Origin of the sequence: Sutterella seckii, assembly GCF_009183815.1 — a bacterium.
In the GTDB taxonomy this organism is placed as follows: domain Bacteria; phylum Pseudomonadota; class Gammaproteobacteria; order Burkholderiales; family Burkholderiaceae_F; genus Sutterella; species Sutterella seckii.
Map to the genome: position 1 here is coordinate 56,710 of NZ_WEHX01000002.1, position 57,173 is coordinate 113,882.

Consider the following 57,173-nt stretch of genomic DNA (forward strand, 5'->3'; position numbering starts at 1 on the left):
GCGACCAGCTCCTCACGGATCCGGATCAGGCGGCGGAATTCGCCCGCATCACCCAGATCGACGCGCTCGCCATTGCGATCGGCACCTCGCACGGCGCCTACAAGTTCACGCGCCGCCCCACCGGTGAAATCCTCTCGATCGACCGCGTGAAGGAAATCCATGCCCGTCTGCCGAACACGCACCTCGTAATGCACGGCTCCTCCTCGGTCCCGCAGGAATACCTCGCGGAGATCCGCGAATTCGGCGGCGAAATGCGCGAAACCTACGGCGTTCCGGTCGAGGAAATCCAGAAGGCGATCCAGCACGGCGTCCGCAAGGTCAACATCGACACCGACATTCGTCTCGCGATGACGGCCGCCATCCGCCGCTACCTCGTCGAGAATCCCTCGGGCTTCGACCCGCGCGGCTACCTGAAGGCCGCCCGCGCCGCCGCGAAGGCCCTCTGCCGCTCGCGCTACCTCGCGTTCGGCTGCGAAGGCCAGGGCGCGAAGATCAAGCCCGTCGCGCTCGACAAGATCGCTGCCAAGTACGCTGACGGCACGCTTCGTCAGAATGTGCTCTAACGCCTGAGCGAAGCCTCTGATCATGACGGCGCACAGTTCTCCTCTCTGAGACTGTGCGCCTTTTTTCAATCCGAATTCATCCCATGACTGAACCCAAAGCAGAGTCCGCCGAAAGCCTCAAGGGAAAGCGCGGCTTCAGAAGGCTCATCAACGCCACGCGCTACTCCTGGCAGGGCATCCGCGCAGGCTTCAAGAATGAAGCCGCCTTTCGCGAGGAGTGCCTTCTCGCCGTCATTCTGATTCCGGTAGCGCTTCTTCTCCCGGTGACGCTCCTCGAGAAGGTGATCCTCATTAATTCCGTGCTCTTCCTTCTCCTCACGGAAATCCTCAATTCAGCAATTGAAGCGGTGGTCGACCGGATCGGCATGGAAGTGCATCCGCTTGCCGGCCGGGCCAAGGACATGGGGAGCGCGGCAGTGCTTTTCGCGCTCATCATGGGACTCGTCGCCTGGGGCTTCATCGCGCTCCCGGCGGTCCTCAGGCTCTTTTGAGTTTTCTGAGTCCGCGCAAATTCTTCTAAGCAGTTTTCACGGTGGTTTCGGGCCTGAAGGCGCCCCAGCGCCATTAAAATTCCCGCCATCAGGATTTTTCTTTTCTTCCTTAGGGAGGCAACTCTAATGCCCGGTCTTTCCAAGACGAACATCCCGTCCCTCAAGCAGATATACAGCGGCAAGGTCCGCGACTGCTACGCCGTGGGCGACGACAAGCTGCTGCTTGTCGCCACGGACCGCATTTCCGCCTTTGACGTGATCCTCGGCGATCCGATTCCCGGCAAGGGCAAGGTCCTTACGGCGCTCACGAACTTCTGGTTCGAAAAGCTGAAGGACGTGATCCCCAACCACCTCACGGGCATCGCCCCTGAAACGGTCGTGAAGCCCGAGGGAATCCCGCAGGTTGCCGGCCGTGCCGTGGTTTCGAAGCGCCTGAAGCCGATTCTCATCGAATGCGTCGCGCGCGGCTACATCATCGGCGGCGGCTGGAAGGACTACCAGGCGACGGGCGAAGTCTGCGGCATCAAGCTCCCCGCCGGTCTGCGCCAGGCCGAAAAGCTCCCGGAACCCATCTTCACTCCGGCAGCCAAGGCTGAACTCGGCACGCACGACGAAAACATCTCCTACGAACGCGTCGTTGAGATGTACGGCGAAAAGATCGCCTCGACCATCCGCAACGCCACGCTCGAGCTCTACAAGCGTGCGAGCGAATATGCGCTCACCCGCGGCATCATCATCGCCGACACGAAGTTTGAATTCGGTCTCGACGAGAACGGCAACGTTCTCCTCATGGACGAAGTCCTCACGCCGGACTCGAGCCGCTTCTGGCCTGCCGACGACTATCAGATCGGCACCTCGCCCAAGAGCTTCGACAAGCAGTTCATCCGCGACTGGCTTGAATCCCAGCCCTGGGACAAGCGTCCGCCCGCTCCGAAGGTTCCCGAAGACATCATCGAGAAGACGGCCGACAAGTACCGTGAGGCGCTGCGTCGCCTTACCGGCACGGATATCGAGCCGTAAATCTCCCGGGCGGAACATTTTTTCCGCCTGCATTCATGGGGAGCGCCTTCCAAAAGCCGCTCCCCAGCAGCCGGCAGAAGCGTCGGCCCGCATCAAGTTTTCGCCGGGAAAAGGCAGGGAACTTCAGCGGGCGGGCCTTCGGTCGGCTTTTCGATTTTTTATTCTTCTCTAGAGATTCTGAATAATCATGGCAGAGTGCACCAAGACACCGCTCGTCGGCATCCTGATGGGCAGCAATTCCGACTGGGACGTGATGAAGAACGCCGCCCAGATGCTCAAGGACTTCGGCGTCCCCTTTGAAGCCCGCGTCGTGAGCGCACACCGCATGCCTGACGAAATGTTCGAGTACGCTGAAAAAGCCGCCGAACGCGGCATCCGCGTGATCATCGCGGGTGCGGGCGGCGCAGCGCACCTCCCCGGCATGCTTGCGGCCAAATGCACGCTCCCCGTCTGCGGCGTGCCGGTGCCTTCAAAGTACCTCCGCGGCGTCGACAGCCTCCATTCGATCGTGCAGATGCCTAAGGGCGTGCCCGTCGCCACCTTCGCCATCGGCGAGGCCGGCGCCGCCAATGCCGCGCTCTATGCCTGCCAGATCCTTGCGCTCAGCGATCCGGAGCTCTCGCGCCGCCTCGCGGACTTCCGCATCGCGCAGAACGCCAAGGCCCGCGCGATGACGCTTCCCCTTGAAACGCTCGACTGAGGACCCTGTCGATGACTGAGATCCGCACACTTCTTCCGGGCGCTCAGCTCGGCCTCCTCGGCGGCGGCCAGCTCGGCCGGATGTTCTCGGAAGCGGCTGCCCGCATGGGCTACCACGTCGTGGTGCTCGAACCCCATGCGCCTTCGCCTGCGGGCGAAGTCTCCTCGGCTCAGATTGCCGAGGGCTACAGCTCCGAAAAAGGCCTCGACGAGCTTGCGAGCCGCGTTCTCGCCGTCACGACGGAATTCGAGAATGTTCCGGCAGAAAGCCTGAAGCGCCTCGCCGACGCCGGCGTCATCACGGCGCCGCACGCCGACGCGGTTGCCGCCACGCAGGACCGAAACGTCGAAAAGGCCTTCATCGAAAGCGCGGGCGTTCCGACCGCACCCCACAAGGCCGTCCGCACTCTGGACGACGTGAATGCCCTTGAGGATTCTCTCTTCCCCGGCATTCTGAAGACCGCGCGCCTCGGCTACGACGGCAAGGGGCAGGCCCGCGTCGGCTCCCGCGAGGAAGCGCTCGCCGCCTGGGAAAAATTCGGCCGCACCGAATGCGTCTTTGAAAAGCGCCTTAATCTCAAGACGGAAGTCTCGGTCATCATCTGCCGCAATCCGCAGGGCGAAACCGTCGTCTTCCCCGTCTGCGAAAACCATCACAGAAACGGCATCCTCGCCTACACCGTGATGCCTGCCAGAATCGACGAAGCGCTCGCCCGGAAGGCGCAGCAGTTTGCGCGCCAGATTGCCGACGAACTGAAGTACGTGGGCGTACTCTGCGTCGAGCTTTTCGTGCTCGAGGACGGCACCGTCCTTGCCAACGAACTTGCTCCGCGCCCGCACAATTCCGGCCACGCGACGATTGAAGCCTGCGCCACCTCGCAGTACGAGGAGCAGGTGCGCGCCATGGCGGGGCTGCCCTTGGGCGACACCACGCAGATTGCCCCCGCGGTGATGCTCAATCTCCTCGGCGACCTCTGGTTCGACGAAAAGGACAACTTGACGACGCCGCCCTGGGAAAAGCTTCTGGCGCTTCCCGGCGTCAAGCTGCACCTCTACGGCAAGGAAGAAGCCCGTCACGCCCGCAAGATGGGCCACGTCACGGTGCTCGGCCGCACGCTCGACGAAGCGCTCGCCCGCGCGCATGAGGCGGCATGCATCCTCGGTCTTCCTTTCTCTCAAGAGCTCGCGCAATGACCGTTCCCGCAATTGATCAGAAGGCAATTGCAGAAGCCGTCCGCATCCTTGATGCGGGCGGCCTCGTTGCGATGCCGACAGAAACCGTCTACGGGCTCGCGGCCGACGCGGACAACGAAGAGGCGGTTCTCAATACCTACCGCGCAAAGGGCCGTCCCACCAACCACCCGCTCATCGTCCACGTCGCCTCAGCCGAAGACATCCCGTGGTGGGCCGAATCCACACCGGAAGCGGAGGCGCTCGCGCGCCGCTACTGGCCGGGGCCCCTCACGCTCGTTCTCAAGAAGAAGCCCCGCTGCGGCCTCTGGGTAACGGGAGGTCAGGACACGGTGGCGCTCCGCTGCCCCTCGCATCCCTGGGCGCATGCGCTCCTCAAGGCCTTCGGCGGCCCGAAGCACCGCGGGCTCACGGCTCCCTCGGCCAATTCCTTCGGCCGCATCAGTCCGTCCTGCGCGCGCCACGTCGCCAACGATCTCGGCGTCAAGCCCGCGGGCAAGCTCGACATGATTCTCGACGGCGGCACCTGCGAATACGGCATTGAGTCGACAATGCTCAATCTGTCCTCCGGACGCCCCGAGATTCTGCGCCACGGCGTCATCACGCGCGAAATGCTCGAGGAAGCGCTCGGCTGCGAAGTGCCCGATGCCGGAAAAGATGCGCCCAGGGCTTCCGGGCGCCTCAAGAGCCACTATGCGCCGAAAACCAAGGCAGAGCTCCTCCCTGAGGAAGCGCTCATTCTCCGGGCAAAGGCGCTCTCTGACGAGGGACTCCGTCTCGCCGTCATGGCGCCCGAACGCCTGAAGGCAAAGCTTCCCGAAGTCGCTACCTTCATCTCCGCACCCGACAGCGCCCTTTCCTACGGCGCATTTCTGTACGAAGCGCTCCACGAGCTCGATGCCGCGCACGCAGACCGGATCCTCATTGCGGCGCCTCCGTCGACTCCCGAATGGGCTGCAGTGGATGATCGACTCGGTCGGGCAACGGCTTGAATCGATTGAGTAAACTGAAATAAATTCATTTTTCGAGACATCCATGATTCAGATCTATGGCATTCCAACCTGCGGTTCGGTAAAGAAGGCGATCGCCTGGGCCCGTGAAGCGGGCGTGGAATTCACCTTCCACAACTTCCGTACGGAAGCGCCGACGGACGAACTCCTCTCGGGGTGGCTGAAGGACATTCCGGCAGCAAAGCTCGCCAATACAGCCGGCCCGACGTGGCGCAAGATTGATCCGGAAATCCGCGAAGCAGCCAAGGCCAATCCCGACATGCTCAAAACCCTCATGCTTTCGACGCCGCTTCTCATCAAGCGGCCCGTGATCGTCTGGGCGGACGGCTCGGCCACCTCGGGCGTTGATGAAGCGCTCTGGAAGACGAAGGCCGTCTGACGGCCCGCCGGCATTCAAAGGGAAGCGCCCTCCGTGCTGAAGGAACTCAAGTCATCGCTCGCGAATCCGGGACCAGTGCTCCCGTTTCTCGCCCTGGTGGCCGCAACCGGCTTCTGGGGGAGCTCGTTTCTCACGGTCGCCGAGGCGCTTTCCGAAACGGATCCCTTCACGCTCGTCTTCATGCGCTTCTTCCTCGGAACGCTCGTCCTCGCGGCGATCCTTCGGAAAACGCTTCGCGCGATTCCCTCCCGCACCTGGAAAATGGGAGCCGTAAGCGGCCTCGTCATCTACGGCTCCTACCTGTTCAACTGCGCCGGGCTCATGACGACGATGAGCTCGATGGCGGGATTTCTTACGGCGCTTTACGTGCTGATCACGCCGTTTCTTTTCTGGCTGATTGTCGGCAAGCGCCCGGACATCTGCGCCTTTCTGGGTTCTGGCACCGCCTTCCTCGGCCTCGTTCTCCTTGCCGACCCGTTTTCGCTTTCGCCCGAAACCGGTCTCGGCGAATGGATGATCATTCTTTCGGCTTTTCTTTCCGCGCTTGAAATCATCCTGATGGGGCGCTTTGCGCCCTACTGCAAAGCAGCGGAAATCTGCTTCACGCAGCTTTTCTTTGTTGCCCTCTATTCCGGCATCGGGTCGCTTGCCGCGCACTGGGCCATGCCGTCCCTTACGCCGACGGTGTTTTCTGCCGGACTCATGCTTGCCGTCCTCTGGCTCGCGACGATCCTTTCCTGCGCGCAGTTTCTCCTCGCCTGGGGGCAGAAATTCGTTCCGCCCGCTCAGGCGGCCGTCATCTTTTCGCTCGAAAGCGTCTTTGCCGCCATCATCGGATGGCTTGCAGGCGAGCGCCTCGGGTTCTGGGGCTTCGCGGGGGGCGGCCTGATCGTGGCCGGCATCCTGCTCACGGAATGGAAGCGCCTTCTTTCATCGAAATAACAAATGACGAGCGAACTTCCCATCGGCATCCTCGACTCAGGATTCGGCGGCCTTTCCGTCGCGCGTGCGGTGAGAGCCCGTTTTCCGGGAGAGCGCATCCTTTTTGCCGCCGACTGCGCCTATGCGCCTTACGGCGACCGGGATGAGAGCTACATCATGGAGCGCCTCGAACGGATCATCGGCTACCTGACGGATAGAAACGTCAAGGCAATCGTGTTTGCCTGCAATACGGCAACCGCAGTCGGCGTGAAGACCTTTCGCGAACGGCTCTCCATTCCCATCATCGGGATCGAACCTGCCGTTTTCCCGGCCGTCCGCCATACACGGCAGGGCGTCGTCGGCGTTCTCGCAACCACGACGACCATCCGGAGCCGCAAATACGCCGAAGTGCGCGAACGCGCGCTCGAATGGGCGGCCGTCAGCCGCCCGATGAAGGTGGAGGTGCTCGACATGCCCTGCCCCGGGCTCATGGAGTGCGTCGAACGCGGGGATTTTGGTTCTGAAAAGCTCGAAGCGCTTCTCGAGAAGTATGTCGATCCGCTCGCGCGTGCAGGCGCCGATGAAATCGTCCTCGGCTGCACGCACTATCCCTTCCTCGCGAACGCGATCAGCAGGCACGCTAAGGGCGCGCACCTCATTGATCCCGCCCCGGCCGTTGCCGAACAGCTCGGAAGGCGCCTGGCAGACCTCGATCTTCTCGCGCCGGCCTCACCCGATCGCCCGGCGGACGCGGGTGCAGCCCTCGATGAATTCCGGGCAACCGGAGCCGATCCCGGGCGCGAATCCGTTCTGAGGAGCCTCTGGGGAAAGGATGCGAGGCTCCTCCCGCTTTCCGCCTGAATCAGGACCGGAAGGCGAGGCGCTCGTCCTCCTCTCCGCACACGTAGGGCATCATGCGCTCGCGGATCTCGTCGGGGATGGGAGAGGAAACGAAGTTCCCTTCCGTATCGAGACGAACGCAGACCATCGTTTCCACGCAGCGCAGCCGCAGTTCCTCGCCCTTCGTAATCGTGAAGGCGAATTTGACCGAGCTTGTGCCGAGCTTCTCGATCCAGAGACGCGCCGTCACGTCCTCTCCGGGGCGAGAAGGCGACACAAAGTCGGTGTGCACGCCCACAACGGGGAAGCCCACGCCGAAGCGGCGGATTTCAATGAAGCCCACCTTCAGGACTTCATGAAGGTAATCCTCGTGAAACTTGTTGAGGAGCACGTAGTAGGTCGGGTGATAGACGATCCCGGCAGGGTCGCAGTCGCCGAAATGAATGCGGATGGTCTTTTCAAAAACCTGATGAGCCATGATTGAGTCGGAGCGTTTGTAAAGGGAATAAAAAGGAAATCAGATGCGAGAGGAGAGCGAACGGAGAATGGCGCGGACGGGACTCGCCTCAACGCCCTTCAGGGGGAGCGGGAGCGCAATCAGCTCGTATTCGCCTCCCGGGACATCGGAAAGGTCAAGATTCTCGAGAATCGTCATCCGGTTCGCGAGCGCAATTCTGTGCGAAACGAGAAGTTCGCTTTCAGCCGGATCAACGCTCGGCGCGTCGGTGCCGACCAACGCCACGCCTTCCTCTGCGAGGCGCCGGATGAGCGCAGGAGAAAGCGCTCTGAAGTCGGGCGTCCAGGCAGCCGGGCGCTTGGCGCGCGTCTTGAAAAGAATGCGTGCGGGAAACGTGTTCGCCGTGAGCGCTTCCGGGCCGATTGCGTCGGACGAAGCCTCATGCGAGAGGTCAATTACGAGCGCGCGGCCGATGAATGTCTCGAGCCTCAGGGAGGCGACGTCGTCCGCGCTGCTGTCGAGGTGGAGCGGCGCATCCGCATGAGCGCCGTCATGGGGCGTCAGGGTGATTTCCGAGACATTGGCGCCCGCGCCCTCTTCAAGCCTTGAGATCCAGCGCACGGCAAAGGGCGTATCGCCCGGGAATACCGGCGTTCCGGCATCAAGCGGCGGCGTGATGTCCCAGATTCTTCGCTTCTGCATGGTGCTTTGCGACCTCTCACAAAAGAAACGGAAAACAAAAAACGCTTACAAGAAGCGTGCCGACGATTTTAGGTCAGAGGGCTGAAAGGCTTCCTATACTGCCATGCACGTTTTTTGGGGGATCCCGGACGCATGCATTGCGCTTAATAGAGCTTCCCCCGACTTTAGAGGACTTGACTCATGAAGAACTCTGATTTTCTAAATATCCTGCAGTCCCGGCGCTCTCAGGGCCCGAAGATGCAGAAGGCTCCGGCTCCTTCCGAGGAGGTTCTTGAGGCCGCAGCGCTTGCCGCGCGCGCCGCGCCTTCGCACAATCCTGCATTTCCTGTGCGCTTTGTCGTCGCCGATTCCCGCGAAAAGCTCGCCGACATTTTCGAAGCGGCCCTCGGGCCTGACGCCGATCAGGCCATGCGGGAGCGCGCCAGAAGCAAGGCGCTCAAGGGCGAATGCGCGATTCTCGTGATCGGCCCGAAGCCCTCGCACGACACGCCCGCCTGGATGGACCGCGAAAATCTGATGACGGCAGGCGGCGCGCTCACGAATTTCCTCAACGTCCTCTGGGCGGAAGGGTTTGCAGCCAAGACCGTGACCTCGCGCGAAATCACGGATCCTCAGGGACTCTTCGACCCTGAAACCGAAAGGCTTCTCTGCTTCATTCTCTGCGGCACGCAGGCCGCTCCCGCGGAGCCGCGCCCCGCTTCGCCCTCTATCCTATCGCGCTGGTAGAGATCGGCCGATCCTCCTCAAGGATGTGGTCCGCGATCTCGGCGATTTTCCTCACCGTCACGGGCGCACAGCCTTCGGCCTTGTTGTTGACGGCAAGGTAGCTCTCTTTTCCGCTCCTTGCCGCCCGCACGATAAGGGAGGCAATGAGCGCCCGGGTCGCCGGGTCGGCCGCATGAATGGCGTCAAAGGGCGTCCATGCGGCCTTCGCCGTATCGTAAAAGCGGTGCGCCGCAAGCGACCAGCGGACGATAAGCGGCCCCTTCATCCTCCAGTCTCCCGCATCCTCGCCCCCGGCATCCATGAAGCGGAGCGCCTCGGTCTGGCGCCGGATGCCCGGCATCGCCGGATGGAGCCCGATCACAGGGCGCACGCCCGCCTCTCTCAGACGCTTCATCATGCGGGGCGTCAGAAGTTCATAGTTGCGGAATTCCGCCGCAAGAAGAAGCCCCGCGCCCGGCGCCTGAAGCGCATTGAGAAATGCCCCGATTTTTTCAATGAGCGCAACTCTTGACTCGGTGGTTCTCAATTCCGAATGCGGAAGCGGCGAAAACTGAAAAACGAGCGGTCCGCATTTTTTGCCGAGCCCCATGCGCACGGGCCCAAGGAAGCGCTCCGCCGCAGCATGCACATCGAGAAAGAGCGGATTGGGGCCCGTGGGGATTCCCCGGTCATTGCGCAGATAAGGGTCCGTCACATCCCTCGGCGCCTTCACGAGAAAGCGGAAGTCCTCGGGCACCTGTCTCGCGAAGGCGGCAAAAGCTGAGGCCGAGAGCGGCCGGTAGAAATTTCTGTCGAGCCCCACCGTTCTGAATAAAGGCGAGGCGCTGTAGGCCGCGAGCCCATCCGCGGCAAGATGATCGAGGCCGCTGCCGCGGCTCCAGACGATGCCGCGCCAGCCGGGAAAATTCCAGCTTGAAGTACCGAGACGAATGGATGAAGGGAGCCTCTGCATCATCTCCTTCAACGCGGCGTCCGCCGGCTGCGGGAATACCGGAGCGCTCTCTGGCGGCGCATCATCAAAGAGCCCGGACGAATTCTCGGTCATCATGCTCGAAGCCCTCAGAAAAAAGTTGTGCGGCAGCGCCTGAGCCCGGAAAAAGCCGGGTTTTCGATCAGAAAAGCGCTCATTCAACTATATCCGCATGGCACCTGAAATGGCCTAAAATCAATAGATTATTCCTTCAATTTGTTTTTCTTTGGTTTTGAATGACTTCTATTGCTGAATCGCTTCTTTCACTCGGCCCCGCAATGAGCGGCGCCGCCGACGAGCGCCTCGTCTGGGTGGTGGACGATGACGACGTGAGAGAGTCGCTCTCATTTGCGCTTCAGCTGCGCTATAAGACTGCCGCCTTTCCATCGGCGCTTGCCTTTCTTTCGCGCGCGGATCTTGACCGCCCGGGATGCCTCGTCATTGCCGACGACATGGCCCAGACGGCCTCCGGAAGCATTCAGGACGAACTCGCGAGACTGAGAAGCCCCGTCTCCGTCATTTTTCTCACGAAGGAAACAGACCTGCGCACCGCGGTGAAGTACCTTCAGATGGGGGCCGTGAGCGTGCTCGAAAAGCCCGTCGACCCCGAGGAGCTCGACCATGCGGTCGACCTCGGCCTCGAGCGCTCCATTCTCCGCGACCGGCGCTACCGCCTCGAACGGCTCTTCGAGACGCTCTCGCGGCGCGAGCGTCAGATCTTCGTTCTCGTCTGCCAGGGGCTCAGAAACGGCGACATTGCCGAACTCCTCAACCTCTCGCAGCGCACGGTCGAGGTTCACCGCGCGCACATCAGCAGAAAGCTCGGCAACGCCTCGCCCATCCGGCTTCTCTACGAACTCACCCAGACGCTCGGCGGAAACATCATCAGCGCTGAATTCGACGGCCTCGATCCGCAGAAGCTCGCTAACGCCATTTCTGCGGGCGAAGCGAGCTGAGCTCAAGCCGAACGCGCATAAAAGAAGGCCGCCCGGAAGACTAAATCCAGAGCGGCCAATCCCACTATATCGGGCGCCCATTCTTTGACCCGGGCGCCCGTTGGAGTCAACTCAAATCGGTTAGTAGCCCATCATGCCGCGATGATGCATGCGCGGACCATTCATGGGGCAGTCGGGGTTCCCCGGAACGCCGTCCATGCCGGGGCAGCCGGGACCAAAGCCCTGAAAGCCCTGCGGACCGCGGAAGCCGCGATGCATGCCGTGGCCGGCGTGCTGCTGCTCAAAGCTCTCGAGCACGTACTTCTGTTCGGGAGAGAGCACCTTGAAGAGTTCCGTACGGGCGGCCACAGCCTTCTCAAGCAGATCCGCGCGGACCTTGGCCACCTGGGCGCGGCGCTCGAGGCGGCTCTGTTCATCGACGGCGGGCTTGTCGAACTGCACGCCCGGCATCATATCAAGCGCCGTGCGGGCGTCGACATAGGCCTTCCAGGCGCCCTGCTGCTCAGGCGTAATCGTTACGAGGCGAGCCACGGCTTCCCAGCCGGCCGCCTGATAGTCCTGCGAAGCATAGCCCGCGCAGGGCATGCCGTCGCGGAACTGACCATCATGGTGCCAGGGGCCTGCAATGGCGGCGGTGCCGACGCAAAGCGCTCCGACAGCGGCAAGCGACGCGATGATCTTGTGACTCTTTTTCATGGTTTTCTACTCCTCATGGTGCCTGAACCGGACAATTCCGGATAAGCGCGTTCTCAAGCGCGCCGTATCAGGGAAGCGCCTCTTGATGAGATGATTGTGCCCGAGCTCCTAGGAGAATCCTCTTATCAACCTTGACGGTCTGTAAGGAGCTATTTCCCGCTCAAATACCCCGGAGCCGCAGTTTTCTCTGATCTGCGGGATCCGAATTCGCCGCGAATCCCGCATCGGACAGAGCTTCAGGAAGGGAATCCCGTCGCTTCGTGCTCCGGGATTCCGGCTTCTCTCAACCCTCAATAGTTTTTTACTCTTTGAAGGCTTTTCCAAGATCAATGGCAAGCGCGCGGTAGCCCATCGACCCGCGGATCTGCATTTCGAACACAGGATCCTTTCCGCCGCGGCGGAATTCCGTGAGAACAGGGTTCACGCCCGTCTTGTCCTGAACGCCGATCGATGCCCAGTAGACGAGAAGCGAATCCTTGTCGGCCTCATACTCGACCGAGGAAGTAATGGCGCTGTAAAGCTCGTGTCCGCGGTTTTTGCCGTACTCCCAGATCTGCTCGACCGTTCCCTTCTTTTCATCGATGCGGTACATCACCGCGCGGCTGTACTTTTCCTTCGGGTTTTCCGGCTGCTTGAAGGCGCGGCCGTCGCCGTTGTCGAAGACCGTCACAACGGAAACGCCCGGTTCGGAAAGTTCATCCACCTTCCAGCCCGTGTGCTGCGTCCAGGTCCAATCAAAGTCGCCCTCGCACTTGCCGATGCGGCAGGGGATGGGCTTGCCGTCCTTGTCGACGGGCGTCAGGACCTTCTCGCGGAGCTTCCCGTTCCAGCCGTTGGGCGCGCCCAGAATCCACTTCACTTCCTTGTCGCGTCCGATCTTGATCACCGCGGACTGGTGGCGCGAGGAAATGATGATGGAGTCGTCGGCCTTGTCGTAGTCGACGGAATTCACGTGCGCCCAGTTGCGTCCGGCTCCCGTGCCGGCAATATCGCCGAAGGCGTGCTTGGCTTCAAGCCTTGCGAGCTGCTCGGCCGACAGAGTCTTCCCTGACTGCTCAAGGTCGACATTGAGGCAGACCGCGCCCTGGTCGATCGACTTGATGACGATGCTGCGGTTGGGGTCAAGGATTTCAAAGAGCCGCCAGTCGTCGACGACGCGGCCCGCGGCATCCACTTCCGCGATCACGTCGCGCACCGTGTGCACGTGCGTGCCGTCGGCGCGCTTCAGATCCGCCGACGAAACGCGAAGGAAGTAGTGCCCGTCAGGCGCCGGAGCCATGGCATGGCTGAAGTCCGCATAGCCGTCAGGAAGCACGCGGTTGAAGATTTCACGCCCCATCAGGTCGTACTTCACGTAGCGCTGGCCGTACCCCCAGGTGAGCGCGCCGTCCTCATTCTGATGGAAGCCCATCATGATGCCGGCCTTGTTGAGGCTTCTCGGGTCGTAGATGGCCGAGGGCTGCATGTACCAGCGCACCTCGCCCTTCGTGTCGACGATGGCGTTCTGCGGGTAGTTGTTCCACTGAAGCGCGCCGCCCGTCGGGTTGTTCCAGACCGCGCGGCTGCCCTTGGGCGACTCGGGAAGGAGATTATTGATGAGGTAGAGGCGGTCGCCGAAGCCCTTCGCCGCCGGAGTCACGATCTTCGAATCAAAGGTCTTGACGGGGCGGCCGTGCGTCCAGGAAGGATCGAGATAAACGGGCGGCGTCCAGATGCGGTAGGTCTCCGTTTTTTCAACCGGGCCCTCGATCGTCTTCTTCGTCCACTTCACCTCGATTTCATTCAGATATTCCGGATAAAGGCCGAAGACGGGAATGCCGCCGTAGGTGCGAAGCGCGGTCGGGCCCACATCGTAGGCGATTTCCGCTCCGCCCTTTTTGGGAACGATGCGCACGTGAGCCTTGAGGAGCACTTCGCCGCCGTTACGGATGACTGCCGTAAGAGGCGCAATGTCATAGGGATTCACGACGACTTCGCCGAGCTCGCCCTGCCGCTGAAAATTGACCTGGGTTCCGCTCGGGCCGCCAACGGCGAGTACGGCCGAAGGCGCTGCGATCAGGAATGCGGCGCTCACGGCGCAGGCAATGCGGCAAAGTTCATTTCGAGTCATGACTAGGCTCCTCTTTCTGAGAACGAATTCCGGCGCGCGGCGAATGCATGAATGCAATGCGCATTCAACCGGATGTTTCCATTATCGGGGGAGAGCCTTCCCGGAATCTGAAGAACCCGAGGGAGCGAAGACTTCTTCTCTCAAGACTTTCACCACCCGGGTTTCCCCGCCTGAGGATGCACCCGGGAAGCACCTTCAAAAAACGCCTCCCCGGGAAACCTCTCAGAGGACCGAACGCACTAAAATTGCGGGATTTTCTCGAACCCTGACTTCTGCCGGATGAGCTTCCTCAACCCCGGCTCACGTCATCGAACCCAAGATTTTTCTTTCTTCATCGAGACTTATCCGCCATGGCGCTTAATCCTCTTACCGCTCTTTCCCCGCTCGACGGCCGCTATTCCCGCCAGTGCGACTCCCTGCGCGGCATCTTCTCCGAATATGCCTTCATGAACGCGCGCGTTCGCGTTGAAGTCGAATGGCTGATCGCGCTTTCCGAAGCCGGCTTTGCGGAACTCCCGCACCTTTCGGACCACGGGAAGGCGTTCCTGCGCGGCCTCGCCGACAACTTCTCTCTCGAAGACTGCGAAGCCGTCAAGACGATTGAAAAGACCACCAATCACGACGTGAAGGCGGTCGAATACTGGATCAAGGGCCAGGTCGAACATGACGACGAGCTGAGAAGCGCCGCTGAGTTCGTGCACTTTGCCTGCACCTCGGAAGACATCAACAACACGAGCCATGCGCTGATGCTCATCAAGGGCCGCGCCGAACTCGTTCAGTTCCTCAAGCGCATCCACGGCATCATCGCGAACTACGCGCATGCCTGGGCCGACATTTCGATGCTTTCGCGCACCCACGGCCAGACCGCTTCCCCGACGACCGTCGGCAAGGAATTCGCAAACGTTGCCGTCCGTCTCGCCCGCGTGATTGAAGCGATCGAAAACGTGAAGATCTACGCCAAGATGAACGGCGCCGTCGGCAACTACAACGCGCACCTCATCGCCTACCCGGACTTCGACTGGGAATCTTTCTCGAGGAAGGTTGTCGAGGAACGCCTCGGCGCCACCTTCAATACGCACACGATCCAGATCGAGCCCCATGACTACATGGCCGAGCTCTTCATGCAGATCGAACGCGCCAACACGATCCTCATCGACTTCGACCGCGACGTCTGGGGCTACATCTCCATGCACTTCTTCCGCCAGAAGCTGAAGGAAGGCGAAGTCGGCTCCTCGACCATGCCCCACAAGGTGAACCCGATCGACTTCGAGAATTCCGAAGGCAACCTCGGCCTCGCCAACGCCGTTCTCGGCCACCTCGCCGGGAAGCTTCCGATCTCCCGCTGGCAGCGCGACCTGACGGACTCGACGGTGCTTCGCAATCTCGGCGTGGCCTTCGGCTATTCCTTCGTGGGCTACAGCGCTCTCGAGCGCGGCCTCGGGAAGCTCCAGGTGAATGAAGCCATGATCGCCCGCGATCTCGACGCCGCCTGGGAAGTCCTCGCCGAAGCCGTTCAGACCGTGATGCGCCGCTACGGCGTTCCTCATCCCTACGAACAGCTGAAGGCCCTCACGCGCGGCAAGGACGGCATCAACGAAGCCACCATCCGCACCTTCATCGAAGGCCTCGAGATTCCGGCCGACGCCAAGGCGCGCCTCATGGCGCTCACGCCCGCCACCTATATCGGCAAGGCCCGCGAGCTCGCCCGCCGCTGCTGATCGCTGAGCCGGCTTCCTTTCCGGAGCGTCCTTTGATGGGCGCTCCGGAGAGAACCGTCTGAGCAAAAAGGCAGGTCATCCTTCCCGGGTGCCTGCCTTTTCTCTTTCCGTTTTTCTCAGACTCAGGCAATAACGGCAGTTGCCTTCACAAGCGCCCAGACCGGAAGCCCCGGCCGCAGCCCGAGAGCTGCCGTCGACTCTCTCAGAATCCGCGCGAGGAGCACGTCCCTTCCGCTGCGGCTTCTGAGCTTCACGATCTGATAGGCGTTCTCGGGCCCGCAGGGCTCGCCGATTTCCTCCACCGTTGCGGGAAGCGCATTGCGGATGGAAAGGTTCTCGGGCTTCTCGAGCGCAATGCTCACGTCCCTCGCGAGCACCCGGAGGCGAAGCTTTGCGTCTTTTTGGAAGACATTCCCCGCGACCGCGTCCAGAACCCAGCCGTCGGTACGGATCATGGCGGAGCGCCACTCGGGCGAAATGCTTTCGACCGTGCCTTTGAGCACCACTGCCGCGCCTTCCTCCATATCCACGGGAAGCCTGACGTTGCCGAGCACCTCGGCGAGCGGCCCTGACGCCCGCACATGGCCCTCTGCCATCAGGACGAGATTGTCGGCAAGCCTAGCCATCTCGTCGGCCGAGTGCGTCACGTAGAGAATCGGGACCTGGAGTTCATTCCTGAGCTTTTCGAGCCAGGGGAGAATTTCGCGCTTTCTCGTAAAGTCGAGCGCTGCGAGGGGCTCGTCCATGAGAAGAATGTCGGGCCTCAGGCAGAGCGCCCTTGCAATGGCGCAGCGCTGACGTTCGCCCCCGGAGAGTTCTGAAACGCGGCGCTTGAGGAGGTGCCCGATGCCGAGAAGAGCAACAGCTTCATCAAGGCGCTTCCTGCCGTCAGGGACCTTCGTGCGCTCGAGCCCGAAGGTGAGGTTCTTTTCAACATTCAGGTGCGCGAAGAGGCTCGCCTCCTGAAACACATAGCCGAGACTGCGTTCATAGGTCGGGCGGAAGATGCGCTTTTCGTCGTCCTGCCAGACTTCATTTCCGATCCGCACGAGTCCCTCGGCTCGCTCAAGCCCCGCGACGCACCGCAGAACGGTTGTCTTCCCGCAGCCCGAGGGTCCGAAAAGCACCGTAATCCCTTCGCCCGGAACCTTGATGTCCGCTTCAAGCGTGAAGCCCGTGCTGCGGGCAAGATGAAGTCGCACTTCGCCGAAATGTTCCTGTGTCATGCTGCGCATCCCTCCCGTCAGGCCTCTGCCGTTCTCTTGTTGAGAAGATTAAGCGTCATGAGGACGATGAAGCTGAAGATGAGCATGCCGCCCGCAAGCACATGCGCCTTCGAGTATTCCATCGCCTCAACATAGGTGTAGATCTCAGTCGAGACCACCTGGGTCTTCCCCGGAATGTTGCCGCCGATCATCAGCACGACGCCGAATTCGCCGATGGTATGGGCAAACGTCATGAGAACGCCCGTGATGATTCCGGGACGCGCAAGAGGCATTACTACATGAAGAAAAGCGTCGAGCGGCCGGCAGCGTAGCGTCGCCGCCACTTCCATGGGGCGGTCGCCGATGCCTTCAAAGGCAGTGACGAGAGGCTGAACCATGAAGGGAAGCGAATAAGCGACCGAACCGATGACGAGGCCGGGAAAGCTGAAGTTGAGGACGCCGAGGCCGAGGGACTCCGTGAGGGCTCCGAGAGGTCCGTGGGGTCCGAGCGCTACGAGAATGTAGAAGCCCAGAACGGAGGGAGGCAACACGAGCGGAAGCGTCACGACGGCATTCACCGCCGAACACCAGCGGCTCCTTGCACGCGCGAGCCACCAGGCAAGCGGGAGGCCCAGCACGAGCAGTATGCAGGTCGTAACAAAGGCGAGCTCGAGCGAAAGCGCGACCGGCTCGAGGGAAATGCCGTCAACGAGGTCCAGAAACCATTCCACGATTTGAGCCCCTCAGTGATCCGGGCAGAAAACAAGCCGAAAGCGGCTTCCCGGAATAATGAAAAGCCGGAGAGAGCCTGGGAAAGCCCCCTCCGGGTAAAGTAGGCGTCCGTCTCAAGAACGCTGAAAACTGTACCTCCGGCAAATCAAACTGCCGGAGAAATCAAAAGGTTACTTCGCCGTGCCGTAGCCGTAGGCGGTACGAACGTCGGTCGCTTCCTTGCTTTCCTTCAGGAACTTGAGGAAGCGCTTGGCGCCTTCGTTCTTTTCACCGGCCTTGAGGAGCACGGCATCCTGCTTGATTTCGCCGTAGAGCTCCTGCGGGATCACATAGCCCGAACCGGAGGTGAACTTGCCGCCCTTGAAGCACTGCGAGAGAGCGATGAAGCCCGCTTCAGCATTGCCCGTCTTCACGAACTGGAAGGTCTTGCCGATGTTGTCGCCGAGAACGGTCTTCGGCTCAGCAGCCTTTTCGAGGCCGAGAGACTTGAGCGTCTGATAGGCGGCTTCGCCATAGGGAGCGAGCTTCGGATTGGCGATAGCCACATGCTTCACGGCAGCGGAATTGATCACGGAAGCAACGTCGTTCTTCACGAGGTTCGCGTCGGACGACCAGAGAACGAGCTTGCCCACCGCATAAGTGTAGGAAGTGCCGGCGACGCCGTAGCCTTCCTTGATGGCCTTGGCCGGCGTCTTCGCGTCGGCGGCAAGAAGAACATCAAAGGGAGCGCCGTTCTTGATCTGCGCGTAGAAAGCACCCGTAGCGCCGAAGGAGAGGACGAGCTTGTCGCCCGTCGCCTTTTCGTAGATCGGCTGAAGATCCTTCGCCGGAGCGGTGAAGTTGGCGGCAACCGCCACATGAACTTCCTCAGCGCTCACGGCAAAGGCAGCGGAGGCAACGATGGCGGCAGCGGCCGCAAGAACAAACTTCTTCATTGGATTCTCTTCTTAAGAAATCGGGGCTCTCCCGGACAAAGCCGGTCAGGAAATACAGGACCGCGGATGCATGGGAGCACCGGGCGCCGGGAAACTGAAAGCGACGAAGCGTTATTCAATTTTGAAACAGCGTTCGTTATTCCTTTGCAGAATAGCGATGTTGTGACAGATAATCAAGTTCCACTGCAACCTTGTTTCCTGGATCCCGATATGTCTGAAGAGCCCGCTGACCCGTCCGTTCTCGCCGGCATTCTTTCCGAGCAGACCGACAAGCGCATCGACATCCTTCGCCGCATTGCGGATGTGGGATCCATTTCGGAGGCCGCGAGAAGTGCAGGCGTGAGCTACAAAGCAGCCTGGCAGGCGATCGATACGCTCACGAACCTCGCGGGGACGCCTCTCGTGGAGAAGGCAGTGGGAGGCGCTCACGGCGGCGGCACAAAGCTCACGAAAACCGGCCGCATGGTGCTCGATCTTGCCGACGAGCTCTCCCGGGCGCGCCGCAGCGTGCTCGACCGCTTTGCGAACATTCAGGATTCGCCCGAGAAGAATGACGGGAGCCGCCTCGCACGCGTCACTGCCGCGAGCCTTCAGACCTCCATGCGCAATCAGTTCCCCGCAACGATTGAAACGCTCAAGATCGGCTCCGCACTCGTGAAGCTCATTCTGCGCATCGACGACACGCACCTCATCCGCGCTTCCGTCACGAAGGAATCCGCTCAGCTCCTCGGCCTGCGCCCCGGCATGGAAGTGCTGGCCCTCGCCAAGGCCACCTCGATCGAAATTTCCGCCGATTTCCCGGATGAAAAAAACGACGACCGCTCGCATGCCAACCTTATCGTTGGCGAAGTCATCCGCAGCGAGCGCGCCAATAAGGGCGGCGAATGCTCGATCCGTCTGCCTTCCGGGCTCGTAATCGTTGGGTTTGCGCGCTCCGGACACGGCCTCAAGCTTCATCAGAAGGCGGTGGCGTCTCTGCCGCCCTCTGTCATCGTGATCGGCCTCGCCTCATAACCGCGGTAAACGCGACAAGCAGCCAAAAGAGTTCAGAAAAATCGAACAAATCGACCGGATTATTTGGCCGATTGATGATTATCAAATTCTTAAGCCCCGCTCTTACACTTGGTTGCATATCATTGCAGGCTAGTAAAAATGAAGGCTTTATTGCTTCATTTTTTCTGCAGCTTCCTTCAAAGGCGCACGCCAGACCCGAATCGTTTCAGGAAGCTGACCGATCCCCTAATAAAGACAGGTTTACAAAATGAAAAAAGATAGCCCCTGGTACCTTGCTCTCTGGTGCGTTGTCGGCGTTGCTATCGGCATCGTGTTCGTCGGCGTGCTCACGTCTGTTGTTCACTGGGCCGGCACTGAAAAGTTCTGCGGCGAATTCTGCCACTCGATGGACGCCACCTACGTTGCCTATCAGAAGGGCGACCACTTCCGTACGGCTTCCGGCGCCACTGCCGGCTGCTCGGACTGCCACCTCAAGAATGAATCGAACCACTTCGCCGGTCCGATCGACTACACGGCTCTGCTGATCGACAAGGCCATCGCCGGCTCGAAGTCGCTCTTCGGCGAAATCGCCGGTCACCTCAGCACCCCGGAAAAGCAGATTGAAATGCGCCAGGAAATGGCTGAAGCCGTCCACGCTCAGATGATGGACCGCAACTGGGCCGCCTGCCGCGGCTGCCATGACGTGGCCCGCATGTACGATCCGAAGCGTCCGATGCTCGGCGAAATCCATCGCCACATGGGTCCCGAGGCTAAGAATGTCGACTGCCTCGCCTGCCATCCGACCGCCGGCCACAACTACGGCTACATCCTCAAGTTCGACACCGCCAAGAAGTAATCGCTTCAAGGCTCGTGCCTGAAACCGAAAAGCCCGGATCCTCACTGAGAGGCGCCGGGCTTTTTGTTTGCCCGGCAATCTTGGCCCGCGCGGCCCGGCGCGCCTTAAAATCTGCTCCATCATTCCTTCGCGGGGATTGTCCCCCGCTTTTTTTGCATAAAGCACATGGCCAAGACCATTTATCGCGGCGACTATCGCGCGCCGACGCATCTCATCGACACCATCCGGCTCGAATTCGACCTCAACGCCGAGGAAACGCTTGTCAAAAGCACGCTTGAGGTTCGGCCCAATCCCGAATGCACGGAAAAGGATCCGCCGCTCTTTCTGAACGGCGAAGATATCTCGCTCAGATCCGTTTCGCTCGACGGCCGTGAACTGAAGGACGGCGAATACAAAGTCGAAGGCAGCGGCCTCACCATTCCCGGCATCAAGAGCGCCCAGAAGCTCGAAATCGTGAATACCTTCAGCCCCAGGGCCAATACCGCGCTTTCGGGCATCTACGCTTCGGGCGTCAATCTGATGAGCCAGTGCGAAGCCCAGGGCTTCCGCCGCATCACATTCTTCGAGGACCGTCCGGACGTTCTCGCCCGCTACACAATCGTCATCCGCGGCTCCACGGAGGACTTCCCCGTCATGCTCTCGAACGGCAATCTGACCGAAGACCGCATGCTTGAGGACGGCCGCCGCGAAGTCACCTACGTCGACCCGTTCCCGAAGCCCTGCTACCTCTTTGCGCTCGTCGCCGGCAAGCTCGTCTCGCGCGCCTCTAAGTTCAGCCTCAAGGACGGCCGCACGGTGGATCTTTCCGTCTGGGTTGATCCGCAGGATCTCGACAAGACCGAACACACGCTTGAAAGCCTCAAGCGCGCCATCCGCTGGGATGAGGAGCGCTGGGGGCTTGAGCTCGACCTCAACGACTTCAAGATCGTCGCGACGAACGACTTCAACTTCGGCGCGATGGAAAATAAGGGCCTCAACATCTTCAATTCGCGCTGCGCGCTCGCGAACCCCAAGGTCGCGACCGACAGCGACTACCTGCGCATTGAGGGCGTCGTCGGCCACGAATACTTCCACAACTGGACGGGCGACCGCGTAACGCTTCGCGACTGGTTCCAGCTCACGCTGAAGGAGGGCCTCACGGTCTTCCGCGATCAGGAATTCTCGGCCGACATGCTGGGCGAACCCTCTGCCCGGGCCGTGCAGCGCATCCGCGACGTTTCCGTTCTGCGCGCGGCGCAGTTCATGGAGGACGCGGGCCCGATGGCGCACCCGATCCGCCCCGAAAGCTACCAGAACATCAACAACTTCTACACGAGCACCGTCTACGAAAAGGGCGCGGAAGTGATCCGCATGCTCCAGACGCTCCTCGGCCGCGAAACCTTCAGAAAGGGTTTTGACCTTTACATCGCCAAGAACGATGGTCATGCCGTCACGTGCGAAGCCTTCATCAACGCGATGGCCGAAGCTTCCGGACGCGACCTCACGGAATTCGCCAACTGGTATTCGCAGGCGGGCACGCCGCGCGTTACCGTCCGCAGGCACTGGGATGAGGTGAACCACAGGCTCACGCTTAACGTTCGTCAGTCGACGCCTCCGACGCCCGGTCAGTCCGTGAAGAAGCCCTTCCTCATTCCCTTCCCCGTGGCCTTCCTCAACAGCCGCGGAGAGGAAATGCCCGTGCAGCTTGCGGACGAGGACGAAGCGCCCGCAGCCGGCACCCGCATGTTCGAGCTCACGGACGAAACGACCGAATTTGTCTTCGGCGGCCTTGAGGAGCAGCCCGTCGTTTCGCTCAACCGAGGCTTCGCCGCTCCGATCATTCTCGATGCCGGCCTCTCGCAGGAGGAGCTCGCCTTCCTCGCCGCCAATGATCCGGATCCCTTCAACCGCTGGGATGCGATGAACCGGCTTCTCATCGACGCCGTTCACGCCCAGACCCGCGCGCGCCTTCTGAAGACGCCGGAAGACGTTTCTCCTCTCGTCATCAGCGCCGCTTCGAAGATCCTGCGCGACGAGAATCTCTCGCCCGCCTTCAAGGCCGTGGCGCTCACGATGCCTGGCGAAAAGCTCGTTGCCGAAGAGGATCCGCTCATTGACCCGCATGCCGTTCATGCCGGCTGGATTGCCGTGCGTCAGGCGATCGGCGAAAAGAACATTTCAGCGTTCCTTGAAACGGCTCAGGCGAACATCGTTGAAGGTCCCTACGAGCCGACCCCCGAAAAGGCCGGCAAGCGGGCGCTGCGCAACCTCGCCCTCGGCTATGCCCATGCGGCCGGTTCTCCGCGCGCCGCCATCATGATCAAGGATCAGTTCATGACGGCCAACAACCTCACGGACAAGCTCGCGGCGCTTCACATGATGGCGAATTCCCAGACGCCCGCCAAGCAGGATATGGAAGTCGACGCCCTCAAGGCCTGGTACCACGAACCGCTTCTCATCAACAAGTGGCTCACGATTCAGGCGACCGCGCCCTCGTTCCCGGGCGAAGCCCGCGTGCTCGAGCGCGTGCGCGAACTGACGCGCTGCCCGTTCTTCTCGCTCAAGAACCCGAACAACGTCTATGCGCTCCTTCTCGGGTACTTCCAGCAGAATCCGTCCGAATTCCATCTCGCCGACGGATCGGGCTACGCTTTCTGGGCCGAAATGGTGCTCGAACTCAACCGCATCAATCCGCAGGTTGCCGCCCGCGTGGCGCGCTCGCTCGACAACTGGCGCCGCTACACCCCCGCACTTGCCGAAAAGATGCATGCCGCCCTCGAGTCGGTTGAAGCCAAGCGCAGCGAACTCTCGCCCAATGTGGCTGAAATCATCGAAAAGGCGCTCGGCAATCCGCTCTGACCTTCCCTTTTTCCATTCTTCCTAAAGGAAACATTGTTGTGACTCCCCTTTCACTTCAGGAATTCCTCTCGCGCGAGGAAGCGCTCGCCGGCTCCGACCCGGTTCTCACCCGTCTTCTCATCGGCATCTCCGAGGCCTGCAAAGAAATTTCCGCCAAGGTCCGCGAAGGCGCCCTCGCGGGCGTGCTCGGTCTTGCCGGCAGCGAAAACGTGCAGGGTGAAGAGCAGAAGAAGCTCGACATCATTTCGAACGACATCTTCGTTGAAGCCGTCGCCCGCACCGGCGCCGTCTGCGGCATGGTGAGCGAGGAGGTTCCCGAACCCATCGCCGTTCCGGAGGAGCTTCCCCTCGGACCGTATCTCGCCTGCTTCGACCCGCTTGACGGCTCGAGCAACATCGACATCAACGTCTCGATCGGCTCGATCTTCGCGATCCTTCCGGCCGAACGTCCGAAGCGCGTCCCGGCGCCTCAGGACTTCCTGCAGCCCGGCAGGAACCTCACGGCGGCCGGCTACTGCATGTACGGTCCGCAGACGATTCTTGCCCTTACGCTCGGCCGCGGCGTCTTCCTCTTCACGCTCGACGACGTGACGGGCACCTTCCGCCTCACGAAGGGAAACGTGCGCGTTCCGCGCGAAGCCAAGGAATTCGCGATCAACATGTCGAACCAGCGCTTCTGGGAAGCGCCGGTCGTTCGCTACATCTCCGAACTCCTTCAGGGCAAGGATGGTCCGCGCGGCAAGAACTACAACATGCGCTGGGTCGCGGCCATGGTCGCCGAAGTGCACCGCATTCTGATGCGCGGCGGCATCTTCATGTATCCGCGCGACTCGAGAAATCCCGAGCGCGCCGGCAAGCTCCGCCTCCTCTATGAAGCCAATCCCATGTCGATGCTCATGGAGAATGCGGGCGGCGCCTCCACGAACGGCCACGAACGCATCCGCGACATCGTCCCGACGAACATCCACGAACGCGTGGCGGTGTTCCTCGGCGCTGCTGAGGAAGTCGAAACCGTGACGGGCTACCACAAGGCTTAATCCTGTCGGGCGCCGGCGCCGAATTGAAAATGCCCCGCTGAACTTCATTCAGACGGGGCATTTTTTTGCTTCAGCCTTCACGCATGCGTTTTGCGGCAGGCAGTCAGAAGAGTTCGCCGAAAAGCTCCTTCTTCTTCTTTTCATCCTTCACTTCGCCTTCAGTGGCGGGAAGCACGTTCGAAACCTTCTTGTCGATGTCGAGAAGCTTTTCAGAAACGGCATTCCGCTGCGCGGTCTGCTCTTCCTTCAGCTGGTCGCGCAGAAGCGCAAGCTCGCGGTCCTGCTGGTCGCCGCGCTCCTTCATGAATTTATTGAGCTCCTCGGTCTTTGCCACCATCAGGGCTTCGAGCTGATCCATGCGCGCACGCATGTCCTTGCCGAGCTCCGTAATGCGGCTCTTGTCGGCATCCTCCGCCGCCTGACGGGCGATGCGGGCTTCCTTATGCGCCTGGCGAATTTCCATCACGACGCTCGCCTGCTGCCAGATCGTATAGATCATGAGGAGCGCAATGATGGCGGCAAAAGCCACCACGACAATGATGCCGAGCGGTGCGGTGATTTCGGTATAGACGAGATTGACCGTCGTTTCCTGCGAAAGCGCCGACCAGTTGATGATCAGAAACACGGCGAGAAGCACGAGGATGAGCATCATGCCGAGAGTGCGAAGCTTCACGTTGAACTCCATTGAATTTGGGCAAAAAACGGGCGTCATACGGCAGAGCCCGGCGCCTTCCTATAATAACTCGCAAGGCATTCTGCCCGATTCCCGCCAATTCTGAAATTTGTGTGAGCCCTAAGCCATGAAGACCGATCCTCGTTTCCCGCGCCTGCATATCGTTGACCATCCGCTCGTCCAGCATAAGCTCTCTCTCATGCGTGACAAGCGTACGAGCACGCGCGACTTCCGCGAGCTCCTCTCCGAGCTCGCGCTCCTCATGGGTTACGAGCTCACGCGCGATTTCCCCGTTGCGCTCGAAGAGGTTGAAACGCCCGTTGCCCACTGCTGGTCCCCGATGCTTACCGGCAAGAAGTGCGTGATCGTTCCGGTTCTTCGCGCCGGCCTCGGCATGTCGGACGCGCTGCTCACGCTGATGCCCTCTGCGCGCGTGGGGCACATCGGCCTCTACCGCGACGAGAATCATCGTCCGGTTGAATACCTCGTCAAGCTCCCCGCGCAGCTCGACGGCCGAACCTTCATTGTTGTCGACCCGATGGTCGCTACCGGCTACTCCGCCGCTCATGCCGTGGACGTTCTTAAAAAGCGCGGCGTGCCGGGCGAAAGCATCCGCTTCATGGCGCTTGTCGCCGCACCTGAAGGCGTCGAGGTCTTCTCGAAGCTTCATCCGGATGTGGATCTCTATGTGGCATCCCTCGACGAACGCCTCAACGAAAACGCCTACATCGTTCCGGGTCTGGGCGACGCCGGCGACCGCATTTTCGGCACGAAATAAGCCAGTGGCCTGAAATTTGCCCGAACGCCTCCCTTCACGGGGAGGCGTTTTTTTATGGTCCTTCACCGTCCGGCATGCTTCATTTTTTTAAACGTCAAAAGTCAGTATTAACCCTGATTACTGCTTTTACATAAGGTTTAAATAAGCCTTTTCATACGTATATACGCGTATTTTTAGAGCGCGAAGCAAGATACATGCCGTTTCGTTCTGCAATATTTATTGACGAAAATCAAATAGAGCAGGTCGCCGACAGCTCATCATTCGGTCAAAGAGATCCGAATCCCATGTCCGGACGATGCTCCAGGACATTTCCCCTTTTTCCAACTTCTAGGACCATTCGAAAATGGCGACTGATAAAGAAAAATATTCCCATACGCCGACCGCTACGGACAATGTCTGGGGCGTGGGCCTCAAGGATGCCAAGCGCCAGAGCAAGTGCACTGCCCGCCTTGACGTGGCGCAGTCCGTCACCGGCCTCATCCTCGGCATCTTCCTTTTCTGCCACATGGCCTTCACGGGTTCCGTGAACTTCGGCAAGGACCTCTTCGCCAACCTGATCGCCACCTCCGGCGGCGTCTGGCTCGACGGCGCCGACCATGCCTGGATGCACGTCGTCTTCGTTGGCTTCATCTTCCTCTGCGTGATCGTTCACATGTTCTGCGCGCTGCGTCGCTTCCCGACCTCCTACAAGCAGCTCCATGACATCCGCTCGCACGTCAAGCTCGTTCATCACGAAGACACGACCCTCTGGTGGGTTCAGCTCATCACGGCCTTCTGCCTCTTCTTCCTCGTGTTCCCGCACCTGATGAGCATGCTCGTCAATCCGCACGGCTTTGACCCCAACCTCATCGGCGTCCACACCTATCACAACGGCCTCCTCTACACGTTCATCTTCCTCGTCTGCACGGAACTGCACGGCATGATCGGCCTCTATCGTCTTGCTGTTAAGTGGGACATCTTCGCGAAGAACCCCGAAACGAAGATCATGGACCAGCGCGCCGGCAGCGACCGCACCGGTCTTCGCAAGGGCATGCTGATCGTTGCTCTCCTTATGATCGTCGGCGGCTCCATCACGATGTGGACCAACTACTCGATCGGTGCTGAGCAGATCGCCAACAACGCTGAAACGCAGCGTTATGAGTTCTCCGAAGGCGCCAGCTGGTACAACCACGCCAAGTAATCCTTCGCAAAGAACAGCTCGTCGTTCTCCTTTCGTCTCCTCTCAGAAGGAGGAGACGAGGCGATGCAGAAACAAAAGCTCCCGTAAGTCGTTCAGGCTTGACGGGAGCTTTTTTATGGGCTTTCAAAGCCTCAGGCCGCTTTAACAGGCTTCACCGCCCGTTCAAGCCACCGGCGGCAGCGGTCGGAAACGCGAGGCATCAGGAACGCGAGCCGCGCTTCATTGAAGCGGTTGAGATCGTCGGCAAGGTCGCCGAAGGGCTCAGGGAGCGTTCGCGTATCAATCGGCATCATCGTGAGCGCATCGAACCTGAGGAATCTGCCGAATTCCGTTTCAATGTCCTTTTGGCAGACCATCAGATTCTCGACGCGGATCCCCCAGCGTCCGGCCCGATAGAGTCCCGGCTCGTCCGAGAGCACATTCCCGGGAGCGAGCGGAATCGCCCGGGCGCGCGGCGAAATGGTGACCGGACCTTCGTGGACATTGAGCACATAACCGACGCCGTGTCCCGTGCCGTGACCGAAGTCGAGCCCCTCCGACCAGAGGTCGATTCTGGCCGCGAGGTCAATGCCGGCGCCGGTCGACCCTTCGGGGAAGCGGAGCTTCAGAAGCCTCAGCATCGCACGGGTCACAAGACCGCAGTCGCGCTTCATTTCAGGAGTCGGCTTGCCGACGGGCGTCATGCGCGTAATGTCGGTCGTACCGCATTCATACTGGCCGCCCGAGTCAATGAGGAGAAGCCCGTCGCCTTCGAGAGCAACACCGCCCTCTGCGGGCGTCGCATAGTGCGGAAAGGCCGCATTCGGCCCAAAGGCGGCGATGGTGGGGAAGCTTTCCTCAAAGAATTCCTCGTCCCTGGCGCGCCAGGCATGCAGCATCCGGGCGCAATCCGCTTCCGTTACCCGCTCGCCCTTCGTCAGGCGCTCATCGAGCTCTGCGTAGAACTCTGCGAGCGCCACCGCATCGCGTTCATGCGCTTCGCGAATGGCCGAGATTTCTTCGGGAGTCTTCATGCATTTGAGCATCATCACGGGAGAAGCGCCCGAGACGCGCCGTTCCTCCGGAATCAATCCGAAAAGCGCTGCATTCGTGCGTTCCGGATCGGCAAGGATCCGCAGTTCCTTCGCCCAGCGTTCGAGCACTTCGGGGAGCTTCTCCGGCGAAGCGAGCGAGATGCCGTCGTCCATGAGACGCGCCTCAATGCCGGGAAGAAGCCTCCCGGGATCGAGGAAAAGCACGGCGTCTTCTTCGCTGACGAGCAGGTTCGCGAGAAAGACAGGGTTGCAGGGCACGTCGTCGCCCCTCAGATTCGTAGTCCAGGCGACGTCATCTAAAAGCGTGAAAAGCGCCGCAGAAGCGCCTGCCTCACGGATGCGCGCTCTCACGGCAGAGAACTTCTCCGCTCTCGACCTTCCCGGACGCTTCATTTCCCTCACGGAAGAAAGACGCGGGAGCGGCCGCTCAGGCCAGAGCACCTTCCAGTCGGGGAAGCTGCTTCTCAGCTCCATCCCTTCATGGGCGAGCTTATGGGAGAGCTTCTCAGCGAAGTCTGCCGAGAGAAGCTCCATGTCTGCGCCGACGGCATTACCGGGAACAACATGTCCTGCAAACCACTCGGCAATCATCTCTACCGGCTCCCGGGTGAGCTTGAGAAGCGAGATTTCCCCGGGGAGCTGAACCCCGGCCTGCTCCCAATAGCGGCTGTCGGCCAGAAGCGCTGCTGCGCCTTCGGCAATGAGAAGCGTGCCGGCGCTTCCCGTGAAGCCAGAAAGCGCCTGCCGAAGCTTCCAGTCATCCGGAACATACTCGGAAAGATGAGGATCCGCCGTCGGAACAATCACGCCTGCGAGACCAAGACGGCTCATCTCTTCTCGGCAGCGTTGCAGGCGCTCGAGCGCCTCCTTCGTTGAATTCATAGGCACTCCAAAAAATAAAAAGCTTTCAGGTGATCAGAAAAGCTTGCGGATCATGACGGTGACGGGGAATCCCACGTGCTGCTCGCTCTCGCTGTCTTCGCCGATATCGAGCGATACGACGCGCCAGCCGGCATCGCGCAATTCGTCAAGCGTGGCGGAGACGCCGAGATCCGCACAGGCAAGAGGCGTTTCCTTCATGCGGGAAAGCACCGTCACCGGGCGTTCCGTTACGCAGGTTGCCTCTGAATGATAGGGCGCGTCCAGAAGGGGATCGCGCGAGACGGCACTGCTCAGTCCGCCGCGCGCGGTCGTTCCTCCGCCCGTTCCCACGGGCGCGGCGCAGCCCGAAAGAAGGGCTGCGCCAGCAAGGGCGAGAAGAAGCGCATTCACTTTAAGTTTCGTCATGGCGTCACGCGGGAAAAGCAGAAGTTTTCCGATTCTAAGCGAACCGCTATTCGCTGCGCGGCTTGCGCGGCGGACGAGCCCCGAACTTTTTCTTAAAGTTTCCGGATTTACGGAATTTGCCAAACTTCTTTTTCCCGCCGTCATGCTTCATGCCGTCGAGGGGCGGCGTGCTCCCGTAAACCGTCCGCATGCCGGTGCGGTCGAAGTCTTCGGCAGGCGTCGTCTGCGCGAAGGAAAGCGTCGTCGGCTGGTCATTCCCCCAGCTGCCAGAGCTCTGCCAGGGAAGCCCGGAGGACTTCTTCGGCTGACGCGGACGATAGTGAATGGAATTGCCGAAGTTGTCGTCATCCTCGAACCCATCGTCCGTGGGGAATCCCTGAGAAGGCTTGGGCTTCGCAAGGCGCGGCGTCTTCTTCTTTTTAAAGAAGTCTCTGCGACGTCGACTGCCGCCGTCTTCCTTTTTCTCCACGACGGCAGGAACCGGAGATTCGCCCGATGAAGCAGCATCGGTGAAGGGTTCCTGGGGGCGAGCTTCGGCAGGAAGCGCCTCCATGGGGAGATCTTCCTTTTCAGACGGACCGCGGCGCTTCTTAAAGGGCGTGCGGAGATTCGGGCCGCCCGCCTTTCTGAACTTCTCGCGGCGCTTCCTCGGCGCTCTTTCACCTTCTTCCTGAGGAGGCGGGAAATCGTCCGCTGCGAGCGGCACCGTCAGCGCCTCATCCCGGAATTCATCACGCTCGGGCTGAGCCGGCACGTCCTTCACGAGGCGCGTCCTGCGCTTTTGGTTCTGGTTCTGGGGCTTGCGCAGGCGGGTTGCGTTCGGATTCCTGCGATTGTCCTTAAAGTCCTTCGTGCCGCGGCCGAACTTCTTCTGCCCCGGACGCTTTGCGCCGGGCTGAACGGGAAGAATGCCTTCCATTTCAGGCATGGGCTCTTCCCGGCGGCGCTTCGACTGACGAATGGTACCGCGCTTGCCGACCATCTGATGCGTCAGCTTTTCGCCGCCCTTCATGGCCCGGCGCATGCGGTCCTGCGCGGCGCGCAGCTCCACCGTATTGGAGGAAAGCGGCTCGGTAATGGTTACCGTAGGCTCATACGCTTCGCTCGGACGATAGTCGGATCGAATCGTGAGCGTGCGGCGATGGGGCTGAGGCACGTCCTCAGAGACGTCTTCGGCTTCAGACTCGTCATCATCATCCTCGTCGTACTCATCGTCCGCGTCGTCCTCAAGCTCATCGCCTTCATCATCGAAGTCGTCCACATCCCCGAAGTCTGAGTCGAGCGATTCATCAGCCTCTTCTTCGCAGAGGTCGTCCTGCTCGTTCTCATCGTCCTCAGATTCTTCAGAGTCTTCGTCCTCTTCTGCATCTGAGTATTCGCCGGATTCGTCTTCATCCTCAGGGAGATCATCCTCTTCCCAGTCGGCAGAATCCTCATCCTCGTCCTCTTCCCATTCGAAGTCGTCATCCTCTTCGGTCTCTTCGACGGCTTCAGGTACTTGAGGTTCTTCTGTTTCTTCAGGGATTCCGGCAGCTTCGGATTCTTCGGCTTCTCCAGGAGCCTCGTCTTCAGGAGGCTCTGCCGCGGGAAGCGCTTCGAGCGCCACCGGTTCCTCAGAAGCGGAGAACGGCTCTTCCTTCTCCTCAGCCGTCGCCGGCTCCGCAGAAAGAGCGGTCTCTTCCTGCGGTGCTGCAGACTCATCTGCGGAAACTTCAGGAAGAGCCGGGGCTTCGGCGCGCGGCTTTCTGCCGAAACCGATGTCCGAGAGCTCAAGAATTTGTCTGACCGTCACCCCGGGCGCAACTTCACATGAGCCCGGAGATGCCGGAAGTTCGGGCGTTTCCGGAGCTGAGGCAGGAGCGGCTGCGGCTTCCTTCTTACGGGGGATCTTTCCGGCTTTGGCAAGCGCCTCTCCGAAGGCTGAGAGGAAGGCTTCCCCGGGATGCGACTCCCTCGGCCGGCACACTTCATAAGCGTCGTCGGGAATTTCAGGAAGCACGATATCGGCTTCAGGGGCCGCCGCCGGCGCTTCCACGGGATCCGCGTTGAGGCGCTCCCAGACGATGTCGAGACGCTCCTCGCTGGAAAGGCTCATAAGAGCTTCCCTGCGCGCAGCGCAGGCTTCCTCCGTTTCCATCAGACCATCCGGGAAGCCGGAGCTTTTCTTCTGTCGAAGAACAAAGCGCAGATCCGCAGCAAGCTGAGCGCGAAGCGAGACAAAGAGGTCGATATCCTCGCGGTGAATGTAGGTGCGGACTTCGCCGGGATGATCCCGCAGCACGGCAAACGCCGCAATGCGTTCATAAACCGCAGGGGACCCCTGCAGATTCATGACGAAGACGTATTCGAAGGTTCCCGGAGGGATGTATCTGAGATCCTCCGGCGTTGCAACCAGGACGCGGCTCTTGGTTCCCCGGGCTAAAGACCTTGAGACGCCGGACCAGCCTTCCGAGAGAAGCTTGTTGTTGATGATGCGCAGATCCAGCTGACCGAGTGCCGCTTCAAATTCAGTCGCTCTGGCGCGATGCGGAACGACGACCAGAATCCGGGAGCCCTCAGGCAGCTTCGAAATGTCGGTCCAGAAAATGCAGTATTTGGTTGCCCTCGGAACCAGGTCGAAGCGCTCGAAAATTTCGGGCGGCTGGTATCGGGCGCCGGGGTGAAAAACCCTGCAGCCGGGAACAATGTCCTCCGCGGCCTTGACAATGCCGTCGCTCCAGAAGTTGGAGAGAATGCCGAGCGATTTGAGCGATTCAGGGGGAAGCTTTCCGAGGAGCGCCTTCAGCCGCGCCAATTCATCCGCGTTGACGGCAAAGTACTCGAAATACGCCACGATGACGCGCTCAACGCTGTCAAGCCGAAGACCGAAATCGTCTCCGACGCGCTCAAGGAATCTTGGGGGACCGGCGACGAAATCAACGCCAACGAGCGCGCGGCGCCTGCGGTTGAAGTCTTCTCCCGGACGAGCAGGAAAGGTATTGACGCGCGACGGGTAGACCAGTGCATCCATGCGCCAGCAAAGGCGTGCGGCAACGTCGAGTCCCGGCGTAATGATGAGGGTGCGCGGAGCGCGTCCGCGCTCGAGGCCGGAATCATTCTCGGGATTCAGATACTCGGCGAGCGCCAGAAGTGCAGCCGTTGTTTTGCCGCTTCCGCCATGAGCGCAGATCAGATGCGGGTGACCCGCGCGGAATTCGCGCAGAAGCAGAGCTTGAGCCGGCAAGAGCGCAGACCAGTTCCATTTCTTAAGCTTCTGCTGAAAAAAATCAGCCAGATGGAATTTCGAGAGGTTCACGATGTTTCCAACTTTGAGCCCTCGCCGGCGGAGAACCCTTTTCGCCCGCTCACTGGGAGTGAGTCGAACGAGGGCCGTCCGGGAGGCATGCAGTCCGAATGCACACGGAATTTCCGCTGAGTCGGAAACTGCATGAAATCAATAAATTCTTTGGAAGCCCTCCGGCAGAACGGCTTATCGCTCCTGCGGGTATTCCGCCCTTGGGTCGGGCGGAAAGGGAAGCGCTCCTGGCCTCCCGGGCAATGTATTTTGTGGCGCGCAGTGGAGATGCTTCGCGCGCTTCGGGATGAATGAGGCAATCGGCGAGGATTTCTCGATGCTCTCGGAGACCTTGTTGTTGTCCCTGCCCGCTGCAAAGCGCCTGACAAAATCAGAACGTCCGAATCCGGGGCTGCCGCATCAATCCTCTGATGAAGATGCCGTCCGGGATTCTAGCAAATCCGCATGCGCTTCCCCAGGGCTCCTCAAGCCGTCCGCAAGCAGGCAAAATGAAGGAAGCGGGGAATTCCTCTCCGCTTGTTTTATTTCTCAGCGAAGGAGCCTCAGAAATGCCTCTCAAGGATCTCATCATCGAAGACATCGTCGCAGGCACCGGTCCCGCAGTCAAGGCGGGCGACCCCGTCAGCGTGCACTACACGGGCCGCCTCGAGGACGGCACGGTCTTCGACTCAAGCGAAGGCAGAGACCCGCTTGACTTCACCTGCGGCATCGGCCTTGTGATCCCGGGCTGGGATCAGGGCCTCATCGGCCTCAAAAAAGGCGGCAAGCGCCGCCTTTCCATCCCGGCCCGTCTTGCCTACGGCGAAATGGGTTATCCGGGCGTTATTCCGCCCAACGCCGATCTTTATTTCGACGTCGAGCTGGTCGGAATCGGCTGAATGAGCGCCGGCGCCGGAACGCCGTAACTTGCGAGAAGTTCCGCCGCCTCGCAAACGGGGAGCCCCATGATGCCGGTGTAGCTCCCCGCGACTGATCGCACGAAAAGGCCGGCAAGCCCCTGAATGCCGTAGCCGCCTGCCTTGTCGTAGGGTTCATCGGTCATTACGTAGCGCCCGATTTCCTCTTCCGACATCGGACGCATCGTGACGCCTGAAAGCACCACCAGCGCCCGGTAGTCCTCGCGAGAGCGGCCGACGGCAACGGCCGTTCTCACTTCATGCGTCCGTCCGGAAAGCGCCCGCATGAAGCGGGCAGCCTCCTCGCGGTCCCGCGGCTTGCCGAGGATCCTTCCGTCAAGGCTCACCACCGTATCAGCCGCGAGCACCGGAGCATCCATGCGGGGATCACTCAGCTCATTTCTCGCTGCAATCCCGTCCATCAGCTTCGTTACCGCGGTTCGAAGCACGTAGTCTGCAGGCGTTTCCCCGGGGAGCTCTTCCTCATCGCCGGCAAACCAGCCTCTCGGCTCTGAAGGGTCCGAAAGCACCTGAGGCTCCCAGCCGTAGGCCCGGAGAAGCTCCCGCCTGCGCGGGCTCTTGCTTGCAAGGTAGATGAAGTTCTGCATGGCGTCGCCTCTTGCGGAAAAATCAGGCGCGGTGGTAGGGATGACCCGCGCCGATCGACCAGACGCGGTAAAGCTGTTCGGCAAGAAATACCCGGGCGAGCGCATGGGGCATCGTCATTGCGGAGAGCCGCATGAGGCGCTTCGCCTTTTCCTTCACTTCGGGCGCGAGTCCGTCAGGGCCGCCGATGACGAAGACAACGCGCGAGGATTCGCTCATCCATTCATTGAGCGCCCGCGCGAACTCCGTCGTGGTGAAGTCCTTTCCGTGTTCGTCGAGCACAACGACATAGTCGTCTTCCTCGAGCGCCTCGAGAATGCGGGCCCCTTCAAGCTGCATGAGCTTTGCGGGCGTCTGACCCGCGCGGGGCTCCGTGCGGATTTCCTTCAATTCCACCCGCCACGTACGCGGAAAGCGCCCGAGGTAGCCGCGCACAGCATCCTGCGCCCAGTCGGAAATATGCTGCCCGACGGCAAGAATCAGAACGCGCATGCCGTATTAAGCCTGCTTTTCAGCGCGGTGCGGCATCAGATGCGGAGCGCACTCCGACTTCTGCGCTTCAAGGAAGACTTCCTTGCCGCCCCAGATTTCCTCGAGGTTGTAGTAGTCGCGGACATTGGGCTGGAGCACGTGAACAACCACCGTTCCAAGGTCGACGAGGACCCATTCGCCGGTATCCCCGCCTTCAATGCCGAGGACTTCGCCGCCCGCTTCCTTCACGGCGCTGGAGACCGCATAGGCAAGCGCGCGGGTCTGGCGGTTCGAGGAGCCGGACGCAATGATGACGCGCTCAAACTGATCGGTCAGCTTTTCGGTATTAAAAATCTTGATGTCGCGCGCTTTGACGTCTTCGAGCGCCTCAATTGCGGTGGCGACAAGCTGGTTGAGTTCCATAAGTTCTGCTTTAAAAAATTAAGAAAAAACGGCATGCCGGAAACCGGCGCACCGGTAAAAAACTTCTTCAGCGGGCGCCGTAGAGCGACGCCGAGCGAATATAGGCGGCGACCTCAAGCGGCAGCCACCCGTCGACCTTCTTCATTGCCTCGGCAAAGGGATAAGCACGGATGACGCGGCGGATTTCCGTTGCGCTCGCCTCATGCGGCGCCATCTCGAAAAAAGCAATTCTGCCGGCCGGCGCTTCGGTGAGTTCTTCCGCACGGGTCATCCGGTCTTTCGCCCATGCAGCGACCTCAGGAGAAGCCTCAAGCGCCTCGCCTCCCCGGCGGCACACTGCGAGATCAGCATATTGAGCCAGTTCCTGCCAGTTCTTCCAGGTGTGAAGGTTCTTCCACTGGTCGCCGCCAAGAATGAGCACGAGCGGAATCGAGGGCCCGAGCCGCTTTCTCAGCGTCCTCAGCGTCACCCGGGTATAGGTGGGGCCGAGCCGCATGAGTTCGAGCGGTTCAATCCGAAAGCCCGCCATTTTATCCAAAGCGAGCTCGAGCATGGCGAGGCGCACCTCAGCCGGAGAAACAAGATCCTTCTGCCAGGGATTCCCGGCAGGCAGAAAATCCACCCGCACCAGCTGAAGCGCATCCTTTGCCGCTCTCGCCAGAGCGAGATGTCCCTCATGTACGGGGTCGAAAGTGCCGCCGAGAAGTCCGATTCCGCGGGGTATCACAATCCAATGCTCCCTTAAGGGTTGCGCGTGAACGAGGCAAAACCGCGATCAACGCGGCCGTCCTTGAACTTGAGTCCGACCCAGTTGAGTTCGAGCTCCTCGAGGCCCCGGGCATTCTTGAGGAAGCGCTGGCTGAACCAGAATTTCCATCCGAAGCCGTCTTCATGGGAAGGCTTTCCGATATGTTCGGCAACTTCCTTTTCAGTCATGCCGAGCCCGGTGAGGCCCAATCGAACCGGAAGATTGCGGGCTTCAAGCCTGCCGCAGGTGCGCGGCACTTCACGCTCATCCTTTACCCATTCAATCTGAGCCTCGGTGATCTCGCTCGACGCCGTCGCGATCAGCCAGACGATCATCGGCCGGCCGCCTTCGGTGCCGGTAAAGCATGCAAAGTCGCGCTCAAAATAGCCCGCGCCTTCGCGCAGTCTTGCCGCGCGGAAGCGCTCTGCCACCTCCCTGAGGCCGGTGCTTCCCAGAAAGAAGGGCTCCCGGCCGAACTGCACGAATTCGCCGACGGGTTCCGTGAGCGTTGCCGGCGCATCGAGCGTGGTCGACGGATAGCCGAAGGGCGACGCTACTTCAGCTCCGGCGGGGGCCGCAGCAAAAAACGCAGCAATAAGAGCGGACGTGAAGAATGGCTTGATCATTTCTCAGAAAGCAGGCATGAGAGACACCTACCATATCATTTCCCGCCCGCTCTGAGGCGTATGGAGTTGTTAACGGTTAGCGGCCGATCGCGCGCCAGCCGATGTCGGAGCGCATCTGCATGCCGTCGAAGTGCACGCCGCGGGCGAGCTCGTAGGCCGTCTTCTGCGCTTCGGCAAGGGGAGAGCCGAGGCCGACGGCGCAAAGAACGCGGCCGCCGGAAACGATCGTGCGCCCTTCAGCGTCCGTCTTCGTGCCGGCGTGGAAGACGCGGGCATCGGGACCATTTTCCGGAAGACGATCGATAACCGCACCTTTTTCCGGATGCTGCGGATAGCCGCGGGCGGCGATCACCACGCCGAGCGCGCTTCTCGGATCCCATTCGATGGAGGCTTCATTGAGCTTGCCGGCAATGGCGGCTTCAACCACCTTTGCGAAGTCGCTCTTGATGCGCATCATGATGGGCTGCGTTTCCGGATCGCCCATGCGGCAGTTGAATTCGAGCGTGCGCACGTCAGCCGTGCCGTCCGCGCGGCGCTTGATCATGAGGCCGGCATAAAGGAAGCCCGTGTAGCGCACGCCTTCCTTCGCCATGCCTTCCACCGTCGGGCGGATGATCTCGCGCATCACCTGATCATGAATGTCGGGCGTCACGACGGGAGCCGGAGAATAGGCGCCCATGCCGCCGGTGTTGGGACCCTGGTCGGCGTCGAGAAGGCGCTTGTGGTCCTGGCTCGTCGCGAGAGGGAGGATGTGTTCGCCGTCCACCATGACGATGAAGGAAGCTTCCTCGCCGTCGAGGAAGTCCTCAATGACGACGCGCGCGCCGGCAGAACCGAACGCATGACCTTCAAGCATGGAATCGATCGCTGCGTAGGCTTCGTCGAGCGTCATGGCGACGACGACGCCCTTGCCGGCAGCAAGGCCGTCGGCCTTGATGACGATCGGAGCGCCCTTCTTTTCCACATAAGCGCGGGCCGCCTTCGGGTCCGTGAAGGTCTCATAGTCCGCAGTCGGAATGCCGTGGCGCTTCATGAAGGCCTTGGCAAAATCCTTCGAGCTTTCGAGCTGCGCGGCCGCTTTTTCCGGTCCGAAAATGCCCAGACCGGCAGCGCGGAAGGCGTCGACGACGCCGGCGGCAAGAGGCGCCTCGGGGCCGACAACCGTAAAGGCAACGCCTTCCTTCTTCACGAATTCAATGAGTTCCTCGTTGCCGGAAAGGGCAACGTTTTCGAGCTTGTCGGTAAGTGCAGTGCCTGCGTTGCCGGGCGCCACAAAAACCTTTTCCACGCCGGCGCCCTGAGAAAGACGCCAGGCCAGAGCATGTTCGCGGCCGCCGCTGCCGATGACGAGAAGCTTCATTGCAAAATTCTCCAGAATTTCAATTGGGAAGAACCGGCAAAGAAAAACGCCGGCCTCAGAGGATATTTTCCCCGTTATCCGGGCTCAAAGCACCGGGACGGGACTATCTTTTTATTGGAAAAAGGCCGGAATGCTTAATTTTATTCCGGCCTTTTTAAAGGCGTTCAGAAAGTCTTCCGGGAAATGACGATCCCGGGAGTTTTCCGTCCCCAGGCGGGCATTACGCTTCCTCAGGGAGCTCGAAATCAGCCGAGGTGTAGACCTGCTGAACGTCGTCGAGCTCTTCGAGGGCGTCGATCAGACGCTGCATGCGGGCAGCTTCCTCGCCTTCGAGGTGCGTTTCGTTGAGGGGCTTCCAGGTAATTTCAGCGACTTCAGGCTGCATGCCGGCCGCTTCAAAGGCCTTCTGCACGGCATCAAACTGTTCCGGAGCGCAGGTGACTTCGATCGAGCCGTCATCCGGATCCGTGAGGACGTCGTCGGCGCCGGCCTCAAGGGCGACTTCCATCGCCTGATCTTCGGTCACGGAGCCCGGGGCGAAGAAGAAGTCGCCCACATGCTTGAACTGGAAGGAAACCGAACCTTCGGTGCCGAGATTGCCGCCGTTCTTCGAAAGGATGTGACGGACATCAGCAACGGTACGGACGCGGTTGTCGGTCGTGCAGTCAATGATGAGCGCAGCGCCGCCGACGCCGTAGCCTTCGTAGCGGACGTCTTCGTAGGAGACGCCTTCGAGCTGGCCCGTGCCCTTCAGAATGGCGTTCTGGATCGTGTCCTTAGGCACATTGCCCGCGCGCGCCTTGATGAGCGCAAGACGCAGACGGGAGTTCGACTCCGGTTCGCCGCCGCCCATGCGGGCAGCAACGATGATTTCGCGGACGAGCTTCGTCCAAAGATTGGAGCGCTTGGCGTCCTGACGGCCTTTGCGGTGCTGAATATTGGCCCACTTGGAATGACCCGACATTTTGTATCAACCTCTTTACAGGGAATGGGTAGAGCGCTGGGCCTCGGCTGCGGTCGCGCGAGGAGAGGCCTTGCCGCCCGCTGGCATTGCTTTCGGGGAAAGCCCGGACGGCGCAAAACTTGGACTTCCGGACGAGCAGACAAAACGAGCGTCAAATCCGGAGAGAGGCGTATTTTAGAGCATCCGAATGCTTCATACCCGAGTTTTCACCGAGAGATATGCGTCAGGGCCTTGAGCGAGCCTGTCGGAATCTCCCGGAGTCCGCCGCGCTCACGATCGACAGTGAAGTTCCGGCCTCCCGGGGGTTAGGAGCGAACCACTGTCATTAATTCCTCATTTCTTGGTAGAACGCATCTAAATGCTCTACCTCCGGCAACTTTGCTTCTTTCCGGGAATAGCACGCCAAAATTCCTGAGAAACAAAGTATTCAGGCATCCAAAGCCACAATGCATCCTTTACCGCGGATCAATTTTTCAGAGCGGCTTTGCACGGAATACCTTCTATTGAGGTATTTAATTGGTAGTATTTTTGGCAGAACTAAACCGGACATCGAAGTATCGGTTTATATCCCTTAATTTCTCCAGAAATATCAATATGACGCAGTTCTCTCAATTGAGCGACGCTGATTTCTGCGCTGCGATCTTTGATCATGTCCGCAGCATGAGCAAGGATCATGAAGGCGTGACCCGCCAGGGTTACGGACCTCTTGAAACCCAGGTGCTCGATTATCTCGAAGGCATCGGACGCGAACTTAATCTTGAAATTTCCAAGGATGCTGCTGGCAACGTCTGGATGACGCTCCCCGGCCGCGACCGCACGCTTCCGGCCGTGGTCTCGGGCAGTCATGCCGACTCCGTTCCCCAGGGCGGGAACTATGACGGGCTCGCCGGCATCGTGGCGGCGCTAACCGTTGCGCGCCGCATGCGCCGCGAGGGCGTCACGCCGCTTCGCGACTACCGCGTTCTGATGATGCGCTGCGAGGAAAGCTCCTTCTTCGGGAAGGCCTATGTCGGCTCTCTCGGCATGATGGGACGCCTCAAGGAATCCGACCTTGCGCTCAAGCACCGCACGTCGGGCGAAACGCTCGGCGAATGCATCGCCTCCTGCGGGCTCGACCCGAAGGCGCTCACAACGGGAAAGCCCGTCATCGACACGAGCCGGATCGCCGCCTTCTTCGAACTCCATATCGAGCAGGGACCGACTCTCACGAGTCAGAAGGATGCCCGCACGGGCATCGTTACCGGCATCCGCGGCAACATTCGTCATAAGGAAGTAAAGGTTGTCGGCGAAACGGCGCATTCGGGCGCCGTCGACAAGCAGTACCGCCACGATGCGGTCATGGCTGCGGCGCGCCTCATTTCCCGCATGGACGACAAGTGGGACGAATATCTGAAGCACGGCGAGGATCTCGTCTTCACCGTTGGCGTCATCAAGACGGCGCCGACCGCTGCGATTTCCGTCATCCCGGGTCTCGTCACCTTCACGATCGACATGAGAAGCCTCTCGGAAGCTACGTGCCGAGCCTTCCACGACGACCTCGTTGCTGAAGCCCGGAAGCTCGCAGCCGAACGCGGCGTCCGGTTCGAATTTGATGCACCGCTCTTTACGGCGCCGGCCACGACTCGGCCATGCTCGGCAACTGCGGCATTCCGGTCGCCATGATCTTCGTTGCCAATCAGAACGGCTCGCACAATCCCCATGAAGCTATGGAGCTTTCCGACTTCATGAAAGGCGTGGATCTTCTCTGGCACACCGTAATGGACTTCGACGCCGCCTGATTCATTTGGACGCCCAGATGCAGCTTTATCTCAAGAGCTGCGTCCGGACAAGGACTCTAACCATGGAACATCGGAAACCCAGCGTAGTTGTCGTGGACGACTATCCGCTCTTCCGCAAGGGCATTGCTGATGCGCTCACCACCAATGCCAACTTCCAGATTCTCGGTCTCACCGGGGATGAGAAGACGGCGCTCTCGCTCATCGGCCTCAAGCCCGACATCGTCATCATCGACCTTGACGCAAAGGGCTTTCAGCCCCTCAATCTGCTGCGCCTCATCAAGTACCGGCAGCCATCCTGCCGCGCCGTCATGCTGATGAGCTCGCCCAACAGCTCCTCCAACCTCATGCAGGCCATTCGCCTCGATGCCAACGGCTACCTCCTGCGCAACATCCCGATCGACGAGTTTGTCGATCAGATGAAAATTGTTGCCCAGGGCGGCATGGCGGCTTCGGAAAAAATCACCTCAGCCCTTGCCGAGCACCTTCGTTCCGGCACGATTGAGGAGTCGGAAACGAACGTCACGCAGCTTCTTACCAAGCGCGAATTTGAAGTGCTCTGCTGCGTCGCCTCGGGTCTCTCCAACCGCGAGATCGCTCAGTACCTCGAAATCACGGACGGCACGGTCAAGGTGCATGTAAAGCATCTCCTCAAGAAGCTTCACTTCCGCTCCCGCGTTGAAGCGGCCGTCTGGGCGTCTGAACGCGACTATCGCATTCCGGAAGAGAAGCTCGCAAAGATCGGGCTCAGCGGTTCGCCTAAAACCTTCCGCCGCATGTAGCGTCACCCAGGGGTGATTTGCAAATCCAAATGCCCGGGCGTCTGTCGTCAGACGCCCGGGCATTTTTCTGCGCCGTCTTTGGAGAACGGCATTCCCCAAACAGCGAACGGGGACCCTTCCCTAAAGAAGGATCCCCGTTTTATTGCTTCAGTACCGATCCGGGAAAAGCTCCCGGATCAGTCGGCTTGCATCAAAGCGTCCTCACAGTAGTTATGTGTCTTTAGATGTAGCCGTAGAGCTTGCCGAGCACCCAGCCCATGCCCGTGGCGGTGAGAACGCCGATCAGGCCCGGGAGGATGAAGGAGTGGTTGATCACGAAGCGGCCGATGTGGGTGGTACCCGAGCGGTCAAACTGGAGAGCAGCCAGGTCGGACGGATAGGTCGGCAGGATGTAGTAGCCGTAGCAGGCGGACGAGAAGGCAACCACGAGTCCCGGAGGCGTACCAACCTGAAGGGCGACCGGCACGATCGTCGCAACAGCAGCAGCCTGAGAGTTCACGAGCTTCGACACGAGGAGAAGCACGAGAGCGTAGGTCCACGGAGCTTCCTTAACCCAGTCAACCAGGATCACCTTAAGGTCAGCAAGGTGAGCCATGAACATCGTATCGGCCATCCAGGCAACGCCGTACACAGCAACGATCGCGACGCAGCCGGCATGGAACACCGAACCCTTCGAGATCATGGAGGCGCGGACGCCGCAGAACATGACCATCAGAGCGCCGGCGGTCAGCATGCATATCTGAATCAGCTGGGTCATGCCGAGGGCCTTCTTGCCGACCATCGGACGGAGGCTGGGCTCAGAACCGAGGAGAGCAACGAAAGCGATCGTGAGGAGGAAGATCCAGAGGGAAGCCCAGGCAGTCTTCGGGAAAACCTTGCCGACGAGGGTCGTGTTTTCGCCGTAGACGTACTTCTTCTGTTCCGGATCGGAAATGAGCTTCTGGAAAGCTTCATCCTTGTCGAGGTCCTTGCCGCGGAAGGACGAATAGGTCGCTTCAGCGAAGAGGCCGACGATGGCGGCCGGGATCACGATCGAGAAGAGCTGAACGAAGCCGAAGGGCTTGCCGCCGACTTCATAGCCGTCGAGCAGAGCGATCATCGAGACCGCAGCCACAGCGGCCGGCGAGCAGATCACGCCCATCTGAGCAGCAATCGTCGAAGCAGCCATCGGGCGTTCCGGACGAATGTTGTTCTTAATGGCAACGTCGTAAATAATCGGGAGCATCGTGTAAACGACGTGACCGGTACCGCAGAGGATCGTCAGGAACCAGCAGAGGTACGGAGCGACGTACACGACAGCGCGGGGGTGACGGCGCAGAACGCGTTCAGCGATCTGAAGGAGGCAGTCAAGGCCGCCGGCAGCCTGAAGGCTGGCGGAGCCGCAGACCACGGCCAGAATCGTAAGAATCACGTCGACCGGCGGCTTGCCCATAGGAATATGGAAGCCGAAAATCAGCACCATCAGGCCGATACCGCCGATGAGGCCGAGGGCCATACCTCCCTTTCGGGCGCCGTAGAACAAGCAGATCAAAACTATGATCAGCTGTAGCCAAAAGTCATATCCGAGCATGTCTTTTCTCTCTTTAGAGTGAGGACGAGGGCATTATCGGCCCCGAATCTCAAAAAAGGGGTAGAAAACTGCTCTACTTTTGACTAAGTACAAAAATTTACAAATAGGCGGATAAGGGTTTACATTTCACTCTGCTTCATCCCCCGCCAATCAGCATCAATCTCAGCCGCCCGCTCCCAGTAAGGCTTCGGCGAATCAAAGCCTCGTCCGGAATTGTTTCAGAGGCCTCTTTTTCCGCCTCATTCCTCTTTACAAAACGCCGTTCGGAGAGCCCCGCTTCCCTGCTCTCAGTAGTACCTCCAAAAAAATACGAGTTTTCACGGAACCCGCTGTTTCAGAGGAGTTGAGAAGATCCATGCAAGCGCTAAGTCTCTGCGCTTAGCATTCAAAATTCGGCAGGCGCGCATTCTTTTCTTCTGATCTGCGCGCTCCCTCCGGTACCCTATTACTCCCTCTGCCATGCAACGAACTCTCTCCTGCTGCGCCCTCCTGCTTGCTGCCGTCCTGACGCTCTCCGGCTGCGGAGAGGCGAAGAAAGCCGCGGCCCCCAGGCAGCCGCTCCCCGTAACCACCGTTACGGTTCAATCGAAAGATGAGGTGCACTGGCTTGAAACCATCGGCCAGGCAGAGGCCGGCGCCGCAATCAATGTGACGCCACAGGCGGGCGGCCGGATTCTCCGGGTGAACTATAAGGAAGGCGACTTCGTCAAAGCCGGACAGGTTCTCTTCGAGATTGATCCGTCAAGCCTCAGCGCGCAGCTCGCTTCCGCAGAAGCCTCGCGGCGGCAGCTCGAGGACGAACTGAAGCAGGCCGATCGCGAATACCGCCGCAATGCGGAACTTCTCAAAAGCGGTGCGGGAAGCCAGAAGGACTTTGACGATGCCAAGAGTCTGAGGAGTCAGAAGCAGGCCGCGCTTGCGCAGGCGAAGGCCAATGAGGAAGACGCCCGCATCAGCCTCTCCTGGACCGAGGTGCGCGCTCCAGTCCAGGGCTACGTCTCGAAGGCGCTCTTCAACCCCGGCGCCGTCGTCATCAAGGACAGCTCCGTACTCGCCTCCATCACGCAGAAGGACGACATCCGCGTTCTCTTTGCACCGTCGGACCGCGATCTCGCGGGCGCCGACATCACGAATGAAACGCGCGTGAGGGTCTTCCGCACGGACGGGAAGGAAATTCCCGCCACGCTCGACTACATCGCGCAGACCTACGGCGCCGATACCGGCACCCGCACGCTGCGCGTCAGGGTGCCTTCTGACGCCGGGATTCTGCCCGGCGAATTCGTCCGCATCCGCTATCAGACAACGATCGACCGCAATGCGTATCGCGTGCCTCAGCGCGCCGTCAAGCAGCTTCCTGACGGCACATATGCGCTCTTCGTCCTGAAGGACGGCAAGGCCGTTCAGACGGCGGTTGAGGTAGGCCTCTGGGAAGGAAAGGACTGGATCATCCGCAAGGGGCTCGCTGACGGCGAAAAGGTAATTACCGATCAGCTCATCAAGCTCCAGAACGGCACCCCCGTGACCGAGAGGGCTCCGGCCGCTCAGCCCGAGAATGCTAAGAATTAAGGCGCTCACATGCTCAGTCAGTTCTGCATCCGGCGCCCGATCTTCGCCACAGTCCTCTCGCTCTTCATCGTCCTCGCGGGCCTTGTTGCATTAAGAGTTCTTCCGCTTTCGCAGTATCCCAACATCACGCCGCCCTCGGTTCGCATTTCGGCAACCTACGACGGCGCCGATGCGGAAACGATCGCCCGTACCGTAGCCGCCCCGATTGAGGATCAGCTTTCCGGCATCGAGGGGCTTCTCTACTACACGACAAGCATCCGCTCAAACGGCGACATGTCGATCATGTGCGTCTTTGAGGTCGGCACCGACCCCAACGACGCGATGCTTGAAATCAACAACCGCGTCCGAACGGCTGAAAGGCGTCTGCCCTCGAGCGTGCGCGACCAGGGCGTTTCAGTTCGAAAGCGCTCCAACGACGAGCTCCTCATGATGGCGCTCTATTCGCCCGACAAGTCCATGTCGGCGTCGGAAATGGCGGACTATGCGACCCTCAACATCGTCGATGAACTCAAGCGCCTGCCGGGCATCGGCGACGTGAACGTCTTCGGCAACGTCCAGTCCGCCATGCGCATCTGGCTTGATCCGGAACGCATGACTGAGCTCGGCGTCACGACGAAGGATGTCGACGACGCGGTTTCCGCGCAGAACGCCCAGCGCGCCGTCGGCCGAATCGGCACGTCGCCGACGCTGCCTGATCAGCAGCTCTACTACAAGATTTCGACGCCGGGGCAGCTTCTCACGCCTGAGGAATTCGGCGAAATCGTCATTAAGAGCGATTCCGCTCACGGGCTCGTGCGCCTGAGAGACATCGCCACCACCGAAACCGGCAAGCGAAGCTATGAATTCCGCGTCGACATGAACGGTCAGCCCGGCGTCAATGTCGGCGTCTACCTGCAGACGGGCGCCAACGCCATGTCGGCAGCCGCTGAAGTCAAGGCGCGGATCACCGAACTCGCGCAGGAGTTCCCGCAGGGCAAGCTCGCCTACGTCATCACGAACGACACCACCGTCTTCGTCGGCGCCTCCCTCAATGAGGTCTACCACACGCTCGCCGAGGCCGGCCTTCTCGTTCTCGTCGTGGTCTTCCTCTTCCTTCAGAGCTGGCGCGCCACGCTCATCCCCATGCTCGCCGTTCCAGTGTCGCTCATCGGCACCATGGCAGGCCTCTGGCTCTTCGGCTTTTCGCTCAATACGCTCACGCTCTTTGCGATGACGCTCTCCATCGGCATTGTGGTCGACGACGCCATCGTGGTGCTCGAGAACGTCGAACGCCTGATGCGTACTGAAAAGCTTTCGCCCTTCGACGCCTCCATCAAGGCGATGCAGGAGGTTTCAGGCGCGCTCGTCGCCATCGTGCTCGTTCTGTCCGCGGTCTTCATCCCGGTGGCGTTCCTGGGCGGCATTGCCGGCGAACTCTATCGACAGTTCGCGGTGACGGTTTCCGTTTCCGTCGTGATTTCGGGCTTCGTCGCGCTGACTCTCACGCCTGCGCTCTGCGCCATTCTTCTTAAGGACACGAACGAGAAGCCGCTTGCCTTCTTCGTCTGGTTCAATAAAGGACTCGCGCGCTTCACCGTTCGCTTTCTGCAGCTTGTCCGCCTCGCCCTCAAGCACCGCATTCTTTCCGCCATTCTTCTCGTCCTCACCTGCCTAGGCGCCTGGCAGCTTCTCGAACGCACGCCGACATCGTTCGTGCCGCGCGAAGACCAGGGCATCGTGCGCATGGCGATTCAGCTGCCTGAGGGTTCAGCCTTCCCGCGGACCGAGGAGGTTGCGGAAGGGTTTCTTGCGAAGATTCAGAAGCTTCCCGGCGTAAGCAACGTCGTCACGATGATGGGCTTTGACACCCTCGGCAGCGACATCCGCGCGAATGCCGCGACCTTCATTCTCCAGCTCAAGAACTGGAGCGAACGGACGATGACGGCGGACGACTACCAGCAGGAGCTCTCCAAGTGGCTCCGCGAAAGCCCCGATGCCCGCGGCGTGGCGGTGCTCCCGGCGGCGATTCCCGGACTGGGTTCCTCGAACGGCTTCTCGGGCTACGTGACGGCCCATGGTTCAGACAATCCGCTCCTCCTTCAGGAAGTTACGGACGGCTTCATCGAAGAGCTCTCCAAGCGCCCGGAACTGACCGGCCTCAGAAGCTCCCTCGTTGCCGACAGCCCGCAGCTCATGCTCCATGTCGACCGCGACCGCGCCTATGCGCTCGGCGTTGACGTCGACGACGTCTACAACACGATTTCGGCGCTTCTTGCCTCGGACTACATCAACGACTTCACGCGAAACGGCAAAACATACCGCGTGGTCATGCAGGCAGATGCCAAATTCCGGTCGCTTCCTTCCGACATCGGCCGCGCAAGCGTTCGCTCCTCTTCCGGGAAAATGGTGCCGATCTCGACCATGATCTCGCTCGAGCGCGTTTCTGCGGCGGAATCGCTCGCCCGCATGAACGGCTACCTCGGCGCCCCGATTATGGGGGCTGCCGTGCAGGGCCTGAGTTCAGGCGACGCTATCCGGATTGTTGAGGAAACTGCCCGCGAATACCTTCCCCCGGGGTACCAGGTCGAATGGACCGGACAGGCCTTCCACGAAAAGCGCATCGGCGCTTCTTCCGCGACGGCCTTCGGCTTCGGGCTTCTTGTGATGTTCCTCATTCTTGCGGCGCTCTACGAAAGGTGGTCGCTCCCGATTGCCGTGGTGCTCGCGGTTCCCTATGCGTTCCTCGGGGCCATGACGGCCATCTGGCTGAGAGGCACGGCGAACGACATCTATTTCCAGATTGGTCTTCTTGTTCTCATCGGCCTTACGGCAAAGAACGCCATTCTGATCGTCGAATTTGCGGCTCAGAAAATGGAAGAGGAAGGGAAGGGCCCCTTTGAGGCGGCGATTGAAGCCGCAGGCCTTCGTCTGCGCCCCATCCTGATGACCTCGCTTGCCTTCATCCTGGGCGTCCTGCCGATGGTCACCGCCACGGGAGCGGGCGCGGCCGCGCGTCACTCCATGGGCACGGGCGTCTGCGGCGGCATGCTTGCCGCAACCTTCATTTCAACCATCTTCGTGCCGGTCTTCTTTACCTGGTTTGCGAGGAAGAGGAAGAAAGCCGTCAGTGCAAAAAACTGATTGACCGCAGGCCGAAAAAAAGCCCGGGCCTCCATCGCGGAGCGTCCGGGCTTTCTTTTGAAGACCTCAGGTCTTTACTTCTTCTGGAAGAAGTTCTTCACTTTGTCGAAGAACCCCTGAGATTTCGGATTGTGCTTTTCGCCGCCTTCCTTCAGAGAAGCATCGAAGTCGCGCAGCATCTTCTTCTGCTTGTCGGAAAGGTTGACCGGCGTCTCGATCTCGATGTGGAGATAAAGGTCGCCCGGCTGATGCGTGTGCAGATTCGAAATGCCCTTGCCGCGCAGACGGAAGGTCTTGCCGCTCTGCGTGCCTTCAGGAAGCGTGATGCGGCTTTCGCCGTCAAGCGTCGGCACCGTCACTTCGCCGCCCAAGGCAGCCGTCACGAACGAAATCGGGAGCTGCATGTGCAGGTCGTCGCCGTTGCGCTCGAAGATGTCGCTCGGACGCACGCGGATCTCAATGAAGAGGTCGCCCGCAGGACCGCCGTTGACGCCGGGCTCGCCCTTGCCGCTCATGCGGATGCGCTGGCCGTCGTTGATGCCGGCGGGGATGTTGACCTCGACCACCTTGGCGGAGCGCTTGAAGCCCGTGCCGCTGCAGTCGGGGCAGGGATCTGCAATCACCTCGCCCGTGCCGTGGCACTGCGGGCAGGTCTGCTGAACCTGGAAGAGGCCGTTGCTTATGCGGACGACGCCTGCGCCGTGGCAGGTCGGGCAGGTCTTCTTCGACGTGCCCGGACGGCATCCGGTGCCGTGGCAGCTTGTGCATTCATCCCAGGCAGGAACGCGGATGTCCATCTTGCGACCGTGCGCAGCATCCTCAAAGCTCACCTCCAGGGTGTAGCTCACGTCGTTGCCGCGCATCGGCTGCGGCCCCTGGGGGCCGGCGCCGCGTCCGCGGCCGCCTCCGAAGAGGTCTGAGAAGATGTCGCCGAAGGCGCTCTGGAAGTCGCCGGAATTCATTCCGCTGAAGCCGCCGAACCCGCCCTGGCCGAAGCCGCCGGCACCGGCGTCAGCAGCGCTCGGATCAACCCCGGCCTTGCCGAAGCGGTCGTAGGCAGCGCGCTTTTGCTCGTCGGACAGAATCGCATAGGCTTCGCCGATCTGCTTGAACTTTTCTTCAGCCGCCTTGTCGCCCGGATTGCGGTCCGGGTGATATTTCATGGCAAGACGCCGATAGGCCTTCTTGATGTCGTCCTGGGAGGCTCCGCGATCTACGCCGAGCACCTCGTAATAGTTCTCTTCCGCCATGTCGATGTCGTTGATTTCAAAAAGCTGAGAAAGGGCCGGCTGGTAAAACTAGCCGACCCTTCTCGTAATGGAAGCGCCTTTGCTGCGCCTGGAGTTCCGTTTACGCCCCCGGAGGGATCTCCGGGGACCTGGCGGAACGGGCCGAACCTGAAGGATTACTTCTTCACGTCCGTGAAGTCGGCGTCAACGACATCGTCGTCCTTCTTGCCGGCTTCAGCGCCCTGCTGCTGTTGCGGCTGAGCCTGAGAAGCAGCCTGGGCAGCCTTGTTCATCTTTTCGCCGATCTTCTGCGCAGCGGTCATCAGACGTTCAACAGCCTGATCAATGGCGGCCTTGTCCTCGCCCTTGACCTTCTCTTCAACGTCCTTGATGGCGCTCTCGCAGGCAGCGCGGTCTTCGCTTTCAACCTTGTCGCCGAAATCCTTCAGGGTCTTCTGAACCTGAGCGATGGCGGCATCGGCCGTGTTGCGGGACTGAGCGAGCTCGAAGCGGCGGTGATCCTCTTCCTTGTTCGCTTCAGCATCAGACACCATGCGCTTGATCTCTTCCTCAGAGAGGCCGGAGCTCGCCTTGATGGTGATGTTGTTTTCCTTGCCCGTAGCCTTGTCCTTGGCGGACACGTGCAGGATGCCGTTGGCATCGATATCGAAGGTCACTTCGATCTGCGGGAGTCCGCGCGGAGACGGCGGAATGCCTTCGAGGTTGAACTCGCCGAGGAGCTTGTTCGACGCGGCCATTTCATGCTCGCCCTGATAGACCTTAATGGTCACGGCAGGCTGATTGTCTTCCGCGGTCGAGAAGACCTGCGAGTGCTTCGTCGGAATCGTCGTGTTGCGCTTGATCATCGCGGTCATCACGCCGCCCAGGGTTTCAATGCCGAGGGTAAGCGGAGTCACGTCGAGAAGGAGCACGTCGCGGCGTTCGCCCGTGAGAACCGAACCCTGAATGGCTGCGCCGATGGCAACCGCTTCATCGGGGTTCACGTCCTTGCGGGGTTCCTTGCCGAAGAATTCGCGGACGACTTCCTGAACGCGCGGCATGCGGCTCATGCCGCCCACGAGGATGACGTCGGTGATGTCGGACTTGGAAGCCTTCGCATCATTGAGCGCCTTCGAAACCGGGGCAATCGTGCGCTGGACGAGGTCCTCAACGAGGCTCTCGAACTTCGCGCGGGTGATGCTCATGTTGAGGTGCTTCGGACCCGTGGCATCGGCCGTGATGTAGGGGAGGTTGATCTCCGTTTCCTGACGGCTCGAGAGTTCGATCTTCGCCTTTTCAGCAGCATCCTTCAGGCGCTGCAGGGCGAGGACGTCCTTGCTCAGATCGGCGCCGGTGTCCTTGCGGAACTCATTGATGATGTAGTCGACGAGGCGCTGGTCGAAGTCTTCGCCGCCCAGGAACGTATCGCCGTTCGTGGAGAGCACTTCGAACTGCTTGTCGCCGTCGATGTTCGCGATATCAATGATCGAAATATCGAACGTGCCGCCGCCCAGGTCATACACGGCAATCTTGCGATCGGCCGTGCCACCCTTGTCCATGCCGAAGGCAAGCGCCGCGGCAGTCGGTTCATTGATGATGCGCTTGACGTCAAGGCCCGCAATGCGGCCGGCATCCTTCGTCGCCTGACGCTGGCTGTCGTTGAAGTAGGCAGGCACCGTAATGACGGCTTCCGTAACCGGCTCGCCGAGGTAATCCTCAGCGGTCTTCTTCATCTTGCGAAGCACTTCAGCAGAAACCTGCTGCGGAGCGAGCTTCTTGCCGGCAACCTCAACCCACGCATCGCCATTGTCCGCACGGACAATGCTGAACGGCGCAAGCTTCAGATCCTTCTGGACTTCCGCATCGTCGAAACGACGACCGATCAGACGCTTCACGGCGAAGAGCGTGTTCTTCGGATTCGTGACGGCCTGACGCTTTGCGGGAGCGCCGACGAGAATCTCACCGTTTTCCATGTACGCAACGATCGAAGGCGTTGTGCGGGCGCCTTCACTGTTCTCGATGACCTTGACGTGATCGCCTTCCATGATGGCGACCGCGGAGTTCGTCGTACCAAGGTCTATACCGATGATCTTTGCCATGTTTAGTGGTTCCTTATGGATTGCCCGGTTTCCGACGCGCCCGACTATGAAGCGCGCTCAGGAACCAAGCGCTTGTGAAATCTTTCCGGAAGGCCTTCCTCCTCGCGGGGGAATTGCCTTCGTTCTTTCGCTCTTTAATGCCTATATGGGGCCGGTCCATTCTTTTTCAAGGGCCGGTTTGCAAAAAATCTTTTCATGACTTCCGGATCGAACCTGGAGGCATGCACAAAAAGAAAATGCCCTGCAGGAATTTCTTCCCGACAGGGCATTTTCAATAGGATTGCCTCTCCGTTACTGAGCGACGCTCACCATGGCAGGACGCAGCACGCGGTCGCCGATGCACCAGCCGCGCTGGAAGACCTGAACAACGTCGCCCGACTTCATGCCCTCAGGAGCCGGCACCATCGTGATCGCCTGATGATGATGCGGATCAAAGGGAACGCCCTTCGGATCGATCGGCTTCATGTCGGAAACATCGAGCGCATGAAGGAACTGGCGATAGGTCGCTTCCATGCCTTCGCGATAGGGGCTGTCGGGCTGACCGTCCGTGGCCTCGATCGCCTTTTCGAGGCTGTCGACGACGGGAAGCAGGTTCTTCGCGAACTTTTCAATCGCGAACTTGCGCGTCTTGATGAGTTCCTCGTTCGAGCGGCGGCGGGTGTTTTCAAGTTCCGCCATCGCACGCACGTAGAGGTCGTAGTGCTCAAGAACCTTGGCTTCGGAGAGCTTGAGCGCGGCCTGAAGCTCCTCGACCGTGGGCTTCTTCGCTTCGGCAGGCTTTGCTTCAGCCTCTGCGCCGCAGGCGCATTTCGTCTGAGGCTCCGCATCATGGCAGCCGCAGCCGCCCTGACCGCACGAGCAGCCGGCTTCATTCTCTTTCTTGGCAGATTCGTTCTGAGCTTCAGTCATTTCGGTTTTCCTGTAGAAAGCGTCCGGATGGGGGCGCCCCGGCGCTCCCTCAGTTCAGGAAGCGCGGACATTGCCGCCCGTCCGGCAGATCTGGTTTTCCTCATATATGGGGACGGCGCGGCCCTTTTTCAAGACCGCGGAAACCTGAGGAAAACGCCGAGATGAGGTGCTTTCTTAAATCCAGCCCGAGAGCTCGCGCCGGGCAATGGCTGCATAAGCTTCGACGGCCTCGTCGCTCTCATTGAGGGCGGGAATGTAGTGGAAGACCCCGTTCGGGTTCGCTCTGAGATAGGCGCTGCGAAGCTCGTCCCCGATTTCCTCAATCGTTTCAAGGCAGTCAGCGGCAAATCCGGGGCAAACCACGTCGATGCGGGGAAGTCCTTCACGGGCAAGTTTTTCCACGAAGGGAAGCGTATAGGGCTGAAGCCACTCGTCGCGGCCGAAGCGGCTCTGGAAGCTCACCGCCCATTCGTTCCCGCGCAGATTGAGCCGTGCGGCAAGCGCTGCTGCCGTTTCATGGCACTGCGCTTCGTAGACGTCGCCGAGCGCCGTGCTCCTGGCCGGTATCCCGTGAAAGCTCATGAGGAGGCGACCGCCTGCATCCATCGGACGTCCGGCCTTTTCCCAGAAACGCTCGATATGAAGCGCCAGGGCCTCGATGTAGTCGGGCTCGAGGTGATATTCGCGCACCGTGCGGAGCGCAGGAACATTTCTCATGGAGAGCGCCGTTTCAAAGACTTCGTCGAGACACGCCGCTGAAGTCTGCGCCGCATACTGCGCGAAGAGCGGCATCACGAGAATGCGCTCAATCCCTTCCTTTTCCACGAGCCGGCGCACGCAGTCCTCCACCGCAGGCTTCCCGTAGCGCATCGCCCAGACAACGCGCACGCCGTCGCCGAGCCTTTGCTGGAGCTTCCGGGCAGTCTTCTTCGTGTGGACGATGAGCGGAGAACCTTCCTCCGTCCAGACGCCCTGATAACGCTTTGCGGACTTTGCCGGCCGAACGCGAAGGATGATGCCGTGAAGAATCGGCCACCACTTCCACTTCGGAAGCTCAATCACGCGGCTGTCAGACAAAAATTCCGCCAGATACTCCCGCACGGCGCCAGCTTCGGGAGCCTCGGGCGAACCGGTATTGATGAGAAGAAGCGCAGTCTTCGGACGCTGAGAGGTAAGGACGGAGTCTTCCATAGGATGCCTGAGGCGCTCGTAGGGCGGCGCCGGACTATGGCGTCCGGCTCTGCCGCCCTGAAATTAAAACTTCAGAATGCTTTTTAATCGCGGGACCGCAGGGACCCCGCTGCAAAAGCGAATGCGCCTCGAATTTTCCGCCATCGACCTTAAGGTCGCCTTGTGGGCTTCAGAGCGCACGCGCGAGCGCTTCCTGACGCACGCGGCGATGACGCCACATCCACAGGATGGCGCCGCCCAGAAGGCTCATCCAGAATTTTCCGAGCACCTGCCCGAAGAGATAATCAAGCGACCCGAAGGCGAGCGTGAGGAAAATCATGCTGTCGACAACGGATCCCACGAGACCGGAAACAATCACGGCCGTCGAGGGGAGCTTCTTTCTCATGGGCGTATAGACCGCAAAGTCGGCGAGCTCAGAGAAAAGGAAGGCGGCCGTGGAGCCGAGCACGACGGAGGGTTCGGCAAGGAAGGCCGAAAGGAAGGCGCCCGCGACGATCGCGGCAATGGTCCAGCGATTGCCGAGAAGATTCTGCACGGCATCGCGAAGCACCAGGGCAAGACCGGCGAGCATCACGGCCGAAGGCGACCAGACGCCGGGCCAGACAGGAATCAGGCAGGGGCCTGCCGGATCGCAGACAAGACCCACGTTCATCACCACCCAGTTGCCGAGCGGGATGGTGAGAATAAAGAGAATCAGGGTGATAAGGCCGTACTGAAAGTGCCGGCTGGAAAACGCCCGGGGGCTCATAGCCATAGCTTTGCTCCTTGAGGACGCGCCTTCCGGCAGATATCCGGCGCACGTCCAAAAAGAATTAAGGGCGGCACCCGAAAGACTGCAGGCTTTAGCAGCCGGTGCCGAAGAACTTCATCACGCGGCGCGGGAGGTATTCGAGATCGCCCGGGAATCTTCCGCCTTCGGGGAAGCCCACGTGGCCGCCCTCCTTCGGAAATTCGCCCAATACGGACGAGCTCATCTCTGCGGCCGTGGGAAGCGCCCAGGCAGGCAGAAACGGGTCATTTTGCGCATTAAGAAGAAGGAGCGGAACTCTCACCCCCGGCAGATACTGCTTCGCGGAGCATTTCTGCCAGTAGTCCATGGCCGATTTGAAGCCGTGAACCGGAGCCGTGTAGATGTCATCGAAATCATACAGAGTTCGGCAGCGTCTGATGACCTCAATGTCAAAGAGATCCGGGTAGAGACGCGCTTTTTCCTCAAGCTTGAGCTTCAGGGTCTTCAGGAACATGTCCGCATAGAGCGTGTTGACGCCCTTGCTGATGCGCTCGCTCCCGGCAACCAGGTCAATCGGGGCGCAGATCGACACGGCGCCCTCAACGAGACCGATGGCATCCTTTCCAAGGTCTCCCAGGCATTTTGAGAGCTGATTGCCGCCGAGAGAGACGCCCACGGCGTACATCTTCGCCTGAGGGAAGCGCCCGTGAACAGTTTTGAGCACCCAGCTGTTGTCCGCCGTATCGCCCGCGAAATAAGCGCGGGGGAGCCTGTTCATAAGACCGCCGCAGGTGCGGAAGTGCGCTACCACGCCGCGCCAGCCGATCCGCACGCATTCGTGCATGAGGGCTTCGGCGTAGTGGCTGTCGCTTCCGCCCTCAAGTCCGTGAAAGTGCACGAGCACGGGCGCTGCCGGATCAAGCGGCTCGGGCTCCGCCCAGTCCCAGGCAACAATGTCGTCGTCGGGCGTAGTGACGATTTCCCGTCGATAAGTCACCTTCGGACGCGCGGTGATGCGCGCCGGAATGACGGTCTGCAGGTGGCCTCCCGGGCACCAGGACGGAGCACTGTAATCGGACTCGGAAATAGGCATGGCGAGATAGAAGCAAAAATCTTGAACGAGCGTTCAGAAAGAATTTTCTGATTCTAGCCCGCTGCCGTCAGTTTGCTTCTCCCTGACACAATCTGTTGCGGTTGGCGCATCCCGCGGAATGCCTACTGCCGCTGCGGTCCGTCATTGCCGAAGACTTCCCGCCAGAGGGTTTTGACGGCTTCGCGCTCCGCTTCGGCCATGTCGAGAGGAACCCTCGCGGGGACGCCTTCGCCGGCATTAAGCCTGATCTCGTGCTGAAGCGCCCGGTAGCGGCGGTAGGCGAGAACCGCCTTCGCCGCGGACGCCTCATCAATGAGGCCGAGCCGGGCGCACATTTCGAGAAGCAGGATGTTGCCGAAGTTGTTGACGAGCTCCGGAAATTCAGCGCTCCAGCCGAGCACGAGGTACTGCACGATGAATTCAACGTCCACCATGCCGCCGCGGTCGTGCTTCAAGTCGAAAAGACCGCTTGAATTCGGATGCCCCTCGAGCATCTTCGCCCGCATGGCGCTCACCTCAACCTTGAGTGCATCGCGGTTGCGGGGTTCCCTGAGAATTGCCACGCGCTCCGCCTCAAACTTGCGGCCGAGGTCCGGGTCGCCCGCGACAAAGCGGGCGCGCGTCAGCGCCTGATGCTCCCAGAGCCAGGCGCCGTTGCCGTCCACGTTGCGCTGATAGCGAGAAAACATGTCGAAGGAAGAAACGGCGAGTCCGTTCTCTCCATTGGGCCTCAGCCTCAGGTCGACGTCGAAGAGCTTCCCGGACGATGTCTGCACGGTGAGCGCGCTCATCATCCGGCGCACAAGACGGCTGTAGAGCGCATCCGATTCCGGATCGGGATCGTCGCAAAGGAAGACGAGATCAAGGTCGCTCTGATACCCGAGTTCCTTCCCCCCGAGCTTCCCGTAGCCGATCACGGCGAATTTCGGCGGCTCCTCGGGGTGCTTCGGCAAACTCGCCCATGCGAGATCAAGCACTTCCGCAATCACGGCATCAGCGAGTGCGGAAAGCTGGTCTGCAAGGCGCTCCACGGCGAACCGTCCGTCGAGATCCGCCACCAGCAGGCGGAACACCGCGCCGTGGTGCGCATCGCGCAGGTAATTCATCTGCCGCTCCTGGTCGCCTTCGGCAGACACGAGCTGCTCATGGAGATTCTCCTGCCAGCCGCTCCAGTCGACCGGGGTGAAGTCGTCCATTTCCGAACATCTCGAATCGACAAGCTCATCGAGCACAATGGGATGGCGCACGACGTAGTCCGCACTCCAGCGGCTTGCCGCGAGCACGCGGCCGACGCGTGCTGCCGCGGAAGGATACTGATAAAGAAGCGCCGCATAGGTCGAGCGTCCGGCGATCGCCTCAAGGAGACGCAGGTAGCGCGAAAGCTCCTCGGCGCTCGAAATCACCCGGGTGCCGGATCGTTCAATCCATTCGGGGCACTTTTCGACGACAAACTGCACGAGCCGCCGCATGCGCGTGCGCGCCTCTTCGGAAAGGACGAGCGCGCGTCTGCCGCTCACGAGCGAAAGAATGCGCGAGGAGAGCTCGCCGCTTGAATCGCCGTAGCCCAGATCGCCAAGCAGCTTCTCAAGCATTTCGGGCGCTCTCGGCGATCCGTCCGCCCAGCCTGCCGGCCAGCGATCTGCATCTTTGGCTTCCGATTTTTCGGCATTCACCTGAAAAACGCCGTCGAAAGTCTTCGCCACATACTCGCGCACGCGCTCGATTTTCGACCAGAGCTCAGAGGGTTCCATGCCGAGGAGGCCGGCCGCGCGCTCGAGCGTCTCTCCCTCGCGCGGCAGCCACTGCGTCTGCTGATCGTCGACGTACTGCAGCGCATGCTCGACATCGCGCAGAAATACGTAGTATCCGGAAAGCGCATCTGCAGCCTCCGCCGTGAGCGCGCCCGCACGGGCGAGCGCCTCGATCATCGGGAGCGTTGAGCGGCCGCGCAGCGTCGCATCGCGCCCGCCGCGGATCACCTGAAGCGTCTGAACAATAAATTCGATTTCCCGGATTCCGCCGCGTCCAAGCTTCACGTTGCAGCCTTCCCGCGAACGCGCAAGCTCCCTGCGGTCCGTTTCCGCGCGCACGAGTTCATGCAGCTTCGTAAGCGAGCTGATGGCGCTGAAGTCAAGATATTTGCGGAAAACGAAAGGCTGAACGAGGGAGCGGATGTAGCGCGATTCCGTCTCAAACTGCTCGGGCGTAGAAAATACCGGACCGCTCACGATCCGGCCCTTCAGCCATGCAAAGCGCTCCCAGTCGCGTCCCTGCGTGTAGAGATACTCCTCGAGCATGTCGGCCGAGCAGACGATCGGACCGGCGTCGCCGTTGGGCCTCAGGCGCATGTCGACGCGGAAAACGAACCCGGGGCCCTCCGGGTCATTCAAGGCCGGAATGATCCGCCGCGCGAGCCGCGCATAAAACTCGTCGACCGTCACGGACCGGCGGGCATTGGGGAATTCCGCCGTCGGCCGCGTTTCGCCTTCGTCGCCGTAAAGAAAAATAAGGTCGATGTCGGAAGAGACGTTGAGCTCCCGGCCGCCGAGCTTGCCCATGCCGACGACGAGCAGATCCTGCGGGACGCCTTCGGCATTCATTGGCACGCCCCAGCGCTCGGCGAGCTCGCGCCCGTGAACGCGCACCACAGCCTGAATCGATTCCTCCGCAAAGATGGTCATCGTATCGACCACTTCATGGAAGCCGCAGGCGCCCGTGGCATT

Annotated in this window: 51 protein-coding genes (2 of these 51 only partly in view); 24 read left to right on the forward strand and 27 right to left on the reverse strand. The window is 60.5% G+C overall.

Features of this window, described 5'->3' with window-relative positions:
- From fba to murI, 9 genes are all read left to right on the forward strand, one after another.
- Nucleotides 1–563: the 3' portion of a class II fructose-bisphosphate aldolase gene (gene fba, locus GBM95_RS00830; RefSeq protein ID WP_152157350.1), read on the forward strand. It extends 502 nt beyond the left edge of the window; only the last 563 of its 1,065 coding nucleotides appear in the window; its start codon lies beyond the left edge, outside the window; it ends in the stop codon at nt 561–563.
- Between the two features lie 83 nt (nt 564–646).
- Nucleotides 647–1,054 (forward strand): diacylglycerol kinase, encoded by a 408-nt coding sequence (locus GBM95_RS00835; protein WP_152157351.1) that lies wholly within the window; start codon nt 647–649, stop codon nt 1,052–1,054.
- 126 nt (nt 1,055–1,180) lie between these two features.
- Nucleotides 1,181–2,074, forward strand: coding sequence for a phosphoribosylaminoimidazolesuccinocarboxamide synthase (locus tag GBM95_RS00840; protein WP_152157352.1), 894 nt, complete (start codon nt 1,181–1,183; stop codon nt 2,072–2,074).
- A gap of 187 nt (nt 2,075–2,261) precedes the next feature.
- A complete protein-coding gene (gene purE, locus GBM95_RS00845) occupies nt 2,262–2,774 on the forward strand; it encodes a 5-(carboxyamino)imidazole ribonucleotide mutase (RefSeq protein WP_152157353.1) in 513 nt (170 codons plus the stop codon).
- A gap of 11 nt (nt 2,775–2,785) precedes the next feature.
- The gene (locus GBM95_RS00850; protein WP_152157354.1) at nt 2,786–3,967 is read left to right on the forward strand and encodes a 5-(carboxyamino)imidazole ribonucleotide synthase; all 1,182 of its coding nucleotides are present in this window, start codon (nt 2,786–2,788) and stop codon (nt 3,965–3,967) included.
- Entirely contained in the window at nt 3,964–4,956 is a 993-nt protein-coding gene (locus tag GBM95_RS00855) for an L-threonylcarbamoyladenylate synthase (protein WP_152157355.1), read from the forward strand. The genes GBM95_RS00850 and GBM95_RS00855 overlap by 4 nt, the downstream gene beginning before the upstream one ends.
- Before the next feature lie 43 nt (nt 4,957–4,999).
- Nucleotides 5,000–5,353 carry an arsenate reductase family protein gene (locus GBM95_RS00860; RefSeq protein ID WP_152157356.1) on the forward strand — a complete coding sequence of 118 codons (354 nt, stop codon included), beginning with the start codon at nt 5,000–5,002 and terminating at the stop codon, nt 5,351–5,353.
- Between the two features lie 33 nt (nt 5,354–5,386).
- Nucleotides 5,387–6,295, forward strand: coding sequence for a DMT family transporter (locus GBM95_RS00865; RefSeq protein WP_226963098.1), 909 nt, complete (start codon nt 5,387–5,389; stop codon nt 6,293–6,295).
- Between the two features lie 3 nt (nt 6,296–6,298).
- A complete protein-coding gene (gene murI / locus GBM95_RS00870; protein ID WP_152157357.1) occupies nt 6,299–7,135 on the forward strand; it encodes a glutamate racemase in 837 nt (278 codons plus the stop codon).
- Nucleotide 7,136: 1 nt separating this feature from the next.
- Here the strand turns inward: murI and GBM95_RS00875 are convergent, their stop codons facing one another.
- Both GBM95_RS00875 and GBM95_RS00880 read right to left on the reverse strand, forming a co-directional pair.
- A complete protein-coding gene (locus tag GBM95_RS00875) occupies nt 7,137–7,592 on the reverse strand; it encodes an acyl-CoA thioesterase (RefSeq protein ID WP_152157358.1) in 456 nt (151 codons plus the stop codon).
- A 39-nt stretch (nt 7,593–7,631) separates the two neighbouring features.
- Nucleotides 7,632–8,273 (reverse strand): cyclase family protein, encoded by a 642-nt coding sequence (locus tag GBM95_RS00880; RefSeq protein ID WP_152157359.1) that lies wholly within the window; start codon nt 8,271–8,273, stop codon nt 7,632–7,634.
- A gap of 180 nt (nt 8,274–8,453) precedes the next feature.
- Between GBM95_RS00880 and GBM95_RS00885 the strand changes: the two genes are divergently transcribed.
- Nucleotides 8,454–8,999, forward strand: a complete 546-nt coding sequence (locus GBM95_RS00885) for a nitroreductase family protein (RefSeq protein WP_152157360.1) — start codon at nt 8,454–8,456, stop codon at nt 8,997–8,999.
- On the opposite strand, the gene GBM95_RS00890 is transcribed toward GBM95_RS00885, so the two are convergent.
- Nucleotides 8,980–10,047: a DUF72 domain-containing protein gene (locus GBM95_RS00890; protein ID WP_152157361.1), complete on the reverse strand. Its 1,068-nt coding sequence runs from the start codon at nt 10,045–10,047 to the stop codon at nt 8,980–8,982. The two genes, GBM95_RS00885 and GBM95_RS00890, sit on opposite strands and share 20 nt — an antisense overlap.
- A gap of 158 nt (nt 10,048–10,205) precedes the next feature.
- Between GBM95_RS00890 and GBM95_RS00895 the strand changes: the two genes are divergently transcribed.
- Nucleotides 10,206–10,925 (forward strand): response regulator transcription factor, encoded by a 720-nt coding sequence (locus tag GBM95_RS00895; RefSeq protein WP_152157362.1) that lies wholly within the window; start codon nt 10,206–10,208, stop codon nt 10,923–10,925.
- Between the two features lie 120 nt (nt 10,926–11,045).
- Here GBM95_RS00895 and GBM95_RS00900 read toward each other — a convergent pair whose 3' ends face one another.
- Both GBM95_RS00900 and GBM95_RS00905 read right to left on the reverse strand, forming a co-directional pair.
- A complete protein-coding gene (locus tag GBM95_RS00900) occupies nt 11,046–11,621 on the reverse strand; it encodes a Spy/CpxP family protein refolding chaperone (protein WP_152157363.1) in 576 nt (191 codons plus the stop codon).
- A 301-nt stretch (nt 11,622–11,922) separates the two neighbouring features.
- Complete coding sequence (locus tag GBM95_RS00905; RefSeq protein ID WP_152157364.1) at nt 11,923–13,731, reverse strand: aryl-sulfate sulfotransferase; 1,809 nt, start codon at nt 13,729–13,731, stop codon at nt 11,923–11,925.
- 350 nt (nt 13,732–14,081) lie between these two features.
- Here GBM95_RS00905 and purB point away from each other — a divergent pair, with 350 nt between their 5' ends.
- Entirely contained in the window at nt 14,082–15,449 is a 1,368-nt protein-coding gene (purB, locus tag GBM95_RS00910) for an adenylosuccinate lyase (protein WP_152157365.1), read from the forward strand.
- 122 nt (nt 15,450–15,571) lie between these two features.
- On the opposite strand, the gene modC is transcribed toward purB, so the two are convergent.
- The 3 genes from modC to modA all read right to left on the reverse strand — a co-directional run bounded on the left by modC (nt 15,572) and on the right by modA (nt 18,321).
- Nucleotides 15,572–16,675 (reverse strand): molybdenum ABC transporter ATP-binding protein, encoded by a 1,104-nt coding sequence (gene modC, locus GBM95_RS00915; RefSeq protein WP_152157366.1) that lies wholly within the window; start codon nt 16,673–16,675, stop codon nt 15,572–15,574.
- Between the two features lie 17 nt (nt 16,676–16,692).
- A complete protein-coding gene (modB, locus tag GBM95_RS00920; protein WP_374046813.1) occupies nt 16,693–17,385 on the reverse strand; it encodes a molybdate ABC transporter permease subunit in 693 nt (230 codons plus the stop codon).
- Between the two features lie 171 nt (nt 17,386–17,556).
- Nucleotides 17,557–18,321 carry a molybdate ABC transporter substrate-binding protein gene (modA, locus tag GBM95_RS00925; protein ID WP_152157368.1) on the reverse strand — a complete coding sequence of 255 codons (765 nt, stop codon included), beginning with the start codon at nt 18,319–18,321 and terminating at the stop codon, nt 17,557–17,559.
- 210 nt (nt 18,322–18,531) lie between these two features.
- Here modA and GBM95_RS00930 point away from each other — a divergent pair, with 210 nt between their 5' ends.
- From GBM95_RS00930 to GBM95_RS00945, 4 genes are all read left to right on the forward strand, one after another.
- Nucleotides 18,532–19,335: a TOBE domain-containing protein gene (locus GBM95_RS00930; RefSeq protein ID WP_152157369.1), complete on the forward strand. Its 804-nt coding sequence runs from the start codon at nt 18,532–18,534 to the stop codon at nt 19,333–19,335.
- Between the two features lie 247 nt (nt 19,336–19,582).
- Nucleotides 19,583–20,170 carry a cytochrome c3 family protein gene (locus GBM95_RS00935; protein ID WP_152157370.1) on the forward strand — a complete coding sequence of 196 codons (588 nt, stop codon included), beginning with the start codon at nt 19,583–19,585 and terminating at the stop codon, nt 20,168–20,170.
- Between the two features lie 165 nt (nt 20,171–20,335).
- On the forward strand, nt 20,336–23,008 hold the full coding sequence (gene pepN / locus GBM95_RS00940; protein ID WP_152157371.1) for an aminopeptidase N: 2,673 nt from the start codon (nt 20,336–20,338) through the stop codon (nt 23,006–23,008).
- A gap of 38 nt (nt 23,009–23,046) precedes the next feature.
- Nucleotides 23,047–24,045, forward strand: coding sequence for a class 1 fructose-bisphosphatase (locus GBM95_RS00945; protein ID WP_152157372.1), 999 nt, complete (start codon nt 23,047–23,049; stop codon nt 24,043–24,045).
- Between the two features lie 103 nt (nt 24,046–24,148).
- Here the strand turns inward: GBM95_RS00945 and GBM95_RS00950 are convergent, their stop codons facing one another.
- Nucleotides 24,149–24,718 (reverse strand): LapA family protein, encoded by a 570-nt coding sequence (locus GBM95_RS00950; RefSeq protein ID WP_226963099.1) that lies wholly within the window; start codon nt 24,716–24,718, stop codon nt 24,149–24,151.
- Between the two features lie 127 nt (nt 24,719–24,845).
- Here GBM95_RS00950 and upp point away from each other — a divergent pair, with 127 nt between their 5' ends.
- Both upp and GBM95_RS00960 read left to right on the forward strand, forming a co-directional pair.
- Nucleotides 24,846–25,496 (forward strand): uracil phosphoribosyltransferase, encoded by a 651-nt coding sequence (upp, locus tag GBM95_RS00955; RefSeq protein ID WP_152157373.1) that lies wholly within the window; start codon nt 24,846–24,848, stop codon nt 25,494–25,496.
- A 343-nt stretch (nt 25,497–25,839) separates the two neighbouring features.
- Nucleotides 25,840–26,676 carry a fumarate reductase subunit C gene (locus GBM95_RS00960; protein WP_152157374.1) on the forward strand — a complete coding sequence of 279 codons (837 nt, stop codon included), beginning with the start codon at nt 25,840–25,842 and terminating at the stop codon, nt 26,674–26,676.
- A 131-nt stretch (nt 26,677–26,807) separates the two neighbouring features.
- Here the strand turns inward: GBM95_RS00960 and GBM95_RS00965 are convergent, their stop codons facing one another.
- From GBM95_RS00965 to GBM95_RS00975, 3 genes are read right to left on the reverse strand one after another with little or no spacing between them, the layout of a single operon-like run.
- Nucleotides 26,808–28,592 carry a M24B family metallopeptidase gene (locus GBM95_RS00965; protein ID WP_152157375.1) on the reverse strand — a complete coding sequence of 595 codons (1,785 nt, stop codon included), beginning with the start codon at nt 28,590–28,592 and terminating at the stop codon, nt 26,808–26,810.
- Between the two features lie 33 nt (nt 28,593–28,625).
- Nucleotides 28,626–28,997, reverse strand: a complete 372-nt coding sequence (locus tag GBM95_RS00970) for a hypothetical protein (RefSeq protein WP_152157376.1) — start codon at nt 28,995–28,997, stop codon at nt 28,626–28,628.
- Between the two features lie 46 nt (nt 28,998–29,043).
- Nucleotides 29,044–32,220, reverse strand: a complete 3,177-nt coding sequence (locus GBM95_RS00975) for a DEAD/DEAH box helicase family protein (RefSeq protein WP_152157377.1) — start codon at nt 32,218–32,220, stop codon at nt 29,044–29,046.
- A 620-nt stretch (nt 32,221–32,840) separates the two neighbouring features.
- On the opposite strand from GBM95_RS00975, the gene GBM95_RS00980 reads away from it, so the two are divergent.
- A complete protein-coding gene (locus tag GBM95_RS00980) occupies nt 32,841–33,170 on the forward strand; it encodes an FKBP-type peptidyl-prolyl cis-trans isomerase (protein ID WP_152157378.1) in 330 nt (109 codons plus the stop codon).
- Here the strand turns inward: GBM95_RS00980 and GBM95_RS00985 are convergent.
- The 7 genes from GBM95_RS00985 to GBM95_RS01015 all read right to left on the reverse strand — a co-directional run bounded on the left by GBM95_RS00985 (nt 33,137) and on the right by GBM95_RS01015 (nt 38,386).
- Complete coding sequence (locus GBM95_RS00985; RefSeq protein WP_152157379.1) at nt 33,137–33,796, reverse strand: Maf family protein; 660 nt, start codon at nt 33,794–33,796, stop codon at nt 33,137–33,139. The genes GBM95_RS00980 and GBM95_RS00985 overlap by 34 nt on opposite strands.
- Before the next feature lie 22 nt (nt 33,797–33,818).
- Nucleotides 33,819–34,286: a 23S rRNA (pseudouridine(1915)-N(3))-methyltransferase RlmH gene (gene rlmH / locus GBM95_RS00990; protein ID WP_152157380.1), complete on the reverse strand. Its 468-nt coding sequence runs from the start codon at nt 34,284–34,286 to the stop codon at nt 33,819–33,821.
- A 6-nt stretch (nt 34,287–34,292) separates the two neighbouring features.
- A complete protein-coding gene (gene rsfS, locus GBM95_RS00995; RefSeq protein ID WP_152157381.1) occupies nt 34,293–34,688 on the reverse strand; it encodes a ribosome silencing factor in 396 nt (131 codons plus the stop codon).
- 67 nt (nt 34,689–34,755) lie between these two features.
- Entirely contained in the window at nt 34,756–35,415 is a 660-nt protein-coding gene (gene nadD / locus GBM95_RS01000; RefSeq protein ID WP_152157382.1) for a nicotinate (nicotinamide) nucleotide adenylyltransferase, read from the reverse strand.
- A gap of 14 nt (nt 35,416–35,429) precedes the next feature.
- On the reverse strand, nt 35,430–36,062 hold the full coding sequence (locus GBM95_RS01005) for a hypothetical protein (protein ID WP_152157383.1): 633 nt from the start codon (nt 36,060–36,062) through the stop codon (nt 35,430–35,432).
- Nucleotides 36,063–36,138: 76 nt separating this feature from the next.
- Entirely contained in the window at nt 36,139–37,422 is a 1,284-nt protein-coding gene (gene purD / locus GBM95_RS01010) for a phosphoribosylamine--glycine ligase (RefSeq protein ID WP_152157384.1), read from the reverse strand.
- Nucleotides 37,423–37,642: 220 nt separating this feature from the next.
- Nucleotides 37,643–38,386: a YebC/PmpR family DNA-binding transcriptional regulator gene (locus tag GBM95_RS01015; protein ID WP_152157385.1), complete on the reverse strand. Its 744-nt coding sequence runs from the start codon at nt 38,384–38,386 to the stop codon at nt 37,643–37,645.
- A gap of 594 nt (nt 38,387–38,980) precedes the next feature.
- Between GBM95_RS01015 and GBM95_RS01020 the strand changes: the two genes are divergently transcribed.
- The 3 genes from GBM95_RS01020 to GBM95_RS01025 all read left to right on the forward strand — a co-directional run bounded on the left by GBM95_RS01020 (nt 38,981) and on the right by GBM95_RS01025 (nt 40,943).
- Nucleotides 38,981–40,048 carry a hydantoinase/carbamoylase family amidase gene (locus tag GBM95_RS01020; RefSeq protein WP_319643757.1) on the forward strand — a complete coding sequence of 356 codons (1,068 nt, stop codon included), beginning with the start codon at nt 38,981–38,983 and terminating at the stop codon, nt 40,046–40,048.
- Nucleotides 40,015–40,164: a hypothetical protein gene (locus GBM95_RS13090; RefSeq protein ID WP_319643758.1), complete on the forward strand. Its 150-nt coding sequence runs from the start codon at nt 40,015–40,017 to the stop codon at nt 40,162–40,164. The genes GBM95_RS01020 and GBM95_RS13090 overlap by 34 nt, the downstream gene beginning before the upstream one ends.
- Nucleotides 40,165–40,226: 62 nt before the next feature.
- A complete protein-coding gene (locus GBM95_RS01025) occupies nt 40,227–40,943 on the forward strand; it encodes a LuxR C-terminal-related transcriptional regulator (protein WP_152157386.1) in 717 nt (238 codons plus the stop codon).
- 220 nt (nt 40,944–41,163) lie between these two features.
- Here GBM95_RS01025 and GBM95_RS01030 read toward each other — a convergent pair whose 3' ends face one another.
- Nucleotides 41,164–42,513, reverse strand: coding sequence for an anaerobic C4-dicarboxylate transporter (locus GBM95_RS01030; protein ID WP_152157387.1), 1,350 nt, complete (start codon nt 42,511–42,513; stop codon nt 41,164–41,166).
- A 459-nt stretch (nt 42,514–42,972) separates the two neighbouring features.
- On the opposite strand from GBM95_RS01030, the gene GBM95_RS01035 reads away from it, so the two are divergent.
- Entirely contained in the window at nt 42,973–44,079 is a 1,107-nt protein-coding gene (locus GBM95_RS01035) for an efflux RND transporter periplasmic adaptor subunit (protein ID WP_152157388.1), read from the forward strand.
- Nucleotides 44,080–44,088: 9 nt separating this feature from the next.
- The gene (locus GBM95_RS01040) at nt 44,089–47,199 is read left to right on the forward strand and encodes an efflux RND transporter permease subunit (RefSeq protein WP_152157389.1); all 3,111 of its coding nucleotides are present in this window, start codon (nt 44,089–44,091) and stop codon (nt 47,197–47,199) included.
- A gap of 74 nt (nt 47,200–47,273) precedes the next feature.
- Here GBM95_RS01040 and dnaJ read toward each other — a convergent pair whose 3' ends face one another.
- From dnaJ to glnE, 7 genes are all read right to left on the reverse strand, one after another.
- On the reverse strand, nt 47,274–48,449 hold the full coding sequence (dnaJ, locus tag GBM95_RS01045; RefSeq protein ID WP_152157390.1) for a molecular chaperone DnaJ: 1,176 nt from the start codon (nt 48,447–48,449) through the stop codon (nt 47,274–47,276).
- Nucleotides 48,450–48,604: 155 nt separating this feature from the next.
- Nucleotides 48,605–50,527, reverse strand: coding sequence for a molecular chaperone DnaK (dnaK, locus tag GBM95_RS01050; protein WP_152157391.1), 1,923 nt, complete (start codon nt 50,525–50,527; stop codon nt 48,605–48,607).
- 291 nt (nt 50,528–50,818) lie between these two features.
- Nucleotides 50,819–51,436 carry a nucleotide exchange factor GrpE gene (gene grpE, locus GBM95_RS01055; RefSeq protein WP_152157392.1) on the reverse strand — a complete coding sequence of 206 codons (618 nt, stop codon included), beginning with the start codon at nt 51,434–51,436 and terminating at the stop codon, nt 50,819–50,821.
- A 174-nt stretch (nt 51,437–51,610) separates the two neighbouring features.
- Nucleotides 51,611–52,627 (reverse strand): ferrochelatase, encoded by a 1,017-nt coding sequence (gene hemH, locus GBM95_RS01060; protein WP_152157393.1) that lies wholly within the window; start codon nt 52,625–52,627, stop codon nt 51,611–51,613.
- A gap of 169 nt (nt 52,628–52,796) precedes the next feature.
- On the reverse strand, nt 52,797–53,381 hold the full coding sequence (locus GBM95_RS01065) for a VUT family protein (RefSeq protein WP_226963100.1): 585 nt from the start codon (nt 53,379–53,381) through the stop codon (nt 52,797–52,799).
- 88 nt (nt 53,382–53,469) lie between these two features.
- Nucleotides 53,470–54,450 carry a YheT family hydrolase gene (locus tag GBM95_RS01070; protein ID WP_152157394.1) on the reverse strand — a complete coding sequence of 327 codons (981 nt, stop codon included), beginning with the start codon at nt 54,448–54,450 and terminating at the stop codon, nt 53,470–53,472.
- 122 nt (nt 54,451–54,572) lie between these two features.
- Nucleotides 54,573–57,173 carry the 3' portion of a bifunctional [glutamate--ammonia ligase]-adenylyl-L-tyrosine phosphorylase/[glutamate--ammonia-ligase] adenylyltransferase gene (glnE, locus tag GBM95_RS01075; RefSeq protein ID WP_226963102.1) on the reverse strand. It continues 279 nt past the right edge of the window, so 2,601 of the gene's 2,880 nt are visible here — the last part of the coding sequence; its start codon lies beyond the right edge, outside the window — the gene reads right to left on this strand; it ends in the stop codon at nt 54,573–54,575.

Coding starts and splice junctions, on each gene's coding strand:
- GBM95_RS00835 (WP_152157351.1), top strand. CDS start 647: ATGACTGAACCCAAAGCAGAGTCCGCCGAAAGCCTCAAGGGAAAGCGC.
- GBM95_RS00840 (WP_152157352.1), top strand. CDS start 1,181: ATGCCCGGTCTTTCCAAGACGAACATCCCGTCCCTCAAGCAGATATAC.
- purE (WP_152157353.1), top strand. CDS start 2,262: ATGGCAGAGTGCACCAAGACACCGCTCGTCGGCATCCTGATGGGCAGC.
- GBM95_RS00850 (WP_152157354.1), top strand. CDS start 2,786: ATGACTGAGATCCGCACACTTCTTCCGGGCGCTCAGCTCGGCCTCCTC.
- GBM95_RS00855 (WP_152157355.1), top strand. CDS start 3,964: ATGACCGTTCCCGCAATTGATCAGAAGGCAATTGCAGAAGCCGTCCGC.
- GBM95_RS00860 (WP_152157356.1), top strand. CDS start 5,000: ATGATTCAGATCTATGGCATTCCAACCTGCGGTTCGGTAAAGAAGGCG.
- murI (WP_152157357.1), top strand. CDS start 6,299: ATGACGAGCGAACTTCCCATCGGCATCCTCGACTCAGGATTCGGCGGC.
- GBM95_RS00875 (WP_152157358.1), bottom strand. CDS start 7,592: ATGGCTCATCAGGTTTTTGAAAAGACCATCCGCATTCATTTCGGCGAC.
- GBM95_RS00880 (WP_152157359.1), bottom strand. CDS start 8,273: ATGCAGAAGCGAAGAATCTGGGACATCACGCCGCCGCTTGATGCCGGA.
- GBM95_RS00885 (WP_152157360.1), top strand. CDS start 8,454: ATGAAGAACTCTGATTTTCTAAATATCCTGCAGTCCCGGCGCTCTCAG.
- GBM95_RS00890 (WP_152157361.1), bottom strand. CDS start 10,047: ATGATGACCGAGAATTCGTCCGGGCTCTTTGATGATGCGCCGCCAGAG.
- GBM95_RS00895 (WP_152157362.1), top strand. CDS start 10,206: ATGACTTCTATTGCTGAATCGCTTCTTTCACTCGGCCCCGCAATGAGC.
- GBM95_RS00900 (WP_152157363.1), bottom strand. CDS start 11,621: ATGAAAAAGAGTCACAAGATCATCGCGTCGCTTGCCGCTGTCGGAGCG.
- GBM95_RS00905 (WP_152157364.1), bottom strand. CDS start 13,731: ATGACTCGAAATGAACTTTGCCGCATTGCCTGCGCCGTGAGCGCCGCA.
- purB (WP_152157365.1), top strand. CDS start 14,082: ATGGCGCTTAATCCTCTTACCGCTCTTTCCCCGCTCGACGGCCGCTAT.
- modC (WP_152157366.1), bottom strand. CDS start 16,675: ATGACACAGGAACATTTCGGCGAAGTGCGACTTCATCTTGCCCGCAGC.
- modA (WP_152157368.1), bottom strand. CDS start 18,321: ATGAAGAAGTTTGTTCTTGCGGCCGCTGCCGCCATCGTTGCCTCCGCT.
- GBM95_RS00930 (WP_152157369.1), top strand. CDS start 18,532: ATGTCTGAAGAGCCCGCTGACCCGTCCGTTCTCGCCGGCATTCTTTCC.
- GBM95_RS00935 (WP_152157370.1), top strand. CDS start 19,583: ATGAAAAAAGATAGCCCCTGGTACCTTGCTCTCTGGTGCGTTGTCGGC.
- pepN (WP_152157371.1), top strand. CDS start 20,336: ATGGCCAAGACCATTTATCGCGGCGACTATCGCGCGCCGACGCATCTC.
- upp (WP_152157373.1), top strand. CDS start 24,846: ATGAAGACCGATCCTCGTTTCCCGCGCCTGCATATCGTTGACCATCCG.
- GBM95_RS00960 (WP_152157374.1), top strand. CDS start 25,840: ATGGCGACTGATAAAGAAAAATATTCCCATACGCCGACCGCTACGGAC.
- GBM95_RS00965 (WP_152157375.1), bottom strand. CDS start 28,592: ATGAATTCAACGAAGGAGGCGCTCGAGCGCCTGCAACGCTGCCGAGAA.
- GBM95_RS00970 (WP_152157376.1), bottom strand. CDS start 28,997: ATGACGAAACTTAAAGTGAATGCGCTTCTTCTCGCCCTTGCTGGCGCA.
- GBM95_RS00980 (WP_152157378.1), top strand. CDS start 32,841: ATGCCTCTCAAGGATCTCATCATCGAAGACATCGTCGCAGGCACCGGT.
- GBM95_RS00985 (WP_152157379.1), bottom strand. CDS start 33,796: ATGCAGAACTTCATCTACCTTGCAAGCAAGAGCCCGCGCAGGCGGGAG.
- rlmH (WP_152157380.1), bottom strand. CDS start 34,286: ATGCGCGTTCTGATTCTTGCCGTCGGGCAGCATATTTCCGACTGGGCG.
- rsfS (WP_152157381.1), bottom strand. CDS start 34,688: ATGGAACTCAACCAGCTTGTCGCCACCGCAATTGAGGCGCTCGAAGAC.
- GBM95_RS01005 (WP_152157383.1), bottom strand. CDS start 36,062: ATGATCAAGCCATTCTTCACGTCCGCTCTTATTGCTGCGTTTTTTGCT.
- purD (WP_152157384.1), bottom strand. CDS start 37,422: ATGAAGCTTCTCGTCATCGGCAGCGGCGGCCGCGAACATGCTCTGGCC.
- GBM95_RS01015 (WP_152157385.1), bottom strand. CDS start 38,386: ATGTCGGGTCATTCCAAGTGGGCCAATATTCAGCACCGCAAAGGCCGT.
- GBM95_RS01020 (WP_319643757.1), top strand. CDS start 38,981: ATGACGCAGTTCTCTCAATTGAGCGACGCTGATTTCTGCGCTGCGATC.
- GBM95_RS13090 (WP_319643758.1), top strand. CDS start 40,015: ATGCTCGGCAACTGCGGCATTCCGGTCGCCATGATCTTCGTTGCCAAT.
- GBM95_RS01025 (WP_152157386.1), top strand. CDS start 40,227: ATGGAACATCGGAAACCCAGCGTAGTTGTCGTGGACGACTATCCGCTC.
- GBM95_RS01030 (WP_152157387.1), bottom strand. CDS start 42,513: ATGCTCGGATATGACTTTTGGCTACAGCTGATCATAGTTTTGATCTGC.
- GBM95_RS01035 (WP_152157388.1), top strand. CDS start 42,973: ATGCAACGAACTCTCTCCTGCTGCGCCCTCCTGCTTGCTGCCGTCCTG.
- GBM95_RS01040 (WP_152157389.1), top strand. CDS start 44,089: ATGCTCAGTCAGTTCTGCATCCGGCGCCCGATCTTCGCCACAGTCCTC.
- dnaJ (WP_152157390.1), bottom strand. CDS start 48,449: ATGGCGGAAGAGAACTATTACGAGGTGCTCGGCGTAGATCGCGGAGCC.
- dnaK (WP_152157391.1), bottom strand. CDS start 50,527: ATGGCAAAGATCATCGGTATAGACCTTGGTACGACGAACTCCGCGGTC.
- grpE (WP_152157392.1), bottom strand. CDS start 51,436: ATGACTGAAGCTCAGAACGAATCTGCCAAGAAAGAGAATGAAGCCGGC.
- hemH (WP_152157393.1), bottom strand. CDS start 52,627: ATGGAAGACTCCGTCCTTACCTCTCAGCGTCCGAAGACTGCGCTTCTT.
- GBM95_RS01065 (WP_226963100.1), bottom strand. CDS start 53,381: ATGGCTATGAGCCCCCGGGCGTTTTCCAGCCGGCACTTTCAGTACGGC.
- GBM95_RS01070 (WP_152157394.1), bottom strand. CDS start 54,450: ATGCCTATTTCCGAGTCCGATTACAGTGCTCCGTCCTGGTGCCCGGGA.